Below are 57,671 nucleotides of genomic sequence, written 5' to 3'. Positions count from 1 at the left end.
TCGGAGAGGGTGATGGCCTCATTGCCAAGATTGCTGATGCCGCCTGATGTGTAAGCGGTGCTGAGATCTGCTGCTGCACCCGTAAGTGTGTTGATAGAGGAGGCATTGATGGCACCGGAGGTGCGTCCATCCAGGGTGTTGAGAACAGAGGCGGAGAGGCTGGTGTCGGAGAGAGTGACGGCCTCATTGCCGAGATTGCTGATGCCGCCGGATGTATATGCGGTATTGAGATCAGCGGCTGCACCGCTGAGTGTGTTGATGGAGGAGGCATTGATGGTTCCTGAGGTGTGGCCATCAAGGATGTTGAGGACGGAGACAGCGAGGCTGGTGTCGGAGAGGGTGATGGCCTGGTCGCCGAGATTGTTGATGCCGGAGGAGCCGTAGGCGGTATTGAGATCAGCGGCAGTACCTGAGAGTGTGTTGATGGAATTGGCATCGATGGTGCCTGAGGTGTTGCCGTCGAGGTCGTTGAGAACGGAGACGGCGAGGCTGGTGTCGGAAAGAGTGACGGCCTCATTGCCGAGATTGTTGATGCCGCCTGAGGTGTAGGCGGTGTTCAGATCTGCGGCCGCACCCGTGAGCGTGTTGATGGAGGAGGCATTGATGGTTCCTGAGGTGTGGCCATCAAGGATGTTGAGAACGGAGACGGCGAGGCTGGTATCGGAGAGGGTGACGGCCTCATTGCCGAGATTGCTGATGCCGCCAGAGGTGTAGGCGGTGTTCAGATCAGCGGCTGCACCGCTGAGTGTGTTGATGGAGGAGGCATTGATGGTTCCTGAGGTATGGCCATCGAGGAGGTTGAGGGCGGAGACGGCGAGGGTGGTATCGGCGAGGGTGGCCGCTTCATTGCCGAGGCCGATGATGCTGGAGCCGTTGGCGGCGTAGGCGGTGTTCAGATCAGCGGCTGCGCCGGTGAGCGTGTTGATGGAGTTGGCATCGATGGCACCGGAGGTGTGACCGTCGAGGGTGTTGAGTACTGACGCTGCGAGGCTGGTGTCGCTGAGAGTCACGGCCTCATTGCCGAGATTGTTGATGCCGCCAGATGTGTATGCGGTATTGAGATCAGCCGCTGCGCCGGTGAGAGTGTTAATGGTGGAGGCATTGATGGCACCGGAGGTGTGTCCATCAAGAGCATTCAGAACGGAGACGGCGAGGGACGTGTCGGAGAGGGTGATGGCCTCGTCGCCGAGATTGTTGATGCCGCCTGATGTGTAAGCGGTGTTCAGATCAGCGGCTGCACCGGTGAGCGTGGTGATGTTGCTGGCATTGATGGCAACAGTAGTTTTGCCGTCGAGCGTGTTCAGAGCAGCAGCAGCAACGCTGTTATCGGTGATGGTGATGGTGTAGGCATTACCGGTTTCACCGAGACCGGCGAGGGTGGCCATGTCGCCATCGGAGAGGGTGGCGGTGACAACACTGGACGTGGCAGCCGAGAGCGTGTTGGCCTGGGAGGTGGACGCGTTGCCGCTGTTGACGTTGACCGCTTCATTGCCAAGGCCGTTGATGCCGCCTGATGCGTAGGCCGTGATCAGATCAGCAGCAGTGCCGGTGATCGTATTGATGGAGTTGGCATTGATGCTGCCGGAGGTATTGCCATCGAGGGTATTGAGGACTGAGGCAGTGAGGGATGAGTCAGTGAGCGTGATCGCTTCGTTGTTCAGACCTGAGAGCCCCGATGAGGTGTAGGCGGTGTTGAGGTCAGCGGCTGCGCCTGAAAGTGTGGTGATTTTGCTGGCATTGATGGCAACGGAGGTTTTGCCGTCCAGCGTGTTGAGAGCAGCTGCAGCAACGCTGTTATCAGTGATGGTGATGGTGTAGGCATTACCGGTTTCACTGAGACCGGCGAGTGTGGCCATGTCGCCATCGGAGACGGTTGCGGTGACGACACCGGAGGTGGCAGCAGCGAGGGTGTTGGCTTGAGAGGTGGTGACAGCTCCGGAGACGGAGATGGCTTCATTGCCAAGACCAGAGATGGAACCGTTGCTGTTAGCTGTGAAGGCAGTGTTGAGATCGGCGTAGCTGCCTGAGAGCGTGGTGACATTGCTGGCATTGATGGCAACGGAGGTTTTGCCATCGAGTGTGTTGAGAGCTGATGCAGCAACGGATGTATCAGTGATGGTGATGGTGTAGGCGTTACCGGTTTCGGTGATGCCGGCGAGGGTGGCCATGTCGCCATCGGAGAGGGTGGCGGTAACCACACCGGAGGTGGAAGCAGCGAGGTTGTTGGCCTGGGCGGTGGAAGTGGTGCCGCTGTTGACGTTGATGGCTTCATTGCCAAGACCAGAGATGGAACCGTTGCTGTTAGCCGTGAAGGCGGTGGTCAGATCGGCATAGCTGCCTGAGAGCGTGTTGATGGAGGAGGCATTGATGGCAACGGAGGTTTTGCCATCGAGTGTGTTGAGATCCGCTGCGGCAACGCTTGTGTCGGTGATATTGATCGTGTAGGCGTTACCTGTTCCCGTGAGACCGGCAAGAGTGGCCATGTCGCCATCGGAGAGGGTGGCGGTGACCACGCCGGATGTGTCGGCGGCGAGGGCATTGGCCTGTGAGGTGGAGGCAGTGCCGCTGTTGATGTTGACCGTTTCATTGCCCAGGCCGGTGATGCCACCTGAGTCGTAGGCGGTGATCAGATCAGCGGCGCTGCCTGAGAGGGAATTGATGGAGCTGGCATTGATGGCACCTGAGGTGCGTCCATCGAGGATGTTGAGAACGGAGACGGCGAGGGATGTATCGGAGAGGGTGACGGCTTCATTGCCGAGATTGCTGATGCCGCCTGAGGTGTAGGCGGTGTTGAGGTCAGCCGCGCTACCGGTGAGCGTGTTGATGGAGGAGGCATTGATGGCACCGGAGGTGCGTCCATCGAGGATGTTGAGAACGGAAGCAGCGAGGCTGGTGTCGGAGAGAGTGACGGCTTCATTGCCGAGATTGCTGATGCCGCCTGATGTGTAGGCGGTGTTCAGATCAGCCGCTGCACCGCTGAGTGTGTTGATGGAGGAGGCGTTGATGGCACCGGAGGTGCGTCCATCCAGGGCGTTGAGAATGGAGATGGCGAGGCTGGTGTCGGAGAGGGTGACGGCCTCATTGCCGAGATTGCTTATGCCGCCTGAGGTGTAGGCGGTGTTGAGATCAGCGGCTGCACCGGTGAGGGTGGTGATGGCATTGGCATTGATGGCAACGGAGGTTTTGCCGTCGAGTGTGTTGAGAGCAGCGGCCGCAACACTGTTGTCGGTGACGGTGATGGAGTAGGCGTTACCGGTTTCGGTGAGCCCGGCGAGTGTGGCCATGTCGCCATCGGAGATGGTGGCGGTGACCACAGCGGATGTGGCAGCAGCGAGGTTGTTGGCCTGGGAGGTGGAAGCGCTGCCGCTGTTGACATTGACCGTTTCATTACCAAGGCCGGAGATGCCACCAGAGTCGTAGGCGGTGATCAGATCAGCGGCGCTGCCGGTGAGTGTGTTGATGGAGCCGGCATTGATGGTGCCGGAGGTATGGCCGTCGAGATCGTTGAGGACGGAGACGGCGAGGGATGAGTCCGAGAGGGTGGCAGCTTCATTGCCGAGTCCGGCGATGCTGGAGCCATTGGCGGCGTAAGCGGTGTTGATGTCAACTGCGGTGCCCGTGAGCGTGGTGATGTTGCTGGCATTGATGGCAACGGAGGTTTTGCCGTCGAGGGCGTTGAGAGCAGCTGCGGCAACACTGTTATCGGTGATGGTGATGGTGTAGGCGTTGCCGGTTTCGCTGAGACCGGCAAGGGTGGCCATGTCGCCATCGGAGACGGTGGCGGTGACCACACCGGAAGTGGCAGCAGCGAGGTTGTTGGCCTGGGCGGTGGACGCACTGCCGCTGTTGACGTTGACCGCTTCATTGCCAAGACCTGTGATTCCTCCTGATGCGTAGGCAGTGATCAGGTTTGCGGCGTTGCCTGAAAGCGTGTTGATGGAGCTGGCATTGATGCTGCCGGAGGTGTGGCCATCGAGGGTGTTGAGGACGGATGCGGCGAGGGTGGTGTCGGAAAGGGTGATGGCCTCGTCGTTCAGGCCAGAGATGCCGCTTGATGCGTAAGCGGTGTTGAGATCTGCTGTAGCACCAGTGAGAGTGTTGATGGAACTGGCATTGATGGTGCCGGAGGTGTTGCCATCGAGGGTGTTGAGGACGGAGACGGCGAGGCTGGTGTCGGAAAGAGTGACGGCCTCGTTGTTGAGACCAGAGATGGAGCCGTTGCCATTGGCGGTGTAGGCGGTGTTGAGGTCAGCGGCTGCACCGGTGAGGGTGGTGATGTTGCTGGCGTTGATGGCAATGGAGGTTTTGCCATCGAGAGTGTTGAGAGCAGCAGCAGCAACGCTGTTGTCGGTGATGGTGATGGAGTAGGCGTTGCCTGTTTCGGTGATGCTGGCGAGGGTGGCCATGTCGCCATCGGAGATGGTGGCGGTGACCACGCCGGATGTGCCGGCGGCGAGGGCATTGGCCTGTGAGGTGGAGGCAGTGCCGCTGTTGACATTGACGGCTTCATTGCCCAGGCCGTTGATGCCACCGGAGTCGTAAGCGGTGATCAGATCAGCGGCGCCGCCTGAGAGTGTGGTGATGTTGCTGGCGTTGATGGCAACGGAGGTTTTGCCATCGAGAGTGTTGAGAGCAGCGGCCGCAACGCTGTTGTCGGTGATGGTGATGGTGTAGGCGTTACCGGTTTCGCTGAGCCCGGCGAGGGTGGCCATGTCGCCATTGGAGATGGTGGCGGTGACGACCCCGGATGTGTCGACGGCAAGGGCATTGGCTTGGGACGTTGAAGCAGTGCCGCTGTTGACGTTGACCGCTTCATTGCCCAGGCCAGTGATACCACCAGAGTCGTAGGCGGTGATCAGATCAGCGGCGCTGCCGGTGAGTGTGTTGATGGAGGAGGCATTAATGGCACCGGAGGTGTGTCCGTCGAGGGCATTGAGAACGGAAGCAGCAAGAGAGGTGTCCGTGAGGGTGACGGCTTCATTGCCGAGATTGCTGATGCCGCCTGATGTGTAAGCAGTATTGAGGTCAGCGGCAGTGCCAGAGAGCGTGTTGATGGAGCTGGCATTGATGGCGCCAGAGGTGCGTCCATCGAGTGTGTTGAGAACAGAGACAGCAAGGCTGGTGTCAGAGATGGTGACGGCCTCGTTGCCGAGATTGCTGATGCCTCCTGATGCATAGGCAGTATTCAGGTCAGCGGTGCTACCGGTGAGCGTGTTGATGGAGCTGGCATTGATGGTGCCGGAGGTTTTGCCGTCCAGTGTGTTGAGAGACACAACGGCCAGGGATGTGTCCTCAAGGATGTGTGCTTCATCTCCAAGCCCTGTCAGATTGGGCAAGTTGTAGAGGTAATTGATGTCTGCAAAACTGCCTTGAATTGTGCTGACAAAAGCTGCATCAAGGCTTCCGCCATTCAGGTTCCAGGTATTGATCAGATTGTTTGCCGTAACTAAAGACATGGCATCTATTCTCTCGCTTTATTTCTTCAACAGGCAAAGTGGCGGATTGCCTGGATTTGTTGAAAAGAATGTTGCCCAGTCAGCGGGATATGGTTTGCGTGTAGTATCAACAAACGTTTTGGCTATAGAAATATTGGCGTGAATTAATTTTGACTCAAAACAGAAATTGGATTGATCTTTGGGAAGCGTCGAAATGTCTGCTCTAATAAATTTGGTTGTTGTAGTTGCGTCCGCAAAAAATTTTGATTCTTGTTCCAATGTCGATGTCTTCTGCTTGTTCGACATTGATTGGTTCGTCAATGTGATTGAGCTTTCGACGGCATCAGGTGCTTCAGAAGGCGTGGTGTCGGTCACGTCTGGAGCAACTCAGGAAAGTCTCAGCAAATTCTGGGAGAAAACCCATCAATCCCAAGGGCAACGTGATCCCAAAAGTGCGGGATTTTTTTCAATCCCTGATCGTTCAGGTGTCCGTCGCATCGCGGCTGCGGTTCAGGGTGGCTTGTGGGGGTTCGCCGTACTGCTGCTGGTATCGCCGTGCAAAGTGGCTGCGGCTGGTAAATCCCACGGCCGATGCGATCGCTCCGACGCCATTCAGCCCCAGCTCACGGCGTCGGCTTGGATTGAGCAGTAGTTGGCCAATCCTGTCCATGCGGATCGATCGTTGCAGCTCAAGAGGGGTGCAGGCGAAGTGTTTCCTGGCTCCTTTAAACAGTGATGTCCGAGATTGATTCAGCTCGGCTGAGAGCGCATTCATGGACAGCGACTTGCTTGTGTTGTTGGCACACCAGTGCAGCAACTCGATCGCGGCTTGATGGCGATCCTCCCGTGTGGCGATGTGCATGGTTTGGCTGTTTTGCGCTTCAAAGCAGCCAATCACAGTGTCGATCAGCTGATCGGGTTCTTCGGGTTTCCAGGTGTCCTGATCTCGTTCCACCAGATCGTTGAGTTGCTGCTGCAGGCGGCGTCGCAGTTCCACCTGCACTTCCAGCTGATTGGTGCCCTCCCAGCGCTTCAGCATCAGCGGTCCACCTCCATGCTGTGCATGGCGTTCCAGCAAGGCTTCCTTGCCGATCACCAAAGTTGCCAGTGTTGCCTGGGCAGGCACGCTGAGATCGAAATCGCTCAGCGTTCGTTTGTAGCCCATCAAGCCTGGCCAAGGCATGGGAATTCCCTGGGCGCGGTACGGCTGATCCGCTATGGCGTCCGTCAATGGAATGGCCAGCGTGCAGGGCTTGGGCCGCCGCGTCCCGCTGAGAAACAGGTTCTAGTTGGTTTCGAGCACGTTGAAGCGGTAGCTCCCCAGCACAAAAACGCGTACTCGCCCATGCAGAGGACCCTGGCTGAGCTGAACGGCGACCAGATCGGGGGAGAGTGGGTGAAACAGATCTTGCAGTTCTGCACACGTCTGAAACCGTGCATCCAGCTGCTTCAACGAGCTTTTGTCGGAGTGCTTGATCGCGGTTGCACCCTCAACGCGCACTCAGGCTCTGTGCTGATTGCATTGATCTCCTGCTGGAGGCTTTGAGCGTGGCGCGGAAGGTTCGTCGACCGAGGCGTCGAACTGTGTGCCGACCGCGCGGCAGCCAACGGCTTGTCTTGTGCAATGCCTTGAGACAAGCGGCCACATAGCTGCGATGCCGTTGAGGACTCAGGATCCAGCGTGCGATGTACGACGAGCCAACACCAAGCAGAAGGATGCGCCCAATCCACATGCTGAGGTTTAGGCGGCGAGGTTGCGGAAGCGGGTGAACTGTGGCTCGAACAGCAGCTTCACCGTGCCCACCGGGCCGTTGCGGTGCTTGGTCACGATCACTTCTGTGATTCCCCGATCGGGAGTTTCCGGGTTGTAGTACTCGTCGCGGTAGATCATCAGCACCAGATCGGCGTCCTGTTCAATCGAGCCCGATTCGCGCAGGTCACTGAGCATCGGTCGTTTGTTGGTTCGCGATTCCACGCCACGGCTGAGCTGGGACAAGGCGATCACCGGCACGTTCAGTTCACGGGCCATCCCTTTGAGAGCTCTTGTGATTCTTGAAATTTCCTGCACTCGGTTGTCAGGACTGGATCCTTCCATCAGCTGCAGGTAGTCGATCACGATCAGACCGAGTTCCTTGCCCTGTTCGGCCATCAGTCGCCTGCAGAGCGAACGCATCTCCAGCACGCCCGAGTTGGGCTTGTCGTCGATGTAGATCGGCAGCTGGCCCAGGGTGTTGATGCCCTGGCCAAGCAGCGGCCACTCCTCCTGTTGGAGACGGCCTGTGCGCAGCCGGCCCGCTTCGATGCCCACTTCCATCGAGAGCAGCCGATAGGTGAGTTGCTCCTTGCTCATCTCCAGTGAGAACACACACACCGGCAGGTCATGCAACTGAGCCACGTTCTTGGCCAGATTGAGCACGATCGATGTTTTGCCCATGGCCGGGCGTCCGGCCACGATGATCAGATCACTGCGCTGCAGGCCCTGGGTCATGGCGTCCAGGTCGTAGAAATTCACCGGAATGCCTGCCACCGAGGTGCCTAGCGAGCGGCTTTCGATTTCGTTGAAGGTGCTGGTGAGAATCTCGGCGGTGGGCGTCAAACCCTGCGATGGTTTTTCCTGACTGATGGCGAAGATGGTCTGCTCGGCCTTGTCGAGCACCTGCTCCATAGGCAGACCCTGATCGAAGCCCAGCTGGATCACTTCGTTGCCTGAGCGGATCAGTTGCCGGCGCAGATACTTATCCATCACCAGGCGTGCCACCTGCTCGATCGAGGCGGTGGAGGCCACGCGATCCACAAGCTCCACCAGCCTGCTGCTGCCTCCAACCTTCTCGAGTGCACCGGTGTCCGCCAGCCAGGCGGTCATTGCGGTGAGATCGGTGGGTTTGCCCTGGCTATGGAGCATCACCGCAGTGCGGAAGATCTCGCGATGGGCATTGAGATAAAACGCTTCCGGTTGCAGCACGTCGGCCACGCGACCGATGGCATCCGGGTCGAGCAGGATGCCGCCCAGAACCGCTTCTTCCGCCTCCAGGTTTTGCGGCGGGATCGAATCGGGCAGAGCCTCGAAGCTGGGCTCTTCACGCCTGCGACCTTTGCCGAAACCGCGGCGCTCCCCCTCGGTGGACTCGCCACCGGACTCTGACAAGGGAACGCTCACCATGGCGGCAGCCGCTCAGAAGGAATAATCACTCTGACGCACCTTGTCGGTGACATCAGAGTCATTTTTGATCCGTGTTCAGTAGCTGACCACTTCCAGGTTGATTTCAGCGGTCACTTCGCTGTGCAGCTTGACCTGAACCTTGTAGTTTCCTGTCCGATGGATGTCGGGCACGGTGATGTCACGGCGATCTACTTCTTTCTTGGTGGCCTCTTCAATCACCTCGGCCACATCACCATTGGTGACGGTGCCGAACAGCACGTCGTCCTCTCCCGTTTGCTTCTTCACCGTGAAGCGACCGATGGTGTCGAGTGCGGTGCGGAAGGCGACGGCTTCCTCCTTGAGAGCGGCCTGGCGCTCGGCTTCCTTGGCGCGACGATGCTCCACCTGCTTCATCACGGCAGGGGTCACAGGCACAGCTTTGCCGCAGGGCAACAGGAAGTTGCGGGCATAGCCAGGGGCAACTTCCACCAGATCTCCGTCCCGGCCGAGGCTGAGGACGTCCTCATTCAGAACGACTTGTACGCGCTTGGCCATGGGAGAAGGATCCTGACGACGACGGATTAGCGATGGATAACTTTACGACTTCACGGGCAGTCGCACTTTGGTGGCCAGGCCCAGAGCACGCATCAGACGGATGTGCTCCCAGGTGAGATCGATTTGTCCGGGCTGCAGGCCATGACGCGCCGAATGCGGGAAGGCGTGGTGATTGTTATGCCAGCCCTCGCCGAAGGTGACGGCGGCCACCCATTTGTTATTGCGCGAATCGTCGCCGCTCTCAAAGGCCACGGTGCCCCAGCAGTGGGTGGCGGAATTCACCAGCCAGGTGACGTGGTAGACGAGCACCAGGCGCAGAGGAATCCCCCAGAGCACCAGGGCCCAGCCGCCTGCACCGGTCGCAGTGCCGATCCAGAACAGCAGGCCGGCCAGCGGAAGCTGCAGAACCAGGAACCAGTTGTTCAGCCAGCGGTAGTAGGGGTCCTTGGCCAGATCACCGGTCATGCGGGGCACCTCCTGCATCGCTGGAATCGCATTGAACATCCAGCCCATGTGGCTCCACCAGAAGCCCTTGTTGCTGTTGTGGTGATCCGCATCCGTATCGGAATACTTGTGGTGATGCCTGTGCAGTCCGGCCCAGTCGATTGGTCCGTGCTGGCAGCTCAGGGCGCCGCAGGTGGCAAAGAAATGCTCCAGCCAGAGCGGCACTCGGAACGAGCGGTGTGAGAGCAGCCTGTGATAGCCGATGGTGACGCCAAGGCAGGCGGTGACCCAATACAGCACCAGCAGGCTGGTGACGGCTTCCCAGCTCCAGAAGGCAGGAGCGAGTGCCAGCAGTCCCAGGACATGGATCACGATCATGAATCCGATCGTTACCCAGCTTTTTTCGCTCTTGGGAGCGATGCGCGTCTTGCTCTTGGGGCGCCGGTAGGGCTTGATTGCCAGCCTGGGGCCACGATGCGAAACTGGTTTCCGACTGGGTGGCGAAGGCGTTCTAATCGCGCTTGGTGCCATGACTTGATCCCGGTTGATCTCTGCACACTATACGCGATACGGATACGTATCAACCAATGGATAAGGCAAGTGGTTCTGATCATGTGACCAAGGGTTACCGCCAGCGCCTTGAAGAAGGGCGCCAGGCGATGGCTCACCTCATTCATGTGTGGCATGAGCGCAACGGCTGGTCCCACAAGGTATTGCCCGCCCTGGCCGATGCTCTGGACCTCGGTCGTGTGCATAACTCCCAGATCTCCAATCTCCGCAACGGCAAGCTCTCGTCTCCGGGGCCGGAGGTTTTTCTCGCACTCGGCCAGGCGAATGCAGTGCTGCATCAGGGCCTGGATCCGATCCGAGATCAGCTGGCGGAAGTTCACCCCGATCTGTTGCGGGTGTTGAGCGACAGTTCCGTGCCCCTGCTCGCAGCCCATGGTGAGCCCCTCGGTGCCGGTGAGCTGCTGGAAATCTTTGTGGGCTTAGGCCCCTTGCCGCCAGGTTTCGATTGGCGGATTGATCAAACGGAAGCAGCTGCCCTGAGTGCGGCGATCGCCGACAGTCTTTGCCGTGGGCGGGCCTGGCGACAGTGTCGCGATCAGGTGATGGAGGCCTATCCGGTCACCAAAAACCAACGCCGCGAGCGTTTTGCCGAAGTGATGGCAGGCCTCAGGGAATACAGCGCCGAGGAGCTCGATGGTGAGTTCCTCGATCTTCATGCCACGCATCTGGCTCTCGAAGGCAGCAAGGGGCAGAGCGCTGAGGCATTTCTGGCCGAATTGCGAACGGTTGCTCAGCCGGGGTAGCGGGCCTGACGCACGCGTCGGGTGAGTCCAAGCTTCTGCAGCATCCGGATGTGCATCCAAGTGATGTCGAACTCGAACCAGCGCAGTCCGTGGCGAGCACTACCTGGATGGGCGTGATGATTGTTGTGCCAACCCTCTCCGAAGGACAGAACGGCCACCCACCAGCAATTGCGTGAGAGATCCGGGCAGTCGAAATTGCGATAGCCGAAGGCGTGGGTGGCCGAGTTCACCAGCCATGTGACGTGATAGACGACAACCAGGCGCAAGGGAATGGCCCACAGCACCAGACCAACGCCTCCTCCATGCACCTGAGCAGCGTTGCCATACCAGTACAGCGCCAGGCCGATCGGGATCTGCAGGACCAGGAACCAGCGATCAAGCCAGACGTAGAAGGGATCCTTCAGCAGGTCGCCACCGAATCGCTCTTTGTGTTCAAGAGCGGGGATTTCGTGCAGCATCCACTCGCTGTGGCTCCACCACAGCCCCCGACCTGCATCGTGGTGATCGTTGGGTTGATCAGAAAATTTGTGATGGTGACGGTGCAAGGCCACCCAGTCGATCGGTCCGCTCTGTGCGGCCAGGGTGCCCATGATCACAAGCACCCGTTCAAGCCAGCGGGGAACTTCAAAACTGCGGTGCGCCACAAGACGATGCAAGCCCAGTGTCACTCCGAGCACCGTGGCCCAGTAGAGAACGGCGAGGGCCACAACTCCCTGAATGCTCCAGAACCTTGGCAGCAGTGCAATGGTGGCCAGCACGTGCATCGCCACCATGAAGGAGGTGGTGCCACCTTTGAATTTGCGCTGTTTACGCGGCAGCCGTTCACGGGGCGCCATCACCGCTGCGCGCATACGCAATTCGCGGTTTGAAGTGGTGGCTGCCGGAGTGGTTGTAACCAAGAAGCTTCTCCTTGAACCAGTTCTGTCGCGGTCGGAACGGCTACAGCCGAGACCAAAACAGTTAGTTGGGAGTGTGAATGTAAAAGAAAACTGCAGGCTTTTTGCGGTTCTCCCGTGGCACAGGCTTCAAATCGCTATGTAGAGAGCACCGGTGCATAGGGGATGAATCTCAGTGATGCCAAGGACTTTGCCTGCAGGCAAGTGGCTGCTGTACGAGAGCGTCAGCAGCCTCTTGCCCGTCAGCGCACCGCTGCTGTGGCTGATCGACTGCAAAAGGTTCTGGCGGCCTTTAAGGCTGAACGGGTTGGGACTCAGCATTTCGCCTCCGTCAGCGGTTATGGGCACGGTGACCAGGGCCGGGAGGTGATCGACCGGGTCTTCGCTCGGGTGCTCGGCGCGGAAGCAGCGGCTGTGCGACTTCAGTTCGTGAGCGGTACTCACGCCATCGCTGCAGCCTTGTTCGGAGTGCTGCGGCCAGGCGATCGCTTGCTGTCCATCACCGGGCGTCCTTACGACACGCTCGAAGAGGTCATCGGTCTTCGTGGAGAGGGGCAAGGATCCCTCAAGGATTTCGGTATCGACTACGAAGAGCTGAAGCTCAACGAAGCCGGGGCTGTGGATGGGAAGGCCCTGGATCAGGCCCTGGCGCGACCCCTTCGCCTGATCCTGATCCAGCGCAGTTGTGGTTACAGCTGGCGCCCATCGCTCAGCGTGCAGACCATTGGTCGGCTCTGTGCCCGCATCCACGAACGGCAGCCCGACTGCGTGTGCTTCGTGGACAACTGCTACGGAGAACTGGTTGAGGCCCAGGAGCCACCAGAGGTGGGTGCGGATCTGGTCGCAGGTTCATTGATCAAAAACCTGGGCGGAACGATCGCGCCCGCCGGTGGTTACGTCGCCGGACGCGCCGATCTGGTGGAACAAGCCTGCTGCCGTCTCACCGCACCAGGGATCGGCAGTGAAGGGGGGACTGGTTTTGACCTGCATCGATTGTTACTGCAGGGTCTGTTTCTGGCTCCCCAGATGGTGGCCGAAGCCTTGATCGGCGCTGATCTGGTGGCCGGTGTGTTCGCTGATCTGGGGTTTCCCGTGCAGCCCGTTGCCGGCGCGTCGCGCAGTGACCTGATCCAGGCTGTACAGCTGGGGAATCCTGAGGCCCTCAAGCTGATCTGCCGCGCCTTTCAGGCCTGTTCCCCGGTGGGCTCCTACCTCGATCCAGTGCCGGCATCGATGCCCGGCTATGCCAGTGATCTGGTGATGGCTGGTGGCACCTTTATCGATGGCAGCACCAGTGAGTTCTCCGCTGACGCGCCATTGCGGGAGCCGTTCAATCTCTACGTTCAGGGAGGCACCCATCACGCCCATGTCGAGCTGGCTCTGATCCAGGCGCTGCAAGCCCTGGCTGCGGCGGGACATCTGAATCTGGCGCACACTGACTGAGAGACGCTGGTGCGGCCCGATGGCCTTTGACTTCCCTGCCTCCTACCGCTACGCCGACAGCCATGAATACGCCTGGCAGGAAGCTGATTTGATCCGTATCGGCCTGAGTGCCTATGCCGTGGATCAACTCGGCGACATCGTGTTTGTGGATCTCCCCGAGGTGGGTTCTGATCTCAGCCGTGGCAGCAGTTTCGGCACCGTAGAGTCGGTCAAGGCTGTTGAAGAGATGTATGCCCCCCTCAGTGGTGAGGTTCTGCAGCGCAATGAAGCTCTGCTGGCCAATCCCGAAGAACTCCAGAAGGATCCCCATGGTGAGGGTTGGTTGCTCGTGATCCGACCCAGCGATGTGACGCAGCTTGAGCAGTTGATGGATGCCACGACCTACTCCGCCAAGGTTGCCGCGACCTGATATCACATCGTCGACCGGCTCAAATTGCTTAAAGTCGGCGACCTCCGTTGCTGCACCATGACCCTGCTGGACCAGCGCATGGTGGAAACGGCTTCAGCGAGGAAGCTTCCGCCTTTCGCGCAGCGCCATATCGGCCCGGGATCCGCAGCCAATCAGCTGATGCTCGATCGGCTTGGTTTTGCCGATCTAGAGCGCTTTCTGCAGGCCGTGGTGCCACAAGACATTCTTGATTCAAGTCCGCCGCAGGGGCAGCTTCCCGAAGGTATCGGAGAGCAGCAAGCTCTCTCTGAACTGCGCCAGCTTGCCGGGCTGAACCGTGTGAATCGGTCGTTGATCGGTCTTGGTTACTACGGCACCGTCACGCCTGCTTTGATCCAGCGGCAGGTGCTGGAGAACCCTTCCTGGTACACGGCCTACACCCCTTATCAAGCGGAAATCGCCCAGGGACGTCTGGAGGCACTGCTCAATTTTCAGACGTTGATCAGCGAGCTGACCGGTCTGCCGATTGCCAATGCCTCACTTCTGGATGAAGCCACCGCGGCGGCGGAGGCCATGTCGATGAGCTTTGGCGTCTGCAAGCGAGTTGAAGCAACACGCTTTCTGGTTGATGCCGCCGTGCTGCCACAGACTCTGTCGGTTCTGCGCACCAGGGCCCAGCCGATCGGTGTGAAGCTCGACTTGGCGGAGCCTGATCAGTTCGTGTGGGGTGACGATGTGTTCGGAGTGCTGTTGCAGCTCCCTGGACGCTGCGGCCGGCTCTGGGACCCTCGATCCTGCATAGCCAGGGCCCACGAGCATGGCGCCTTGGTCACCGTGGCCACTGACCCTTTGGCGCAGGTGCTGCTGGAGCCGGTGGGTGCCCTCGGTGCCGATATCGCTGTGGGCAGTGCCCAGCGTTTCGGAGTGCCGATGGGTGGAGGCGGTCCCCACGCGGCGTTCTTTGCCACCCGCGATGCTTACCGCCGGCAGGTCCCCGGACGCATTGTTGGGCAGTCGAGAGATGGCGAAGGCAATGTCGCACTGCGCCTGGCGTTGCAGACCCGTGAGCAACACATCCGCCGAGACAAAGCCACCAGCAATATCTGCACTGCCCAGGTGCTGCTGGCGGTGATGGCCTCGTTCTACGCCGTGCACCACGGGCCCGAAGGTCTTGAGGCGATTGCCCGACGTCTGCTCCAGCTGCGCTGTCAGCTCGACGAGGGACTGCGTTCGCTTGGACTTGCTCTTCCGCAGGGATCACGCTTCGACAGTGTTGATGTGATCTGCGCTCAGGCCCCGCGAGTGCATCAACTGGCAGCTCGAGCCGGCTTCAACCTGCGACTCCTGCCCGATGGTGCGGCGATCGAACAGGCGGAAGGATTCGGTATCAGCCTGGATGAGCTCAGCGACAGCAAAGAGGTGTATCGGCTGCTGGCACTGGTGGCGGAGGCCACCGGAGGCCAGCTGCCAGAACTGTCTGACACAGCCATCCACGATCAGGCCCTGGTGGGCTTGCCGCTGCGGTCCAGCCCCTGGCTGCAGCAACCGGTGTTTCACCGTTACCGCAGTGAAACCGAGCTGCTTCGCTACATCCAGCGTTTGGTCAGCAAAGACCTCTCATTGGTGCACGGGATGATTCCTCTGGGCAGCTGCACCATGAAACTGAATGCTGCAGCGGAGCTGGCACCGGTGAGCTGGAGGGAGTTCGGGAGCATCCATCCCTTTGCTCCCGCTGACCAGCTGAAGGGCAATCAGCGCATGGCCCAGGACCTCGAGAGCTGGTTGGCTGAGCTCACCGGTTTCGCGGGCGTTTCCTTGCAGCCCAATGCTGGTTCTCAGGGCGAGTTCGCCGGTTTATTGGTGATTCGCGCCTGGCATCAGTCACGCGGTGAGGGCCATCGTGATGTCTGTCTGATTCCCACCAGTGCCCATGGCACCAACCCCGCCAGTGCCGTGATGGCTGGGATGCGTGTGGTGCCTGTGGTTTGTGATGAGCAGGGGAATGTCGATGTGGAAGATCTGCGCAGCAAGCTCTCGGAGAACGCTGATTCCCTGGCGGCTCTGATGGTCACGTATCCCTCAACCCATGGGGTGTTCGAGACCCGAATCCGTGAAATCTGCAGCCTCGTTCATGACCATGGCGGTCAGGTGTATCTGGATGGCGCCAACCTCAATGCCCAGGTCGGTGTCTGCAGGCCAGGGGCGTTCGGGGCGGATGTCTGCCATCTCAATCTGCATAAGACGTTCTGCATTCCCCATGGCGGCGGTGGCCCGGGGGTGGGTCCCATCGCGGTGGGAGAGCATCTGCGGCCGTTTCTTCCCGGTCATCCACTGATGACCGGCGGCGGTGATCAGGCCATTTCAGCGGTGTCTGCAGCCCCCCTGGGCAGTGCCGGCATCCTGCCGATCAGCTGGATGTATCTGCGTTTGATGGGCCCAGCTGGCCTGCGGCAGGCCACAGCTGTGGCTTTGCTGTCAGCCAATTATCTGGCGCATCGGCTCGATGCGCACTACCCGGTGCTGTTCCGGGGAGAGGGAGGACTGGTGGCCCATGAATGCATTCTGGATCTGCGCGATCTCAGGCGTAGCGCTGGTCTTGAGGTGGATGACCTGGCGAAGCGTCTGATGGATTACGGCTTCCATGCTCCGACAGTCAGCTGGCCGGTGGCGGGCACTGTGATGGTTGAACCCACGGAAAGCGAAAGTCTTGAAGAGCTGGATCGCTTCTGCGACGCCATGATCGCGATCCGTGCAGAAGTGGCTTCGATTGAAAATGGTCTCAGCGATCGTGAGAACAATCCACTGCGCCGTGCTCCCCACACTCTGAGTGCTGTGACGGCCGATCACTGGGATCGCCCCTATTCCCGTGAACAGGCGGCATTTCCGTTGCAGGATCAGCGGCAAAACAAGTTCTGGCCTGCTGTGGCCCGGATCGACAACGCCTACGGCGATCGCAATCTGATCTGCACCTGCCCCAGTGTTGAGGAGATGGCTGCGGCTCAGCCCACTGCGTCCCAGCCAATGGGTTAAATTTTACCGAAATCGGAAATTAATCTTCGATTTTTAATTGTGCAAAGGAAACTTTGATCACACTGCACAGCATTCACCGTCGCAAAAAGGGAATCAATGAGTCGCGACACCAAAAATCAAAAACAATCCACTGAGCAAACCCCAGACTCGCTCCAGCTTCCCGACATCCCCGAATGCCTTCAGGCAGCCCTCGGTCGAGGACACACCTTGCCGATCGAAGGCACCAATGTGCTGAGGGTTCCCTTTGGAATTCGTCAGGCGAGACGTCAGCGCCCAGAGCGTCCTGAGCGCTGGGCAACTCTGGTGATCCCCATTCAGTCTCAGGGATCGCCCACGCCACCACCTCAGGCCGCCTGAGGGGTCAGGCGACTGAGATCAGGCTTGTGTCCTGCTCCAGTCGCCAGTCCAACAATGCTTTCACATCCGCCAGCGAGCAAGTCGGTGTGCGAAAGGGTAAAAGTCGCATCGGGCTTCGTTCCGGTCTGACCAGCCAACTGTTGTTCCCTTGTTTCAACAGAACAAAGCCGCGATAGCGAATCGCGTACTGAGGATCCCGGGTCATGCCCATTCGTGGAATGGAGATTGTGTACTGACCTCGCTATTTCAGTGCTCTAGATGTGGTGTGTGTACGAAAACCCGATTCTCTTTCGAATTGGATTCCTTGGCTGTTGTTCATATATGGGCTGTTCTTAATTCAAGGCTGTTCCTGATTCATAGGCTGTTCTTGATTGATGCGCTGATGAACTGTGTCAGAGCTCCAGTTGTGTCATCTGCATCAGGCGTTGCATCAGGTCGGCAATGCTTTCATCCTTCGCCGGCTTTGCGTAATTGCTGAGCAGCTGGCGCCCTACAACCTGAGCGCCGAGATGGGTGAGCTGGATGCGCAGTGCCACCAGCAGCTCCATCCCATTGCCACCGGAGAAGCTGGCCATGGCGATCGGCCGCCCATTGAAGAGGACCCGGAAGTCATCTCCCTGAACAGATAGCCAGGCGATGGCGTTGGTCAGTACGGGGGGAATTGAACCGTTGTATTCCGGCGCGCAGATCACCCACCGCGGTGCTGCCATCAGTTGTTGCTGCAATGCCTGTATGCCATTCGGCATGCCTTGCTCCTTCACGCGCGGTGTGAATAGGGGAAGTTCGAGTGTGGTGAGGTCGAGCAAGTCGGCGGTGCTGCCCAGCGCTCGTGTCTGGTCCACAAAGCGTTGAGCCAGTTTGAGGTTTTCGCCGTTACTGGCGGTAATCACCAGCACATCAGCACTGTGGGCCTTGCTCATGATCTGCGTTCGCGTCAGAGGTTGAATTGTGACGACTCTTTCAAGCTTGTGCGTGCCGTGTGGTCGTTGTCGTATTGGCTGCTCTATTTAGTAGTTAGCGCCGCTGCGTCGGTGGTGGACGGCTGTGGAAGCTTCCTGATCCAACACGCCGCCGTGATCAAGCTCGGCATAGATCAGCCAGTGGTCTCCGCATTCCATCCGCTGGCTCACTCGCCCTTCCAGCCAAGCGAGCGCATCGGGAAGCAGCGGTTGTTCATTCGGACTGGTCTCCAGTTCCAGACCGCTGAACCGGTCGGCACCTGGTTTAAACGGTTGCAGGAACTGTTTCATTGGTCCGCTTTCGCGTCCCTCGGCAAGCACGTTCAGCGCAAAGCGATCGCCTTTGTGCAGAAGAGCTTCCACGGCGCGGTCCTTGGCCACCGCCACCGTCAGTCCAGGAGGAGTGAAGCTGGCCTGGCTGACCCAGCTCGCCACCATGGCTCCGCTGAGTTCGCCTTTGCGGGTGGTGAGGATGCAGAGGGATCCCACCACGCGTCCAAGCGCCAGTACAGCCGGATCGCTGCGGCTTTCGCTCATGCTTCCGGCATTGCGGCGCTGGGCACGTTTTTCGGCCTGAAGCAGTTTGCGGGCAAAACGTGTGCCGGTTTCCTCCAGCTCCTTCACCATGGCGCGATCAGGGCTGAATTTGACCCGGATCGGGTCGAAGCCGAAACTGAAGCCGCCATCGCGCAGCTTTGTTTCCAGCAGATCGACAGCTTCGCCGCTCCAGCCAAAGCTGCCGAAGACTCCCACCGGCTTGCTGCGGTCACCCTCCGCCAGCAATGTTCCCAGGGCGGAGACCACGGGCGTGGGGGCGTGGCCACCAAGAGTGGGTGAGCCGATCAGGATTCCATCCGCAGACTGGATCGCGGCAACCAGCTCCTCCGACGGTGTGAATTCGCAGTTGAGGCTGGTGACCCGGATGTCAGTGCGACTGACGCCCCTACCCAGGGCATCGGCAATCGCCGAGGTGTTGCCGTAGGCACTGGCGAACAGCAGAACCACATTCAGGCTGGATTGCTGGTGACTTTCCCCCCAGCGGTGGTAATCGTTCAGCAGGCTGCGCCAGCTGGCATCGATGGCCGGACCGTGGGCCGGCGCAATCGTGCGAATGCTCAGTTCCTCCAGGCGCTCCACAAGCAGGTCCACTTTGCGGGCCATCGGCGCCATCAGGCAGTCGTAGAAATGGCGACGCTCCTCTTCTGTGCTGCTCCGATTGGCCTCCGCCCAGGCGGTGGTGCAGAGATGGGCGCTGAAAAACTTGTCGCTCATCAACAGCCCGTATCGCTGTTCGAAGGCCATCAGTCCACCCGGCCAACGCGGAGTTGGTGCAGGCAGGAGCAGCAGGTTGCGCCCATGGCTCAGCGCCTGTGTCTCCTCCCGTCGAATCACTCTTAATGGCGGGAAATCAGGCAGTGGTGGTGGTTGGTCCTCTTCCACTCCCGGGGGCGAGGGCTTGCGCTGGTTCCAGAGTTCTTCCAGCAGTTTGGCGCCAGGACTGGACGCAATCAGTTCAAGGCCTGGATAGTTCCGGGCCAGTTCCTGAAGCAACGCCACACGGTTGGGGTTCACATGTCCCACCACAATCAGCAGGGGCTGATCCGTAGCTGGCAGAACGTTCAGCAGTGCTGGCAGGAAGACGTTGCTGTAGGCCATCCCCGGTGGATGCACCAGAACGGCGGGTTGCTCAATTCCTGCTGCATCAGCGCCTGCCTCGAACAGAAAACTGTTGGCCGTGCTGCCGCGCTCCAGCGCATATTCCAGCTCGAAGCGCAGCCGCTGGGGGCTGAGCCCCCGCAGGCAGACAAGGCCTCGATCAACCGGCAAGGTGATGACCTGCCGGTCAGCGGACGCCGAGCTGGCAGCGACAGTTGTAACCATCAGTAGTGGTTGCCTGTCTTGCGATGATGAACCGCTGTTTTCCCATCGATGTCAGCGACGTTTCCCTGCTCCACCAGCGCGTAGATAATCCAGTGATCCGGCCCTTCCATCCGCTGTTCCACCCGGCAGCTCAGATAGGCCAGCGCATCCGTGAGCACAGGACCACCCTCAGCGGCTCCATGCAGCACATTGACCCCTTCGAAGCGATCGGCTCCGGGGGGGAAACGCTTCAAAAAGTGCTGCATCAGAGGCTTGTAGCGCTCTTGCCGCAGCACGTTGATCACAAAGCTGTCGCCCACCTGCATCAGCGCTTCGATCGCCCGATCCTTGGCCACTGCAACACTCAGGCCGGGGGGGCGGAAACTGGCCTGGGCCACCCAGCTGGCCACCATCGCGCCACTGCGGCGCGCATCACCTTCGCCTTGGCTCGCCGTCACGATGTACAAACCACCGGTGAGGCGACCGAGCGCCTTGTCGAGGTTGGCGTCGATGCTGCGCAGCGCTTCGATCGACTTCTTGCGGGTCAGGATCTGACCGAGGTCGGTTCCTGATTCCTCGCAGCGTTGGTAATCACCGCCCTGGGGCAGCTGGCGGATGCGCAGCGGTTCAAAGGCCGGCTTCAGCCCCTGATTCCGCAGCTGCTCGGCCACAGCATCGATCGGTTCGTCATTGCCACCGAAAGCGTCGTAGACCCCAACAAGTTGTTTGGGCTGAAGAGCGGCCAGCAGGGTGCCGATCGATGCCTGCAGTTCACCATCCGGTTCCGCTGGCCAGGTGGGAACCACCACCGCCTTGGCTTCCCCGACCAGAGCGGTGAGTTCCTGCGGATCGGTGGCCCTCAGATCCACCAGCTGAACCTGTGCATCGGCTTTGCCGATGCCGTGGGCGATGGCCTGGCTGAGGCGGTCCGAGAAGCCGTATTGGCTCAGATAGCAGACGGCTGCGTAGCTGTCGCCCTTGCTGCGTTGGCTGCTCCACTCTCTGTAGTCGTTCAACCAGTGGCTGAGGTGTTGGCGCAGCAGGGGGCCGTGCCCCACGGCGACGGTGTTGATCTCGGGCAGTGCATCCATGCGCTTCAGCGCCTGCAGCACGCTGCGGGCATTGGGGCCCATCAGGCAGTCGTAGTAGAAGCGGAAGTCCGGGGCGATGGCACCGGGGTCCGTATCGAACAACTCCTCGGAGCAGTAATGCAGTCCGAAGGCATCGCAGGTGTAGAGGATGCCGCTGCCGTGATCGAAGGAGAAGATCGTGTCGGGCCAGTGAAGGTTCGGGGCACTCAGGAACTCAAAACGATGCTGCACGCCTGTGTCGGGACTGGTGCCCAGATCCAGTTCATCGCCGGTTTTCACAGCTCGCGATTTGAAAGGGCGGTGCACCTGATCCTTCAGAAACTGGATCGCCACCTTGGAACCCACGATCTCGATGTCTGGATTGAGGTCGATCAGATCGCCGATCAGTCCGGAATGATCCGGTTCGGTGTGACTCACGATCAGATGATCGATCGCCATCGGATCGATCTGCTCTTTGAGCAATGGCACCCAGGTGTCGCGGAACTTGGCGTGGCTGGTGTCGATCAGGGCGTTGCGTTCGCCGCGCACCAGGAATGCGTTGTAGGTGGTGCCGTTGCGTAGCCCGAATTCAATATCGAATCGGCTGCGTTCCCAGTCGAGGGAACGGATGGTGGTGCTGTCAGCCGCGATCAGCTCGCACTGCAATGTGAGTCGGGGGGTCACAGCAGTGGAGTTCGTGCTGTTCAGGCTCGCCGTGACCATGACTGAATCGCGCGTTGTAGCCAACTTTACGAAGATCTTCAGGTCATCGGACCCGGGCTGAGGGCTCCGGCGACACGAGGCAACCAGTCCACCAGGCCTGGTACCGCGATGATCAAGGCCAGGACTGCAACCTGCAGGCCGACAAACGGCAGAGCGCCCCGATAGATGTCTCGCGTGCTGACTTCATCGGGTGCCACGCCGCGCAGATAGAACAGTGCAAAGCCGAACGGCGGTGTGAGGAAGGAGGTTTGCAGATTCGCGCCGATCATCACGCCAAACCACACCAGAGCTTCGGGACCCAGCAGCTGCCGGGCGGCGGGAAGCAGCAGCGGAACTGCGATGAACGCGATTTCGAAGAAATCGATGAAGAAGCCCAGCAGGAAGATGATCAGCATGCTGAACACCAGGAAACCCACTCGCCCTCCCGGCAGGTTGAGCAGCAAATCTGAAATCAGCTGATCGCCGCCCACACCGCGGAACACCAGGCTGAACGCGGTGGATCCCATCAGGATGGCCATCACCATGGCCGTGGTGCGCATGGTGCTCTCACAGACATTCGAGAGTTGCTGACGGCTGAAACCGCCATTGAGGCCTGCCAGCACCATGGCGCCGACCGCGCCAATCACGCCCGCTTCCGTTGGTGTCGCAATGCCGAAGAAGATGCTGCCGAGCACCGCAACGATCAGAGCGATCGGTGGCAGCACCGATTGCACCAACTGCAGAGGATGACCGGAGCCGGTGAGCTCGGGCTTCAGTTCGGGGGCCAGTTCCGGCTTGAGCGAACTGATCACCAGCACGTAGATGGCGAACACCGTCGACATCAGCAGGCCTGGAACCAGCGCCCCGATAAAGAGATCGCCGACTGAAATGCCGAGCTGATCGCCCAGCACCACCAGAACAATGCTGGGGGGGATGATCTGACCGAGGGTGCCAGAAGCCACAATCACCCCTGTGGCCAGGCTCTTGTCGTATCCCGCCCGCAGCATGGCGGGCAGGGAGATCAACCCCATGGTGGTAACGGTCGCTGCCACCACACCGGTTGTTGCTGCCAGAAGCGAACCCACCAGGACAACGGCCAGCGCCAGGCCGCCACGCAGACGCCCCAGCAGCCTGCCCATGGTTTCCAGCAGGCGTTCAGCGATGCCGGAACTCTCCAGCATCGAACCCATGAACACAAAAGCGGGGATGGCCAGCAGGGTGAAGTTGGCCATGATCCCCAGGATTCGCTGGGGGAGAGCGGTGACGAACTGTGGTTCGATCTCACCGCTGAGCATGCCCAGCAGGGCGAAGATCACCCCGATACCACCAAGACAGAACGCGACGGGAAACCCGCTCAGTAACGCCACGATCAGCGCCAGAAACATCCCTGGAGCCAGCACCGTGGAGGGGTCGAAGCTGATCACCCAGCCGAGGGCTTCGATTTCGATCACAGCATGGTGCCTCCCCCCTGGCGCTGCTCTTCGGCAGCCTGGGCGGCCTCGGGGTGAGCGAGTGCCAGCCGCAGGCGCAGCGCTTCGGCGATTCCCTGCAGCCCTAGCAACAGAAAGCCCAGGGGAATCAACGATTTCACCCAGGTGCGTGGCAGCCCGCCCGGGTCGGGGGACATCTCGGCGATGCTCCAGGAGCGCAGCGCGGGTGCAATCGAGATCGCCATCACCCCGAAGGCGAAGGGCAGCAGCAGAAGAAGGATGCTGTTCAGCTCTTGACGGTTGCGACGGCGCGGTGACCAGCGGCTCTGCAGCACATCCACACGCACATGGCCCTGTTTCTGCAGGGTCCAGCCGAGGCCGAGCAGGAAGATCAGATCGAACAGATACCACTGAGCCTCGATCAGACCGTTGGAGCTGAGATTGATGCCGATGGCTGAACCGAGATAGCGGCCGACAACGTTCCAGATTCCGATGGCCAGCATCAGCAGCACGGACCAGCGCGCCAGCCAGGCCGCTGCGGCATTGATGCGATCCAACAGGCGCACCACACCGGAGAGAGGTTCGCTCATCCTTCACCTCCCTCGGCGCTGGTGTTGAACTTCACCAGCGGCAGTTCATTAATGCGATTCCAGTTCAGGGTTTCCTTCTGGAACAGACGCCAGCGCTCCAGTAAATCTCGGAAGCCGGCATCGCCAGCTGCAAGATCCGCGAACAGGACGCTGGTGGCTTCCTTGGCTGCTTCGAGGATGTCGTTGCTGTAGGCCTCAAGTTTGATTCCCTGTCGCCTGAGTCTCAGCAGCGCCTCACTGTTGCGCTGTTCGTATTTGCTGAGCATGCCCAGATTGGCCTGATAACAAGCCGTGCTGAACATGGCCTGATACTCCTCAGGAAGTTTGTCCCAGGCACTGCGGTTCACCAGCGCGGTCAGGCTCGGCCCAGGTTCCCACCAGCCTGGGTAGTAGTAGTACTTCGCTGCTTTGGGGAGGCCGAGCTTCTCGTCGTCGTAGGGGCCGGTGAACTCTGCGGCGTCAATGGCTCCCCGTTCCAGTGCCAGATAGATCTCGCCACCTGGCAAGACCTGAACGTTCACCCCAAGGCTGGCCATCACTTTGCCTCCAAGTCCTGGGATGCGCATCTTCAGGCCTTTCAGGGACGCCAGATTGTCGACAGGTCGTTTGAACCAGCCGCCAAGTTGACCGCCCGTATTTCCGGCAGGGAAGCTCTTGGCGCCGAAATCGGCGAACAAGGCGTCCATCGCCTCATTGCCGCCTCCCTGATAGAGCCAGGCATTCTGTTGCTGGGCGGTGAGCCCGAAAGGCACGGCGGTGCCAAAGGCGAACGCGGGATTCTTGCCCACGTAGTAGTAGCTGGCTGTATGGCCGCATTCCACGGAGCCAGCTTGAACCGCATCCAGCACTTCGAGCCCGGGAACGATTTCACCGGCGGCAAACGGTTCGATCGTGAACCCTCCGCCACTCATCGCCTTCACCTGTTCGCAGATGGTTTCGGCACCTCCGTAGATGGTGTCGAGTGAGACCGGCCAGCTTGTCGCCATCCGCCAGCGCACCTGGGGAAGGCCACTGCCGCGACCGGTTTCAGCACGACGAATCGTGCAGGCGCTCAGTGCTCCGGCTCCGGCTGCAGCGGCGAGCGCTTGCCCGCTGGTCCGGAGCAGCTGCCGACGTTGCATGACGTGCTCCTGCTTTGGTCGCCGATGAGACGACGCTGATCCAGGGAAGGCTATCGATCAGTCTCTGCCTGACCCTGTTTTCGCAATCAAAAAAGCCCCCTGCCTTGGCAGAGGGCTGAATCGTTCTCTTGATCCTGGTGCTGACTTGGGTCTCAGTTTTCCACCTTCACCGACACGGTGGTGCGGTTGTCCGTTTTGGGAGCCTCGATCGTGAGGATGCCATCGCGGTAGCTGGCCCGCAGTGCATCGCGGTCAAGGGAATGGGCGAAGCGAAAGCTGCGGCTCCAGTTGCCGTAGCGAAACTCGCTGAGCAGGGTGTTGTCTGTCGACGCTTCGGCCACATCGGCTGCATTGGCCTGAGGATTCAGACGCTCAGCGCTGACGCTGAGACTGCGATCGCTGGCTTTCACGTCGATGCTGTCGTGAGTCACGCCAGGCAGTTCCAGGCGAATGGAGTAGTGATCTTCGGTTTCGTGAATTTCGGCGGCTGGTACACGCTCGACTTGTGAAAGCTGTTGGTCGAGACGCTCGAACAGATCAAATGGTGATTGACGCAGGGTGATCATGGGTAACTCCTGAAGAGTGATGTTGATGGGGTGTTGGCATCACCCACATCGCCAATATGTGCGGTTTGATTGACTCTTAGTAGGGGGGCAACCGCCCGATTCTGTTCGGTCTAGACCACCGGGTTCGGTTGTTGCGAAGGGGCAGTCGCAACAACCGAACATCAACACATGTCACTCACAGCCAGCGCCAACTTGAGAATGCTGCCGCTTGGCCACAGTTGCGGCCTTGGTCATCCCGGAAGGTCCAGATTCTTGCGTTGTTGATCATGAATCGTTGCCCTGTTCGTGACACTCTAACGCCGCTATAACCTTCGAAAGCGTCCTGTTGCTGCGCCCGTTGCAGGGCGGAAGCTCGTTGCTCGCGAGCTCCTTCCTCCGCCGTGCAACGGGAGGGCATGCCGATCATCTCCTGCCAAGACCGCTCCCAAAGGCGCAGAGCGGTGGCATTGGCATAAATCAGCAGAGGATCAGGGCTGTTGTCGTGAGCGAGAACGGCCATCTCGCTGCTGAACAGGTCCTTGGCTGGGTCGCCACAGGTCAGCAGTGGCCGCTTGAAGCCCCGTTGGTGAGACAGCATCAGCCTGCTGATCAGGCGCTGGGATGCCGGCGTCTGCCAGGGCGCTGATTCAGCCACCGGCTGCCATCGCTTCCAGCATGGCCCGCTGTGCCAGGGCCTGACCCTGATCGCGCAGGTGCTGAAGGAAGCGAGGTCTTGATTCTGGGAAGCGTGGCTCTTCTGCCAGGGGAAGATCACCTGCCGCATCAAGGCCTGTGTCTCCTTCCATTGCGGGGGTGATCACCACCAGATCACCGTCGAGGTTGGCCTCGTAACGCCACCAGAGCGTGGGGTCCAGGACCGCTGGATGCGGCGGCTTGATGGTGTCGTCCGGGTTTGACCCGCCGCCATCCGCGGATGGCGTTGATTTGCTCGCAGCCTTTGCCTGTTCAGCCCTGGCCTGCAGGGCCTTGAGCCGATGTTCTGCGAGGTTTTCCAGCAGTTTCGTGCGCGTGCGCCCCCTCAGCTGAAACAGCACGAACGGGTCTTCACTGAAGCGTTCTCCCATGAGGAAGTACACCGCACTGATGTGCTTGCAGGGATTGGCCTTGTCCGGACAGCTGCATTCACTGCGCACCTCCTGCAGCTTGAAGGGGAAGAGCCGTCGGCCACTGGCCGCAAAGGCACGTTCGATGTCTGCCGGCATGATTCCGGCCAGAAGCTGTGCCGACCAGCGGGCTTTTTGTGTGAGTGCTTCCAGCACGAAGCCCCAGTCCTCATCGCTCAGCACATCCAGCCAGAGCTTCACTTTGTAAGGGTCTTCATCGGTTCCCTGAACACGGGCATGAACCCGTCGCCCCTCGAAGCGAATTGAAGTCACATGTCCTTCACGGGCGTAGGTCCAGGCCCGTTCCAGGCGTTTTTTGAAGCGGTAGGAGTTGATCAGCTCCATCCACTGTTCAACCCACCAAGGTTGTTGCCCGAGCCCCTCGTCACTCAGTGAGGTATTGATGCCGCTGCTGTTAGGGGTGATGGTCATTGCGTCAGGAGGGATTGTCTTCCAGGCTCACCAACTCCTTGAGCTGGCCCATTTCGAGTCCTCCGAGCCATTCCTCGCCGGAGCCCACGATGTCTTCCGCCAGTCTGGACTTCTCGCGGATCATCCGGTCAATTTTCTCTTCCACTGAACCGCTGGTGATGAACTTGTGCACCATCACGCGGTTGTTTTGTCCAATGCGATAAGCCCTGTCTGTGGCTTGGTTCTCCACCGCCGGGTTCCACCAGCGATCGATGTGGAACACATGGCTGGCACGGGTGAGATTGAGGCCCACGCCACCGGCCTTGAGTGAGAGCAGGAACAGCTGTGGTCCGCGGGGATCTTCCTGAAAGCGATCGACCATGGCCTGCCGCTCAGTCTTGCTGGTGCTACCGCTGAGGAAGGGCACCTCGCTGCGCCAGCGGCGTTGCAGATATTCCCTCAGCAACGTTCCCCATTCCGCGAACTGGGTGAACAGCAGAGCGCGGTCGCCGGCCTCGATCACTTCTTCGAGAATCTGTTCGAGCCTTTGCAGCTTCGCGGAACGCTGTAAGAAATCCTCGCTTGCCTCCTTCTCCTTGAGAGCAAGGGCGGGATGGTTGCAGATCTGTTTCAGGCGGGTCAGCAGTCCCAACACCTGTCCATGGCGTTTACCCCTCGGAGCGCGGGCGATGGCGTCGAGGGTGTCCTCGACGGTCTTGGCATAGAGCGACTTCTGTTCCTTGCTCAGACCAACCCATTCGCTCAGTTCCACCTTCTCGGGCAGATCAGAGATGATTGCCTTGTCGGTCTTCAAACGCCTCAGGATGAACGGTCCCACACGCGATTTGAGGTCACGCAAAGACGACATGTCGCCATAGCGTTCGATCGGCATTCGATAGCGCTGGCGGAAGAATTCCTCCTCGCCCAGAACCCTTGGGTTGAGGAAATCCATCAGTGCCCACAATTCACTCACCCTGTTCTCCACGGGCGTGCCGGTGAGGGCGATGCGAAAGCGGGTGCCCTTGCGAGTGCGGGCCAGATCGCGTGTGGCCTGGCTCTGCTTGGCCGAGGGGTTCTTGATGGCCTGAGCTTCATCGATTACTGTTCCCTGCCAGTCGAAGCTCTCCAGCAGATCGATGTCCCGCTGCACCAGTCCGTAACTGGTGAGCACGAGGTCGACATCCTTTAAAGCCTTTCTGAGAGCGGCCAGAGTCGTGGGCCGTCTGGGGCCGTAGTGCTCATGCACGTTGAGCTCAGGCGTGAAAGCTGCGGCCTCCCGTTTCCAGTTGGTCAGCACCGATGTGGGTGCCACCAGCAGCACGGGCTTCTTCAGTTCCTGTTCCACCTTGAGGTGTTGCAGGAAGGCCAGCAGCTGGATCGTTTTGCCCAGTCCCATGTCATCGGCCAGACAGGCACCCTGGTCAAAACGGTGCAGGAAGGCGAGCCAGCCCAGCCCACGTTCCTGATACGGCCGCAATTGTCCACAGAATCCTTCAGGTGCCGGCAGTGGATCGGGTGATTTCTGCTGGTGGTACTGCTCAAGGACCGCCTGAAGCCGGGGGCCGGCATCGAAGGCGTGCACGGGAAGACGCATCAGCGTGTCGCCCTCGGTTGCAGTCAGCCGCAGGGCGTCATCCAGACTGAGCTCAGGATTGGCGCTGCAGAAGCGTTCAGCGTTCTTGAGGTCATTGGGGCGCAGTTCAATCCAGGCTCCCTTGTGACGCACCAGCGGGCTGCGTTTGCCACTCAGGCGTTCCAATTCGCGCAGGGTGAGCGTGACGCCACCGATCATCAGCTCCCAGCTCCAGTCGAGGCTCTCACCCAGGGTGAAGCCTCGGGAACGCTCGGGCAGTTCCGCCTTGATCGCCAGTCCCAGTCGGCTGGCCAGTCCGCCTGAAAGGCTGGGTGGTAGATCGACGCCAACACCCACATCGCGAAGCTGGCGTGCTGCAGTGCGCACGAGCACGAAGGCTTCGGCAGGGGTGAGCTGCATCGCTTCCGGTGTTGCGCTCTCGAGGCCTCGCTCGATCGGTGCGAACACCGTCAAGGCCCGGCCCATGCCTTCCAGGAGCACTTCGCTCGGATGCTCCACGGGAATCTCTCCCAGCTGAAGACCCCGGGGGCCTGCAGCCCAGGCCGCACTCGCCGGCAGCTTCAGTGTGGGATCCGACTCGGCCTGCAGGAAGAAGCGCAAGGGCCAGAGATCTTCACCCTCCGCCGGCGTGGCCAGTTCGAGGCAAGCTCGTGCTGGAGCAACATTGCCTGCCACACCCTCTCGCCAGTGGTGGCTGGCGGTGGCCAGACGCTCGGCCTCTTCATCATTGAGATTGATGACGCCGGTTTCAGAACTGAGAGCGTCTTCCCAGGCGCAGAGCAGTGGGTCAAGGCCTTCCTGAGCAGGGTCGAAGCCTTTGCGCAGTTGCGCATCCAGCAGATCCTCCAGCAGGGTGGCCACGCGCAGCCGGCCGCTGCGGGGTCGACAGCAGGCCACGGGATTGGCGGCTCGCATCGCTTCAGGTCGCAGCCTGGTCATGCGGTTGCTGCGTCGGCCTGTCGGTTCGCGCCAGGGCAGGGCGCAGGTGGCAACCAGGGGTAGTCCCGCCGCCAGGTCCTCGAGCCGGCGCCGGTCTTCCTCGCGATTGAGCAGCGGCACCCAGCGAGCTCGGTGGGGGTAGCCCTCGCCCTTGCTCAGCTCCACCTGGGGTAGCCAGCGGCCTCGCGCCACCAGGCTCAGGGCCCAGCGCTGCATGTGGCTCCACCAGCGCAGCTCATCCGCCAGATCCGGATGACGACCTGAAAGAGGCAGCTTGGCCAGCCATTCAGTGGCGGCCATGGGTTCGATGGCCAACCCCTGCACCTGCCAGGGCCACCATTCGGTGGTTTTGGGAATGGGTTCCCCGGCCTGCAGTGGCAGACCGCACCACGGTGGGTCGTCCTCGGAGGATGCCTCTGCCGTCGCTGAGCGCTTGCGTTTCGGTTTAACGCTGCGACTTGGCAGGGTGAGGCAGGCCGTTGCATCGATGATTCCGCCGGGCAGCATGTCGCGTTCCGTGAGCCAGGCGCGCAGATCCTCGGTGCTGAGGGTGAAGGGGTGAATCGCGGGGGTCGCGCCCGGTCCCATCGGCTCTGCCACACGCCAGGTGTCAGCCCACACGAGCAGAGCAGCTCGACCGGAGCTGCTGGGGGTACGAATGGCCGGAAGCCAGGTGGCGTGCAGCAGGCTCATGGCCGCGACGCAGACAACATGCGTTGGGTTCCGTGAAGCAGGAGCGAGCAGCCGATCAACGGCAACCACCCCATAACGAGATCCTGCATTAATGATGCCAGGGAATCAGCATCTGCCCAAGGGGGTGGCAGGCACATTCCCAAACTGCGTATTCCGCAGACGGCTCCCACCAGTCCAGCCTGCAGGTGGGAGTCCTCCGGATCCACACGCTCAAGGTGGAAGGCCAGTAGTCCGTAAAACAGGCCGCAGCCTGTGGATCGAACCGCCTGATCAACCCCGAAGGACAGGCTGAGCAGCCCCGCCGCCAATCCGGCGACCAGGGCCCAGCTCAGGGAGCGCAGCCTCAACACTGCGCGACTCTGCTCGGAGGTGCTGTCGGCCAACGTCGGTGGCAGCTCAAAGGCGATCATGGCTGCAGGACCTGCTGTTCAAGCCCGAACCCGCCATGGCTGTTGCACGATCGTCGCGAAACGAGGCAGCTGCTCCCCGCACCGGTGCGGAGATCCGCGAAGCGTTCCTGGCTTTCTATGAGCAGCGTGGTCACAGGCGTATGGCCAGTGCCTCACTCGTGCCTGAGGATCCCACGGTTCTGCTCACGATCGCGGGAATGTTGCCGTTCAAGCCGATCTTTCTCGGTCAGCAGCAACGGCCTGCCCCCTGTGCGACCAGCAGTCAGAAGTGCATTCGCACCAACGACATCGAGAACGTGGGTCGCACTGCCCGGCACCACACCTTCTTCGAGATGCTGGGCAACTTCTCTTTTGGGGATTACTTCAAGCAGCAGGCGATTGAGTGGGCCTGGGAGTTGAGCACCGTCATCTACGGCTTGGATCCCAAGAATCTGGTGGTCAGCGTCTTCCGGGAAGACGATGAAGCCGAGCAGATCTGGCGTGATGTTGTCGGCGTCAATCCGAAGCGCATCATCCGCATGGATGAAGCCGATAACTTCTGGGCCTCAGGCCCAACAGGACCCTGTGGTCCTTGCTCGGAGATTTATTACGACTTCAAGCCCGAACTCGGCGATGAAGGAATCGACCTTGAAGACGACGACCGTTTCATCGAGTTTTACAACCTGGTGTTCATGCAGTCGAATCGTGATGCGGAGGGCACACTCACACCGCTGGCGAATCGCAACATCGATACGGGGATGGGTCTGGAGCGTATGGCTCAGATCCTGCAGAAGGTTCCTAATAATTACGAAACCGATCTGATTTTTCCGCTGATTGAATCGGCAGCCGATCTGGCTGGTGTCGACTACCACCAGCTCGACGACAAGGGCAAGACCTCGCTCAAGGTGATCGGCGACCACAGCCGCGCTGTGACGCAGTTAATCAGCGATGGCGTCACGGCCAGCAATCTGGGCCGCGGCTACATCCTGCGCCGGTTGCTGCGTCGCGTGGTCCGCCATGGCCGTCTGCTGGGGATCGACAAGCCGTTTCTCAAGACCATGGGTGAGGCGGCCATTGCGCTGATGCAGGCGGTGCATCCTCAGTTGGTGGAGCGCAAGGAAGTGATCCTGGCGGAGCTGCAACGTGAGGAAGCCCGATTCCTGGAGACCTTGGAACGGGGAGAGAAACTGCTGGCGGATGTGCTGGCCGCTCAGCCGAGGCAGATCAGCGGTGCCCAGGCCTTCGAGCTCTATGACACCTATGGATTTCCGCTGGAGCTCACGCAGGAAATTGCCGAAGAGCATGGTCTCACCGTTGATCTGGCCGGTTTTGAAGTGGCGATGGAGCAACAGCGTCAGCGTGCCAAAGCTGCTGCCGTGAGCATCGACCTCACACTCCAGGACGCCATTGATCAGGTGGCCTCAGGGATCGATGGAACCGATTTTCGTGGTTACGAGCAGCTGGAGCAAAGCAGCAGTGTGCAGGCTCTTGTGGTGAATGGGGACCCCGCCCAACAAGCCGTTGCCGGTGATTCCGTGCAGGTGGTGCTTGATACCACTCCCTTCTATGGCGAGGGTGGTGGCCAGGTGGGGGATCGCGGCACGCTGGCAGGTGAAGGTCATGACGGCGACGGCCTGATTGTCAGCGTGGAATCCGTGAGTCGAAACCGCAGCGTTTTCGTGCACAGCGGCAGGGTTGAGCGGGGAATACTCGCGGTCGGCGATGTGGTGCAGGGTCGTGTGGATCGCAGCTGCCGACGCCGTGCCCAGGCCAATCACACCGCCACCCATCTGTTGCAATCGGCGTTGAAACAGGTGGTGGATTCAGGCATCGGTCAGGCCGGATCACTGGTGAACTTCGATCGCTTGCGTTTCGACTTCCATTGCCCGAGGGCTGTGAGCTCGGATGAACTGGAGCGTATTGAGGTTCTGATCAACAGCTGGATCGCTGATGCCCATGAGCTTCAGGTTCAGGAAATGGCGATTGATCAGGCCAAGGCAGCCGGAGCGGTGGCCATGTTCGGTGAGAAATATGCCGATGTGGTGCGTGTCGTCGACGTGCCTGGTGTGTCGATGGAACTCTGCGGTGGCACCCATGTGGCCAACACCGCTGAGATCGGTCTGTTCAAGATTGTCAGCGAAAGCGGAGTGGCGGCTGGCATCCGACGCATTGAAGCCGTGGCGGGCCCTGCGGTGCTCGCTTACCTCAACGAACGCGACGCTGTGGTGAAGCAGCTGGGAGAGCGCTTCAAGGCACAGCCCGGCGAGATTGTGGAGCGCGTGAGTGCACTCCAGGACGAGCTGAAGACCACGAGTAAAGCTCTTCAATCTGTTCAGGCGGAGTTGGCGGTGGCCAAATCAGCGGCTCTGGCCTCCAAGGCGGTTGCGGTCGGTGAGTTTCAGCTGCTGGTTGAGCGTCTTGATGGTGTGGATGGAAGCGGTCTGCAAGGTGCTGCCCAGAACCTGAGCGATCAACTGGGTGAGGGTGCAGCAGTGGTGATCGGTGGCCTGCCGGACCCTGCCGATCAGGGCAAGGTGATTCTGGTGGCAGCCTTCGGCAAAGCTGTGGTGGCCAACGGACAGCAAGCGGGCAAGTTCATCGGCGCGATTGCCAAGCGCTGCGGCGGCGGCGGCGGTGGCCGCCCGAATCTGGCTCAGGCCGGAGGTCGGGATGGTGCGGCTCTCGATGGCGCTTTGGACGCGGCCAGGCAGGAGCTCGCAGAGGCATTGGCTTGAGCTCTTTTCGCTCCAGTTGTCAGACTTGATTGTTAAGGCTGAAATTCAGGCTCACGATTAGATCATTGAAGTCTCGGTTGTTGTTATCCAGTCCTTCGAAGCCGATCAGATTGCTTCCCAGCATCCGGATGTGATTGGTGCCGTTGGGATTGGCATCCGCGAATGCGAAATAGTCAACCACTTCCGCAAGCTGATGATTTGTTAGTCGTAAGACCGGTGCAAGCAGTGATTGTTCCTGAAGAATCGCTTCGCTTGTGCTGGTGATGCCATTCTCAGTCGTGAGATCTTCGAGTGCTGTCACGGTATTCGCCTCATGAAGAGCGGCAGCTTGGTAGCCGTCGTCTCCTGGTTGCAGGATCTGGCCGCTGAGCGGATCAAGAACGGCACCGTTTGTGTCGAGTACGCGATAGAAGCTGACCTGTGAGGAAAAAGCGGCCTCCCTGCTCACTTCAATTGATGCGTCAACGATCATGTCTCGGTTCAAGCCTGTGAAATCAAGCAGGGGAGCGATGGTTTGCTGCTGGCCGATCAATGCATCCAGGTCACCAGTGCTGTGGCTGAGCTCCAGGTCGACGATGAGTCCACTGCTGGATTGAATTCTTGCTGTGCTGTCATCCAAGAGCTTCGGCTCTAGAAACTTCAGGCGTGGGTCATCCAGATCGTTCAATTCGCTGAGATCGGCTCCCTCGACTTCAAAGAACCGCACTTGCTGGTAGTCGACCAGTGAGAGCTGTTGCCTGAAATCATCATTTTTTAGCAGGGTTTGATCACCCAGCTTGAGGTTGGAGAACAGGATCTGGGAGCGTTGTTGCAGCTCCTCGAGGTCACTGAGAGATGCAAGATCGGTTGGCTCACCATCGTTGAAGATCACCATCCCGAAGCTGTTGACGTTGTTCGCCTGGCTTTGGAGTGAAGCGCTCAATTGCAGGGGGATGTCCGTGTTTTGCAGAACCCCATCGCGGCGAGCTCTGGTCGTGACCTGTACGGCCTCCTTCTTGTCGCCGGCACTGAATATTGGGGTTAGATCGATGTCTCCAAGGCCCTGTCCTGCAAAGATCTTGGACATGTCTGCAGCGATGGCCTGCTCAAGACGGATGCTGCTGGATGCGGGGTCGGCATCGGTGGCCTGGTTGTCGCGCATGGCGAGATAGACCCAGTCGGCATGGCCATCGTGATCGAGGTCGTAGAGCCGTGCTCCTTCGCGACTCAGGGGGTCGTAATTGAGGTCGTACCACTGCCAGGAATCGAGCTGGTCTTCGTCGAGAATCGTCAGGATTTCTTGTGGGTCTCCCGGAGCGGGTTGATCGCGTAATACATCGAGTTCGAAGCCGATGCCGATGCTTGGCAAGGCAGTGTTCTGCAACCTGAGATCCATCTGCAGGCCACGGCTGGGCATGCCGGCCAGTTGGTCATTGGCAGAGCGGTACCGATTCAGGATTCCGGCTGTTGTTGTTTCTAGGAACTTCGCTCCGTGAATCGTCAGCGGCTTGTAAATCAACTGGTTGACAGTATCAAGTGCAACCAATTTGTAATCGCTATTTTCAGACAGCCCACGTGCAATGGTTCTGCTTTCTTTGAGGATTTGATTGAGATCGATCTCATTCAAATATACCGAGTCTGAGCCGCCGTTGAGATTGATGGTGTTGGTGCTGACTGCTGAGCCGTCAGCTGTTTCAAGGCTATATTCTAAAGTTGCATCTGGTTGTAGATTTAGATAGTCGTTGGCAGTAATTGTAAGAATTTGCTGTGAGATGTCTTGAGGGAATGTGAGGGGAATCGAGATGCTGTCAGGATTGCTATCATCTGACTTTGATTGATAGCTTTCAGATAATAAGTTGGTGAATTGTTCTAATTGCCAGGATGCTGGAGAAAGGTTGTTGAAGCGCGCTAGCGACTCCTCTGAGAGGTCATCCTTGAACTTCCGTATTTCTGCTTCGTAGTCGCTGAGTCGCTTCAGATAGCGTCGCCATTGATCGACATCATGCAGAATGAGATTAAGATTTACTGATGCATCGGAACTCTTGATTTGGTTTCGGTCTGCCTGCAAAACGAGAGAGTGGCTTTTTAGATTTCCTCGCTTGTCAGTCCTGGCTGAGCCAAAAAGTTGCAGACCGACCTCACTTGTGGTGAGAGCTTGGTTTGCTGTTGGTGGTTTGCCTAACTCTCCTGAGAAGCTGTAAATCCAGCTTCCTTTGCCAATGGTGCCTGCGATGAGTAGGTCGTCTTCTGGTATGTATTTCGTCATGCTGACGTGTGCTCCTGGGCTGATGACGCTGCTCGTGCTGGTTGTGCGCTCGCTCAGCTGCCATGGCATGGCTTGAAATGTGCCTGGTTTTCCGCTCGTAGGGTCGAGTTCTGTGATCCAATGGCCTTGGAGGCCGCCAATTACCAATTGGTCCGCTCGTAACTCATTGCCTGGAATGAATACAACAGACTGAAGTCCGACTTGGTCATATTCAGATAGTTTAATCCCTAGATCACTCAAACTCATGTTATTAACTGTTCCGCTTGCACCAGATTTCCAACGTAAAGACTGGCCTTGACTGGGTCCTATACGTGAAAACCGAAGAGACCTACCGCCTTCTAACCAATAAACAGTATCGTCAGATTCAGGGTTGGAAGCTGGTTTGTGGGCTATGTCAGTGATTGACACCCCTATGTCAGTTTTATAAATCTCTTGCAGCTCTTTTTCGTTTGAATCCTGTTGCTTCGAACGTCCGAAGATTTTTGTTGGCGCAATGGGGGCAAGCTGCGGTATATTTTCGGTATTAACGATTGATGCAGCTATATAGAGTGAACCTTGATTGTCCACCGCAGTAGAATAGTAAGCCTGTTCTCTTGTGGTTTCGAGATCTGGAAGTAATTTTTTGAACGTCCAAGTATTTGCGTTGATGTTGGTTGTTTCGTAAATATTTTTTCCACCTGCCATAACAATGCTATCAGGATCGTATGGATTTGCTTCAAAAGGTAAAATAAATCCCATGTCTGCCGTTTCGCCGACTTGTATCCAAGGAATTGTTGGTTGCGAGCCGTCTTTGGATTCAAGCTCAAAATGTGTCTCATTGTACTGAGCAATATCGCCGGCCTCGTTGAGGCTAAACCTCACGATTGAGCCTCCTCCCTCGTTGCTAATATAGTATTGTTGGGCCGATAAAAAGACATCCTGTAGGTTGGTCTGAGTGTTGTTGCGAGCGATGGCAATCTCTCCATCCCCGTACCAGTAGTTTGTGAAGTGTTTGTCATCAAATTGTCCGAAGGAAGCGGCGTTGTCCTGAAAGGAAGAAATCACGGTGTTACTTACCGGATCCCAGTCGCTCATCATGACTTCAAAAGTATTGAGCCCCGGGGCTGCCAAGCTGCGCCACCAAAAGTCCGGATCGGTTTGTGATTGATTCGATGTGGGCATCTGTAGTGCCCAGACTCCGCCATCATCCGTTTGAATGGCAAATTGTTTGCCATCTTGGTCAATGAAGACCACGCTGCGGCTGTCGGCGTGGGGCTGCCCTTTATCGGGAACGAACTGGGCGTTGGCAGCATCGTCCTCCAGGTCCTCAAGGCGAGGTCCGTAAAGTGGTATCCAGTTTTGTTGGTTGGATTCGGTCTCAAAGTCGACCTGTAAGAGGCCGCCTGCGTAGTTCAGTGATGGAGCAAAGCTTGAATTTGCAAAATGATTGCCGCCGGAGACGACTCTTGTTCCATTGGGATTATAGGGATTTGATTGTAGTGAAAAGTTTTTTGTTGCTTGGCTGGTTCCAATTTCATTGCCGTTAAATTCCTCGTAACGATAGTCTAATAGTTGAAAGGTCTTTGGGTCGATCTCTAAGCGATCAATCCGGCTGATTTGTCCTGATTTTGAAGAGCCCAAAAATGCAATAACATTTCCGTTTACTGGATTCGGGTGGATGGCTAGACGTTGAAGTTGGTGAAATCCTTTTTGATCTCTGTTTTCTAGAAGATCGGCTACGAGCGCTTCGTCACCTTGAAGATTGATCCACTCAATGCCGTTGTGACTGAGTTGCAGATCCGCTCCCTGGTCGGGAGAGAAGTTAGTCCCTTCCATGCTGAAACCCCAGGATCGACTGCGCATGAAAAGTTCATCACCATCCAGCTCAACAGCGCCCAAGCGAAAATCACTGGGTGTTCTTTGATCATTTTGTAGGTGGAATGAGTTGTGTATTTCTTGCTGGAGATCATCGCCCTTCAACAATGTTGAGTTAATGCTCAGACTGGCGTTAAAGGGTCCCTTTCGACTAGTGGGGTCGCTTTTGAAGTTTGTAATCAGGTTGTGGCCGCTCCACTGCAAACCACTCACCAGCTTCTGATCAAGTCTGTTCAGCAAGTCTGCATCCATCGGGATCCAGCGAATGTCCCCGCCGGGCAGGATTTCACCCACCTGTAGACCCGCTCCAGGGGTGGATAATCCTTTGTAGTTGGAGGTGTCGCCGCGTCCAACGGCGAGATAACGTCCATCAGGGGAGATCGCAAGGTGGCCAATGGATTGCGAGCCTTCATAGCCACTGCCTGGCATCGACACCCATCGCCAGGTGGTGTCCGATTCCAGTGGATTACCGGCGAGGTCGACCTCACGGACATACACACCGCCGTTCACACTTCCGGCGTAAATCAGCGTGTTTCCGCTTTGCGGGTCTGGCAGTACGGCCAGGCCATTGGTTGCTCCGGCTGCCAGCGTTTGCCCTGTTTTGTATGAAACCCCAAGACGCCCCTGGTAGCCGTCACGCGTGACATCCAGTCCTACAGGAAGCCAAACGTTCGGGGTGATCGACGTCATTGGGTTGTTTTGACTGAGCCTCGTCTAGGACTGATCAGTCGCTTTGTCAGTTCTTCAGTTGTTGATGGATGTACTGCAGTTGTCGACTGGCCTTGGCAATGCAGAAGTTGACACCACCCAACTCTGTTGTGGTTTGTTTGAGGTGGTCCTTTGCATCGTCGTGTACGGCTTCGATCCCGTTCAGCAGCATGGCGATGACCTGATTGCCGCGGCGGCAGCGTTCACTGACCAGTGACAGCATCTCCACGACGAGGTCAGTATCAAACAACATGGCTTGTAGCAGTGCCTGGCCTGGAATGGCCAGCAGTTCTGCAGGTCCCCCCACCACACGGAAATCGGCGTAGTGCCTGCCATTGGCGAAGAATCCAACTTCGCCAAGTAATTCCACGGCCTCCACTTCGGCCAGAGTGTGGATCTGATCGCCGTGATGGACATCAACCGCGACACGGCCCTGGGTCAGCAACATCAATGTCTCCACGGAGTCGCCTTGATGGAACAGCACGTCTCCTTCGTTTGCGATCAGCTTCTCAGGGTTGAGCTCCTGTTGGTGCGCGACCAGCAGGAGCCTCAGTCGTTCTCTGAAGGCCTGTAGTTGAGGTTCATCTCCCCACATGGCTTCACGGCTGTTCTTTCCGTGATACATCCAATCGCGGGAGAATGCTTGCGTGGATGGATGGATCAGCCGGTGATGGCTTCGGGAAGCCTCAATTCGTTGCGCCACTCATTGAGGGGACGATCCCAGCCCTCCTCCAGTTTGCGGGCGATCACAAGCTCGGCATCCAGTCCCATCTGGAAGCCCTTCGCCAGTGCGCGCAGCATCGGAGCCAGAGGTTCATCCTTCTGCAGTGCCTTGAGCATGCCTCCGAAGATCAGCATCACCGCCAGAGGGGATCGGTTCTGGGCGAGATTGAATCCCTGCAGGCCCAGTTCACTGACGCCATCGATTCCAAATCCGCTCAGCACATGCGCGATGTCGTGGGTTTCCTTGAGGCGGTGCACGATGTAGTCACGCTCATTGTTGATGGGTGAAGGGTCGAGCAGCTTGTCAGGAGTGATGCCGAGGCTGATCAGTTGATCGGCGTAACAACGCCCGAGTGTGCCTTCCGGAAGGCTCTGCAGTGCCGATAAGTCGATCGGCTGCGGACGCCAACCATCCTTGACTAATTTGCGAAGTCGGGATTCTCCAGCAGATGGCGGGCCATCTGCTTGGCCATCGGACTGTCTTTGACGTTCGCTCCGATGGCAAGGACGCTGTCTAGAGAGCCCGGATTTTTGAGGAAGGCGACCAAGCCGGCCAGCAGCTTCAGGCTTTGCAGTCGTTCTCCGAGTTTGATTTGCATTGATACTGGGCAGGTCCGCACAGTTTGCGGCCTTTGCGATGTTCAGTCATGGTCTGAAGATTGGGTGGATATCCAAGGCGTTCGTTAACCCAGACCTTTGACGTGCTATGGATTCAGAGTCTTTCCCATGGCGATCATGCTGCCCTGGATCGAGACTCACGTTCAGTTTGACTTCGCTGCCGATGATCAGTCGCGACGATCTGCGGGCTATCGCTCTTTTCAAGAGTCTTGACGATGAATTGCTTGACAGGATTCTTGACCGACAGCGTGAGCTGGTGCATGAAGCGGATCAGATCATTGTGATGGAGCAGGACTGGGGGGAGTCTCTGTTTTTGCTTTGCGATGGTTTGGCCAAAGTGCGCACCTACACCACCGATGGTGATGAGGTCGTGATGTCGCTGTTGGGAGCTGGTGATGTCTTTGGAGAGATGGCGGTTTTCGATGGAGACACCCGGTCTGCTGATGTGGTTGCTCTGACCAATCTGCGTCTGGTGAAGCTGCGGATTCCACCCTTTGCAGCACTGTTGAATCAACAGCCTGGCTTTGCGCTCGCCCTCGCACAACTGGAGGCGAACCGCTTGCGTGACCTGAATCGCCGCTTTGCACTCCAGACCGCGGATGCGACGACCAGGCTTCTTGGTGCCCTTGCTTATCTGGCCCGCAAGAGCTCGGCCGACGACGATCTCCAGGCTCAGATACCACCTCTCGCTCAGCTGGAAATTGCGTTGATTGCAGGTCTGGCCAGGGAGACTGCCTCGCGCACACTGAGCAAGTTGCGTCAACGCGGCACGGTGATTGAGGACAACGGGCGATTGTCTCTTGTTGATCTCAAGCCCTTGGAGAAGCGTGGTCTGCTGTCTTAAACAGCCTTGCTGAGTGGTCAGAACCGATATCGCAGCTTGCCGTAGACACCGCTGCCGAGCAGCCAGTCGTTCCAGAGCCCGATGTTGTCGTCATCGTCGAACTGGTCCGTCCAGCCCAGTGAGATTGACCAATGGCGTCCATGCAACCAGCGCAGCAGGACTCCGCCGGTACCAATCGTGTCGTTGAAGCTCAAGGAGTCGCGGTTGGTTTGAATCCCGCCCATGCCGAAGAAAGGCACCAGTTGGAGAGTGTTGTTTTGGTTTTGCCAGAAGGACCAGTTCAATTCAGCGCTGCTCAACCAGCCGGTGTCTCCGCTGATCAGGGTTCCTGGCAGTCCTCTCAGCCCCACATCGCTTCCCAGTGAGAAACCCATGTCGTTGGTGAGTTCGTTGAACGCCACTTGCCCGGCGGCACGCCAGTTGAGTTGAAGGTTGGGCGCCATGCGCCAACCCAGGGAGGTGATGCCACCTAGGGCTCGCGATTGGTCGGGGTTGATGCCGAAGTAAGCCAGATCCTTCAGTTGCTCTGCGCTGCTGAAGCCTGAAAGTCCTTGCAGCCAGTACATCTGTCCTGACCATCCGAAGTTGTCGTTGCTTCCCGCATGTCCGATAGCAAGTCGGAGGTAGCCGGTGTTCAGCTGCCCGTCCGGGCCGCCACCGATGATCAGCGGAACCGAGCGACCATCCAGATAGCTGTCGCTGCGGTTGGCGCTCAGGCCAGCCTGTGCGAACCAGAGCTGACGATCTGAATCTTTGAGGGTCCACTGCAGCTGCGCCAGCCCCTGGTACTGACGGAAGCTGAGGCCATGGGCCGGACCTCGGGCTTCAACCAGATTGCGGCGACTGGCGCCAAAGGATCCGGTGATGTTCACCGATTCCCCCAAGGGCAGTGTGTAGCTGATGGAGCCAAGCGATGCTCCCAGTTCTGGATCACCATCAGCATTCAGTTCGCCGTAGATCTGAAGGAAGTCGTCGTCGATCAGAGCTTTTGGTTTCTGCAGCACAGTGAGCGCTCGCCATTCACCGCTGCCTGCATTGCCGTCGTTGCGAACACTCAGATCACCTCTCCAGGGGTGGCTGGCGGCGGTGACCGTGAGAGTTAGAACGGCTTGAGTCGGATCACTTCCCAGTTTCCCAAGGCTTCCTGAGACGCTGCCGACGACAGACTGCTGCTTGAGTCGTTGCAGCTGTTGTTGAAGACTGGGCAGGTGAAGGGTCTGATTTAAGAGGCTTGCGAGGCGCTTGCGCACCTTCTGCTGCAATTGCTGATCGTCACTGTTGACGTGTAGCTCCACCAGCCGGCCCATCACGACAGTGAGATGGGCTGGTGCGGGCTCTTCATCGATGAAAACCCGCGAATTCACATAGCCGTCCTGCTGCAATTGTCCGCTGAGAGTTTCAGCGCAGCGTTTCAGACGTGTCTGTGCACTGTTGTCGGCTTGGCAACGGCGCAACAGCTTCCGGAGTTCTGATGTGCTGTAAGGCGTTGTGCCCTTGATTTCAACGGAGATATCACCGTTGTCTTCTGAAGCTGGTTCGGACGGCGAGACTCCTGGCTCTGTGAATGAATCGTTGTTGGGAGTCAGCTGTCGGTCGTCGACGTCCGGTTTGGTCTGGGGAGATTCCGGTTCAAGTTGCTGAACCGGTGCCGGGTCGGGCACGCGAGCGGGGCCTGGTTGAAGGGGAGGAGACACCAGTTGCGCCAGCAGAAGCAGCATTGATCTGGCAACTGTGAGATCTGGCGAACTTTAAAGTTGAACGAACAAAATTGGCCTAACCTCGCTTCCAGGCACCAAATTCGTTGCAAGTTTTCCCTGGAGGCAGCACGTCATGCGAGGTCTGGTGCTGTGTCCACTGGTTGCGCTGATCGTTGTTTCTCCTGTTCAGGCGGATGTCGCAAGTCGTTCAGCTGATGGACTTGGGACTCTGGTCAACGGTTCAGCGAACGGTCGCTGCAACAGTGGTCTCTGCCGGATCGATGGTGGAATCGACAGCGGCAGCAATCGCTTTCATCGGCTCAGTGAATTCGATACCCGCGGGGCGATTCAGGGTGTGTCGATCAATAGTGATGGCGTTCGCAATCTGGTGCTGGGAGTCACAGCACCAGACGGCAGCTTCATTAATAAACGCGTTTCACTGACTTCTCCATCGCATCTGTTTCTGCTCTCTCCAGGGGGGATTCAGTTGATGCCGGGTGCCTCTTTTCAGCAGATCCCTCAGCTGACGCTGAGTACGGCAGCCCAACTGCGCTTTGCCGGTGGTGTGTTCGATGTGTTCAACACTCCGCACCATGCCATTTCAGCCTTGCAAGCTGATCCTCTGCCTGGAGCTCTGGGCTTGCTGCCAGGGGAATTGGGAGACAAACGGCCCTGGATCCGCATGGATGGAATCTCCATCGATGTCGACGAGGCTCTGCTCGTGGATGCTCCCGGTGGGCGTATTGATGTTGATCAGAGTCGTCTTTCAGTCAGCAACCCCACTGGAGATGGCGGCACGCTCACGCTTGCTGCAGATCTGATTCGCGTTGGAGATGGAGCTGAATTGCTGGCGACTGGCTCCGGGAACGGAGGGGTTGTCCAGGTCGGTGGCAGTTGGCAGAACAGCGATCCCGCTGTGCGCCAGGCAACTCAAACCTGGATGCAACGTGGCTCTCTGGTGGATGCTTCATCGACGAATGCCGGTTCCGGCGGAACGGTGGTGATCTGGAGTGATCTCAATCATCCTTCCGGTGGAACGGTTGCGGAGGGAGCGCTTCTGGCCCGTGGTGGGGCCGCTGTTGGGGATGGAGGGCGGATTGAAACATCAGGTTCCTATTTGCGTGCTCAACCCGAAGTCATAGATGTCTCGGCGATGAAGGGATCAGCAGGTGAATGGTTGCTTGATCCTTACAACATCACGATTGGCAATTCAGCTGGAACGATCACTGAACAAACGGATCCTTCAGGCGGAGGAAGGTTGTTTGAATCCAGTGCGTCCGCTTCACGTGTGGATGTTGCTGACATCAAGACCGCACTCGGCACCGCAACAGATGTGCGGATTCTCACCGGATCAGCGGATCCTTCCGAGGGAGGAAACATCACCTGGGAATCAGATGCACCACTGAATTATTCAGACAGCACAGGAAATCTCGCCCTTGATGCCGCTGGATATATCCAGCTCAATTCCAACATCACGACGGGATCAGGTGGTCTTTCTCTCCAGGCTGGTGTGGGGTTCGTGGAGGCTGCATCTGGGGTCACCCTGGACCTCAAGGGACCGTTAAACATTTCGACCGGGGATACCAACGTCGGCACTTCAGACTCCAACTCCCCTGCGCTGGCCGCAACGCTCACCGGCTCAGGTCTGCTTGCCAAAACCGGTAACGGCGGGCTGATCCTTTCGGGCAACAGCAGCACGTGGTCGGGCCCCATAGATGTGCAACAGGGCACCCTGCGCGTGAACGGTGCCAATGCATTGGGTGCAGCGGGTACCGCATCACCCACCACGGTCCAGTCCGGCGCCACCCTTCAACTGGCTGGGGGCATCAGCCTCGCGGAGAACATCGAGCTCAGGGGAGGCACGCTGACGAACTGGTCCGGGGACAACACAGTCACAGGCTCCCTGAGACTGGCAAGCAGTGCCTTTGTTGATGCGCGACAGGACAGCCTCACGCTCGATCCCAGTACTGGCGACGCTGTCTCCGTTATTGACGCGACGTCGGCTTACAACTCCGATCTCACGCTGGCGGGTGCTGGTGACCTTGTTGTGGAGGGAAAGTTCAACCTCAAGGACGGTCAGCCCACCCCCTCTTACGGTGACTTCCGCCAGACCGGATCAGGTGTTGTCCGTTTCAAGGACGACTTGATGGTGGAGCGGCTGGAGTCCACTGCAGGCGGGACGCTCTGGATGGATCAGCCGGCTGGAGCACCAGCGGTGATACCTCCAGGCTCATCACTCTTCTTGGACAACGGTGCGTTCCTTCGCCGTGACAAGACCGAAACGGTGACTGGCACCAGCCTTGAATTAGGCGCTGGTGGTGGTGGCATCAGCGTTGGGACGAGCTCCACGCTGGTCTGGGATGCCCCCATCAGCGGGACAGGGACTTTCACCAAGGCGGGAGATGGGACGCTCCGCTTTCCTGCCTCGGCGGCGATCAGCTACACCGGCGCCACCTTGGTTAAGGGCGGTTCCCTTGATGTGTTGTCTGCTTCGCCGACCACCGCCACTTGTAGCGGTACGGGTTCCTCGAGTCTCTGTTCCGGCCGCAGTGCTGGCGGAGGAGGAGGTGTTGACCCCACTCCTGAACAGGAACCAGACCCCTCGCCTGAACCGGAACCCAGTCCTGAACCGGACCCGGCACCTACCCCTGAACCGGAGCCAGAACCCACACCTGAACCGGAACCCAACCCGGAATCGGAGTCGACCAATGCGCAGCCTGAGTCCGATGCGGACATTGTCTCTGATGAGTTGCAGAATGCGGTGGCTGATGTTCCTGTCTTTCTTCCTGCTGAGCAACGGTCCACTGTCGATGCTGATTCGCAGACCTCCGTCAGCGGCCAGGCAGATCTGATCGCGGCCCAGCCGCAAAGCCTTGATGCAGGTCTGCAGGTTGATCTTGGCATTGGAAGCGATTCCTCGACCACTGCAACAGCAGTCGTGCCTCAGACCACGGTGATGGCTCAGAGCACCCAGACCATGGCTCCCGAACAGGCGGTCGCGCAGTTGCAACAGTCTGACCAGGCCGCCGCAAGCCGTACGGCATCGTTGCTTGGTTTGGACCAAGCTCTTCAGAGTGCCCTCCCCTCCACACCCACTGTTGAGGATTTGCAGGGCGTGCTGGATCAGGTCGAGCGTCAAGGCTTCGGCACCAGTCCTGCGGTGCTTCAGGTCCGCTTCACCTCGACTCCGTCTGACAGCGCCCAGGACAGTTTTCTTGATCTGACCCTGATCAGTTCCAAAGCCTCAGTTCAGGCTCGACGCTTAACGGTGGATCGCGAGCGCTTCGCTGGCTTGCTCAAGGCTTTGTATCGCCAGCTGTCACGCCAGGAGCCCTTGGCGGTTGATGATCCAGCCTCGCCGAGTCGTCAGCTGCATGCCTTGCTGGTGGAGCCGATCCAGGATGCGCTCCAGGGCCAGGACATCAAGACGCTGCTGATTGCTGCTGATCAGGGCTTACAGGCTGTCCCCTTCGCAGCCCTAAACGATGGAACCTCCTTCTTCGGTTTGAACTATGCCTTCGGACTCACGCCATCTCTGGCCCTCACGCCGCTGACTCCAGCCCAGTCGACGTCTACAGGCCAGCTCGCCCTTGGCGCTTCTGAATTTGATGGGTTGGCACCCCTACCGCTCGTGCCCCAGGAGCTCGAGCAGCTGGATGCCTCAATAGGTGCCGATCGTTATCTCAACCAGGAGTTTTCACCTCAGGCCCTGTTGAACAGAGCAGCCGACCAGCGCTATTCCCGTGTGCATGTGGCCACCCATGCAGACTTTCGACCCGGGGGGCCGGCCCAATCGGTGCTGCACACCGGCACTGGGCCAATGTCGATGTCCCAATTTGCCCAGTTGCGCCGCAAGCGCGGTGAGACTCCCTTGGATCTGGTGGTGCTCAGTGCTTGCCGCACACTTCTTGGCGATCAAGAGAGTGAACTCGGTTTTGCCGGGTTGGCGTTGCAGGCTGGGGCCCGCAGTGCGGTGGGTACTCTCTGGTATGTCGATGACGTGGTGACTTCGGCATTCTTTGTGCAGTTCTATCGCTTGCTCGATCAGGGCCTGCCCAAGGCGGAAGCTCTGCAACGTACCCGTCAACTGTTTGTCTCTGGCCTGATTCGCCTCGAGGGTGATCAAGTGATCGGTCCCAATGAGTCACCGCTGCTCACGGATCTCACTCCTGCGCAGCGTCGCAGGATCTCCGCTGGAGTGCAGAACCCGTTCTTCTGGGCCGGCATTGAGCTGATTGGTTCACCCTGGTAACGGCTGAATTGCACAGATTGCTGTGATTGAGATCACAGCAATCTGTGATCGGCCACAACCCCTTTCTCCTCAGGTAGGCGTCAATCTGGAGCAGTCAGCACCTCCGTGCCGCCGCACGCCCTTCGATGGTCCGCTTTCAATTCTTCTCTGCCGTTAGCGCTTCCCTGCTGAGTGCATTGCTGGTGAGTGTGTTCTCCAGCCCTGTCCTTGAGGCGGCTCCCCGCAATTCTTTTCCTGGCCGCAGGATTGGCGGGGGTACAAGGGGCGAGTGCGCGGCGCGCCCTGTTGTACATCTGGTCCCCGCTTCCAATGTGTTCAGCCCAGGGGCACGAAAGCTGATTGCTGTACTGGAGGGCCCATCTGCGAATCCTCAACCTTTAGGCGTCACACTGCAATCGGCGTCGGCGGACGGGATCGCTGATTCTGGTGCCGGCCCGCTGATGCAGAAGCAGATTCCGGCTGCGGTGAATCGCCTGGTGCTGTTGAGCATTCCTGCAGCGCCTGTGCCCATGCTCTGGGAGTCGTCTTACCGATGTGGTACCGATGGCGGAGCCGATGAATTCGGCTTCATCACATCCTCAGCTCCACCGGCCCGTAGTCTTTTGCTTCCGGATGGTAGTCCGGAGGCTCAGAACCAGCGTGTGGAGATGGAGTTGGCTTCCCTTAAAGCTGCTTGCGGCACCTCGACGCGCCTGGCGCATCTGAAGACGGTTTTTCAGTTCGATGATGACGTCATCAATGACTCCTGGCCGGAGCAGGTCACGGTGCAGTGCTTCTGAGTTCGATCACCTCCAGCGGTTCTAAACGTCCTTTGATCAGGACCGTTCCCCATGGTTCGCTGGTCACATGAGCTGGCAAGGCTTCAAGAAGGCACTGGGTTTCACCCGATACCAGGATCCTCACCATGCCTTCATGGCGATCCTTCTCCAGGCCTTCCAGTCGAGACGCGCAGTTCACGGTGTCGCCAATCACGGCGTATTCCAATCGCTTGCTGCTGCCCAGAGATCCAGTGAGAACGGGTCCGGAATGGATCCCGATCCGCATGCGCAACGCTGGCTGCCCTTCTTTGGCGAGAGCGTCATTCAGCCTTGAGATCTGTTCCTGAATCGCCAAGGCAGCTGTCACGGCGTGGAATGCATCCATTGCCGGCCCCTTGGAGACAGGTGCACCGAAGACGGCGAGCATGCCGTCACCGGTGAATTTATTGACGATTCCGCCGCGACTGGTGACGGCATCAACGCCGATGCACATGCCACGGTTCAGCCACTGCATCAACTCAGAAGCAGTCAGCTGTTCGCTCACACTCGTGAAGCTGCAGGTGTCACTAAACAGCACCGTGACCTGCTGTTCTCTGCCCGTGAAACGCCCGTCCTTGATCAGATCTTCGCGTTGATCCCAGAGTTGCTGGGCAACAGCAGGTGAGCTGGTCTGGCCAAGCAGGCGACGCATGTCTTGTTGGTGTCTTTGGCTCTGGACCCCGCGCCTCAGGATGCCGCTACCACTGAACAGCACCAGGCCGGAGAGGGGCATGGTCAGGCCGACCCAGACTCCACTCAGCGTCAGCCCGAACACTGAGCTGATCAGGAGGATGACCGCGGCAGAGAGCAGCACCAAACTGCGGCGGATTCTTGCGGGACGTTCGGCGATCAGCACACCGAACAGCACCACCATCAACAGCAGCAGCCAGCGTTGCCAACCATGCAGGGTGATGATTTCCGGTGCACGGTTCTGCAACAGACGCTGCAGAGCTTCCAGGCGCTGAGCATGCAGTTCCACCCCAGAAACTTCAAAAAACCGAGAGCTGCTGACAAAGCGGCTATGAGGAGTTTCAAACAGATCACGCAGGGAGGGTGCCACGTTGCCGACCAACACCACTCGGCCATTGATCATCTCCTGAGAAACCTCGCCACTCAGGAGAGTGGCGAGGTCCAGAGATGGGTAGCGTCCTGCTGGATAAACAGGGAGCATGGCCTGATAGCCGGCTGCATCGAGGTCCTGATAACCGCCGGATTGTTCATTCAGCCAGTGACGCTCGTTGAGCTGTTCGAGCTGTCTGTCCAGGTCTCTGGTTTGGCTGGCCGTTTCCAGTAGTCGCAGTGGCAATGCTCGCACTGCCTCCTCCTGCCCGCCCACGTGAATGAGATCACGTCTCACGACGCGGTCAGCATCCATGACCAGGTCATTGAAGGCCTGTTGCCTGGCTGGTGCTCCAGGGATCGCTGTGATGCCAAGGTGTTCATTGCGTATCGAGATCAGGCGTGGATTGCGCTGAATCTCGTCCTGAAGGCAGGGCTTGGCCTGATCGCGGTACAGGTCAAGGCCGATGGCACTGGCTCCGAGGGTATCGAGCTGTTTCAGAGCTCTGCAGAGAAGGGTGTCGTCGAGGGGCCAGCGGTAGCGCTCGATGTCGGCTTCGTTAATCCCGACCACCGTGATCGGCCAGTTCAGGTCTTCGGCTTGACCATCAATGGCTCGGTTGCGCAGGTTGATGGCCAGGTCATAGACGAGCAGGTTGGCGGTCTCAACCAAGGGCGAATGCTGCAGGCCCACCAGCAGCCCTACAGCTATGGCGTAGGGAATCGCCTGGTGAATCGGGCGTGGCCAATTCATGGCTCCTGACTGGAAGGACTGAACAGTCTTTTCATGCGAGCGATCAATGCCCGGCGTCGGGACTCAGCACGTTGCTGTTGGTTCGCGTTGAGTTGCTGCCGTCGTGCGGCCATAATCGAGCCCATGGTTTCGAGAGTGTCCGGTTGTTCCTCCAGCAGTGGCAGAAGGTGTTTTCGCTCGATCTCGATCAAGACGCATTCGCTCTTGCAGATCACAGTCGCTGAACGTGCTTCACCTGTGCAGAGCGCCATTTCTCCGAAGGCATCACTTGTGTGAAGGTCGGCGACGTGCCGCCCGGGATGTTTTGTGGAGCTGTTGGCGTTCGCTTGAAACACTTCCAGTGTTCCGCGGACCACGACATACAGACTGTCTCCCCGCTCTCCCTGCCTGACGACCGATTCACCAGGCGCGAAAGTCTCGCAGCTTGCGAGACCCGCCAGCATTTCAAGCTGATGACCATTGAGTTGACCGAAGATTTCCGTTGAGGCCAGGAGAGTTTGCTTGTGCTCCATCGTGATCTCGCCGGATGGCAACCTGGCTGGGCTGGGTTTGGTTCGAACGTCTCGGACTGGGTAGGGAATCGACTGGTCAATGCGATGGAGTGCATACCAGATCTGCTCAAGCACAGAGCTTCTCAACTGTCGCAATTCCAGTGCGGTGTTTTGCCAGGTGAGCAGGCTGTAGGTGATGGAACTGTCGGCGAAGGACGACACCCACACCTGGGGGGTGGGATGACGCAGGACCTTGCGGTTGTGTTGAAGAATGCGTTGCAGCAGTTGAATGGCCTGGCGTGGAGGCAAGTTGTAATCCAACCCCAGCTCGATCATCTGACCCACGGGTTCTTGAGGCTTGAAGCGGCGCAGGCCTTCCACGGCGATGCGGCTGTTCGGAACCACGGTGATTGACCCGTCGAGACCACGGACTCGGGTTGTCATTAAACGGAGGGATGTGACGACACCGGTTGTTGTGCCCAGATCAACCCAGTCACCCTCTTCAAAAGGTGAGTCAACTTGCAGGGAGATTCCTGCGAACAGATTCTTCAGCGTCTCCTGAGCGGCAAGACCGATGACGGCGGTGACGACGGCTGACGTTGCTGCCAGTCCGACCAGATTGACGCGGAATTCCCTGTGAATCACCACCATCATCACGGCTGTGATCACCGCAAGGGTGAGCAGGTCCCGCAGGATCTTGGCGGTCGGTTTCCACCAGCCCAACTCTGCAGGAATCTGCAGGATTCCCCAGGTCAGGATGCGGATCAGGCTCAGAGCCCACAGCAGGGTGATGGCTGCTTCCAGTGAGTTCTGCAGCAGTGTCGACCCGGCGTCGCTGACGATTTCAGCCAGTTGGTTCAGCAGCGGGATGCCGATCGCTGCAATCAGAGGCAGTCGCAAGGGAGGTGGGCTGAGTTTCTGGCGTTTGCAAACCCGATGGATCGTCAGGAGTGCCAGGATGACCAGAAGGCTCACAGTCAGAGTCATGGCGCTCAGTTCTGCAGGTAGGTGCTCTGACGCAGACTGATCTCCAGATGGTCCATGAGTCGTCGTGCTTCGGCGATCTTGAGTTGATTTCCTTGGATGGATCGCTCACTGGCGATACGCAGTCGTTCCAGCAGAGATTCAGGGTTGTGTTCCATCGCCATCAGCACCTCAGCGTTGGTGTCGCCACGAACCACGTGATCTACCTGGTATGCACCGCCGGGTGCCAGACGAATGTGTACCGCGTCAGTGGTGCCGAACAGGTTGTGCAGGTTGCCCATCACTTCCTGATAGGCCCCACCCAGAAACATCCCGATCAGATAAGGCTCTTCCGAACGCAGGGGATGCAGCTCCAGCAGTTGCTTGCTGCGCCCATCGGCAATGAAGCGGTTGAGGCGCCCATCGGAATCGCAGGTGAGATCAGCAAAATGGCCGAGTTCAGTCGGTTTTTCCCCCAGCCGGTGGATTGGCATCAAAGGGAAGAGCTGCTGTATCGCCCAGGTGTCGGGGGCAGAGCGGAAGATTGAGAGGTTCGCGTAGTAGGTGAGCGCCAGAACAGCCGGCAAGGCCTGAAGTTCTTCAGGGAGCACAGCCTGCTCAGGGAGCCTGTCCACCAGGGCTTTTGCGCAGGCCCAGGTGAGCTGCTCCGCCTGGCTGCGTTCGGTGAGGCTTAGATAGCCGAGTCTGAATGCGGCTAATGCATCATCTTTGAATTTGAGGGCATCATTCCAGGCTTCCTGCAGTCGGGACACATCCGCACTGCCGTCATTCGGAAGCGTCTTGATCCCGTCCAACGTGTCGTGCAGGTTGCGCACGATCAGAGATTCCTTCTCGGAGCGCGACGGTGTGGAGTGCGGCAGTCCGCCGGTGCCGAGAACGTTGAAGACCAGCACCGAGAAATGGCTGGCAATGGCTCGGCCGCTCTCGCTCACCAGAGTCGGGACGGCTACATCGTGGGGTTCACAGCCTTCCTTGACTGTGGCGACAACGTCGTTGGCATAGTTCTGAAGCGAGTAATTGGTCGAGGCGGCTGTTGCTGTGCGACTGCCGTCGTAATCAATCCCCAGTCCTCCTCCCACATCCAGATACCCCATCGGGGCGCCGAGTTTGTGCAGTTCCACATAGATGCGTGATGCCTCCTGCAGAGCGTCTTTCACAACACCGATGTCGTTGATCTGGCTGCCGACATGGAAGTGGAGTAAACGCAGCTCTGCAAGCAGGCCTGCCTCGCGCAGGGCTTCCACGGTGGCGAGGATCTCGGGGACCGGCAGCCCGAACTTGGCCTTGTCACCGACCGAGCTGCCCCAGCGGCCGGTGCTTCGGCTGGACAGCCGAGCGCGGATCCCGATCAGAGGCGCAGCCCCGAGTTCCCGGCTGGCATCAATGATCCGTTGCACCTCATCGGCTTGCTCGATCACGACCACGGGCCGTCGGCCCAGGCGCCTGGCCAGGATCGCCGTCTCGATGTAGCGCTGATCCTTGTAGCCATTGCAGATCAGCAAGGCTTCGGGATCGTCAATCAGCGAGAGGGCAATAAGCAGTTCTGCCTTGCTGCCAGCTTCGAGACCGAAGTGCCAGCGCTTGCCGCAGCTCACCAGCTCCTCCACAACATGGCATTGCTGGTTGCATTTCACAGGGAACACGCCCTGGTAACGACCGCTGTAGTCGTATTGAGTGATCGCTCGTTCGAAGGCGGCATGGAGGCTTTCCAGCCGATCTTCGAGGATGTCATCAAATCTGATCAGTAGTGGCAGGTTGAGATTGCGGCCCTGCAGGCCTTGCACCAGCTCCACCAGATCGAGACTGCCGCCGCGCTCTCCACGTGGCTGCACGCTCATATGGCCGCGCAGATTGATGGAGAAGTAAGGATCCCCCCAACGTTGGAGTCCATACAGATCGGAACTGTCCTGAATAGTCCAGGAAGTGGTCGCCGATGATCGTCCGTCTGTCTCCTCACGTCCTGGTTGGTTGGCGTCGGCGAGCACCATGCGTGGGAAAGCGCAATAATTAATAGGGCAAATCTAAGGAGCCCGCTTCAAAGCAGCAGAAACCGGCAGGTAACTGTCTTGCTTGCCAAGCGGGCCGCTGAGCACAGAAGATGGCAGGCTTCTTGCTTGTGATCTTCATGGCCACCGAACGCACGTTCATCGCCATCAAGCCCGATGGTGTCCAACGCGGACTGGTGGGTGAAATTCTCGGTCGCTTCGAGCGCAAGGGTTTCAAGTTGGTTGGCCTGAAGCAGATCACCCCCAGCCGTGATCTGGCTGAACAGCACTACGGAGTGCATAGGGAACGTCCCTTCTTTTCTGGGCTGGTTGATTTCATCACTTCAGGTCCTGTGGTGGCCATGGTCTGGGAAGGCGATGGCGTCATCGCCAGCGCTCGCAAGCTCATCGGTGCCACAAAGCCCTTAGAGGCCGAGCCAGGCACCATCCGTGGGGACCTTGCAGTGAACATCGGCAGAAATGTGATTCATGGTTCCGATGCAGCTGAAACGGCTCAATTTGAAATCGGTCTCTGGTTCCAACCCTCTGAGCTCAATGACTGGTCCCCCTCCGACCAGAGTTGGCGTGTTGAGGCTTGATAGGCAAGCGATCGATTTGGATCACACAAGCCCCGGGATCTCGTCCCGGGGCTTTTTGTTTCTAAATTGCTCTGTGAATGTAATCCTGTTGATTTCATGATTCGGGGAACGAGCGAGGTAATCGAAGTCGCAAAAAAACCGCTTTGCCAACGCAAAGCGGTCCGTTGTTGAAAGTGAATTAAACGGATTGTTAGATCAACTGAGTGGAAGGTTGAAGATCCGTGTTGCTCAGCATGGGATTAGTTTCTGATCCAGGAATGGCTGGATTGGTCGTAAAGGGGTTGAGCTGGTCATTGGCTGGCTGAAGATTGCTGCTCATCAGGATTGGATCAGTCTCTAATCCTGTAATCAAAGGCTTGATCTCAGCTTGATTGAACCCTTCGCTCTTGGTGAATGTCTCAGTAGCCGGGTTGGATTGTGGGTACTGGTTTTGCTGATTTTCCTGACTAAGCAGGAAATCATTTTTGTTGATAATTCTCGAGCTCAGATTGTGTTGGCTGAAGTCGGCGGCCTGTACATCTTTGAAGATGACCAAGGCAACTTTGTCGTTGTCTTGTTGGTTGAATCCATCGGAATCAAAGTACAGGGTGCTGTCGTTCCCTTCTTGCGCGAAGCTTAAAAAGCCATCTTCAAAAATCGATTGTCGATTGAGGCCAATCCCATGGCCGATCAGGATGTCATCGCAGTCGATGCTGTCACCATTTTCACCGGTGATGAAGTCCACAAACATCAATGGGTCGCCTGGGTTCGTCTGTGGATGAGATTCTTCAGATAGGTGCTGGCTGTTCAGCTTTGGCTCTTGATCCATGCTTGTGCTGTTGTCAGCCAGGGCTGGTTTGAACTGGTTGGTTTCTGCTTTGGGGCCCGTTTCAGCAACTGGGCCGTTGAGGTCCTGAACCATCGGTTCCTCAATGGGACCCACCTGCTCTTGAGATTCTTTCGCTTGGAGCAGGCTTGTGAAGTAGTTGCGGGTAAGTCGCAGCTTGTCGGAGCCAGCACCGGAGATGTAAGTGATTTCAGTGCCGCCGTCGACGGTCAATACATCATCTTGAGCACCAGTGTCCACAAGCAATTGCTTGGTCTCAAGGCCAGTGATTCTGACGTTGTCGAAGCCTGCGCCAGTTCGCACCGTGCTGTTGAGCGCATTGCCCCTGATCTCGACGCTGTCTTCACCAGGACCAACATCCAGAATGCTGTTGCGCATGGCCCAGACATTGCTGTTCTGGCCACGGGCGTGGGCATGGATGCGCACGACATCGTCACCGGTTTCGGTTTCGAGCACTGAATGGTCGAGACCGATGGCTTCGGCGTAACCACGGCGATTGCTGGCGGAGGCTCTGATGTGCACCTTGTCGTTATCGGCGCCGGTGTTGATCTGGGAGTTCAGAGTGCCGTAGGCGGCGATGGTGTCAGTGGTGTTGCCGCGAGCGATGGCATTGATGCGCAGTTTGTCTCTGCCTTGGCCGGAGGTAAAGGAGCTGTTGTCCATGCCGTAGGCGGGATCAAAGGCGCCTGCGCGGGTCACAGCACGGAGATCAACTTTGTCGTTACCAGGACCAACATCCAGGGTGCTGTTGCGCATGGCCCAGGCATTGGTGCTCATGCCGCGGGCATGGGCATGAATGCCCACGGAATCATTGCCTGCTGCGGTTGCAACGGTGGAATTATTGAGTCCGGTCGCTTCGGCGTAGCCACCTCGATTGATGGCACCAGCGCGAATGTCAATGCGATCGTTGTTGTTTCCAGAGGCAATCGTCCGTCCGTCCACAGTGGTGACGGAAACGGAAGCTCGGGGGCCGCGGTTGCGTTGGAAAGCACGTGCGATGAAGTTCATGACTAAAGAAGTGAGTGGAGCCTTTGCTCTCGAACTGACTCACCTTCAGCGCAAAGTTCTTCCGATCCTGTGATGCCAATCAGGCCTGATTCACGGCTTGCTCAATGTTTGTTGTGACCTGGATCACGGCTTGAATGTCTGGTCCTGAAAGCGCCTCCAGCTAAAGGCTCTCAGCAGTTCTTCGTCCAACTTGGATGGTGTCTTCTTGAGGATTGCTCCGGTTAACAGGTCGGCGCTGACGGCGGCCAGCAACACTCCATTGCGATGGTGGCCGCAGGCCAGCCATAGACCCGCCATCGGGCTCTCTCCAAGCAATGGCCCCTCGTCTGGTGTGCAGGGCCTGAATCCCCACCATCGCTCCATGGGGGGCCAGTCAATCGAATCGGGGAGCAGGGAGGCCATGCCTTGTTTCAGTTTCTTCTGGCCTTGAGGCGTGAGTCCCTCGCTGAAACCGGCGTCAGGTTCTGAGGTGGCGCCGACAACCACGAGACCGTCATCTCTTGGCACCAGATAGGTTCCGGGGCCGAAAATCACCCGTTTCAGTGCGCCTCTTGGGGTTTGCAACGAAAGCATTTGTCCCTTGACGGGAAACACAGGCAGTTCCGGCATGAGTTCGGCGCTCCATGCGCCGCTGCAAAGCACTGCCGTTTCGGCTGAAACGGTTAACTCTGTGCCTTCGGAGTCGCGGATGCGGGCACCTTTGAGCTGGTTGTTGTCATGCAGGAGCTCCAACACTTCAACTCCTTCCTGGAAGTGCACCCCGCGATCAACACATGCACTCTCCAAGGCCCTCATCAACTGACGTCGGTTGTCGATCTGGCCGTCCTGGCTGAACAGAAGCCCAGAGCGCCATTGCTGATGAATGCCGGGAATTTCCTGAGCTAATGCATGGCGATTCAGCGGTTCTCCGAAGGCTGCCGTTGGATAACGGTGTCGGTCCTCCTCGCTTTGAAAAGGCACCACGATGCCCGTGAAGCGAAGGCCACACGAGAGGCCGCTGTCAGCCTCGATCTGAGCCACCCAGCTCGGAACACGCTTCAGACTGGTCTGTCCCAATCTGAGCAAATATCCACTGAGTCCTTCGGCATGCGGCGCGAGCATGCCAGCGGCAACAAAGCCTGCTGCTTCACTTCGTCGTCGGCTCAGAACGGTCACGGCAGTCCCTTGGCGGGACAGTTGATGGGCGATGGTAAGACCCATCAGGCCTCCACCAAAAATCAGGACTCTTTCTGCTCTTGTCAAGCTTGCTGACGCTTCAGGACCCATCGTCATCAGCCTGGTTGCTTCGTCTTGAAATTTTGGCAATCCTCCCTAAGTGGTGAGCTCGGATACCAGTTCCGATCCACGTGGTGTTCCGGCCGCTGTTGATGGAGAGGACGAGCAAGAGTTCAGCAATGTCGATCCAAGGTCTCAAGGACATTTTCTCGAGCGAAGCCTGCCATCGCTCGGGGGGACGGGATCTGTTTCAAGTGTCGCTTCCATAGGATCAGCGGACTCATGGAGAAGGTGCATGTCTGCTGAGGGTGCTTGGGAAGCCGTGATCGGCTTGGAGACCCATGTGCAGCTGGGGACTGAGAGCAAAATTTTTACGGCTGCTTCCACCACCTTCGGGGATGACCCCAACACGCATATCGATCCAGTGGTCTGCGGTTTGCCAGGAACCCTGCCGGTGTTGAACCAGAAGGTGCTCGAATATGCGGTGAAGGCTTCGATGGGCCTGAACCTGAACGTTGCCGAGCACTGCAAGTTCGATCGCAAGCAGTATTTCTATCCCGATCTGCCGAAGAATTACCAAATCACGCAATACGACGAGCCGATCGCGGAAGACGGTTGGATCGAGGTGGAGGTGGCTGAAAAGGGCAAGGACACCTACCTCAAAAAGATCGGCATCGAGCGTCTTCACATGGAGGAAGATGCGGGCAAACTTGTGCACGCGGGCAGTGATCGTCTGGCTGGATCCACCCATTCGCTTGTGGATTACAACCGTGCTGGAGTGGCGCTCGCAGAAATCGTCAGTAAGCCCGATCTGCGCACGGGCCGGGAAGCGGCTGAATACGCGTCGGAGATTCGCCGGATTATCCGTTACATCGGAGTTGGCGACGGCAACATGCAGGAAGGCTCGTTGCGTTGCGACGTGAACATCTCCGTCCGCCGTGGGCCGGATGCCCCCTTCGGCACCAAGGTGGAGATCAAGAACATGAACTCCTTCTCCGCAATTCAGAAGGCCTGCGAATACGAGATCCAGCGCCAGATCAAGGCTTACGAGAGCGGCGAACCGATCGTTCAGGAGACCCGCCTCTGGGATGAGGGCAAGCAGCTCACCAAGAGCATGCGCAGCAAAGAAGGGGCCAGCGATTACCGCTATTTCCCCGATCCTGATCTTGGCCCGGTCGAGGTGAGCGTTGAACAGCGAGAGGCCTGGAGAGCAGAGCTCCCCGAGTTGCCAGCCGCCAAGCGTCACCGCTACGCCGATGATCTGGGTCTGTCCCAGTACGACGCCCGCGTTCTCACCGATGAGCGTCCGATGGCGGACTACTTCGAGGCCGTTGTCGGTGCGGGAGCCGACCCCAAATTGGCCGCCAACTGGATCACGGGTGATATCGCTGCCCATGTGAACAGCAATCGTCTGAGCTACGCAGAACTTCCTTTCCGTCCTGATCAGCTGGCGGAGATGGTGAAGCTGATCGACGGCGGCAAGATCAGCGGCAAGATCGCCAAGGAGATTCTCCCTGAACTGCTGGAAAAGGGCGTTTCACCCAAGGCGATCGTGGAGGAACGCGGTCTGGGGATGATCAGCGACCCTGCGGCGATCACGGCAATTGTTGAGGAGCTTCTCTCCGCTCATCCCGATGAAGTGGAGGCGTTCCGTGGTGGCAAGACCAAGCTTCAGGGCTTCTTTGTCGGCCAGCTGATGAAAAAGACCGGTGGCAAGGCTGATCCCAAGCTCGCCAACCAGATCCTCAGTCAGAAACTCAAGGGCTGAGCCTGGGTCGATAGACCTGGCATCGATCCATTCCCTTGATCGCCTGTTCGCCGAGATTGTCCGTGGCGATCTCAGTTCCAGC

43 protein-coding genes (2 of these 43 running past the window's edge) are annotated in these 57,671 nt (G+C 58.5%); 11 read left to right on the top strand and 32 right to left on the bottom strand.

What is annotated here, in order from left to right:
- The 8 genes from SynBIOSE41_RS16945 to SynBIOSE41_RS16915 form a co-directional block, all read right to left on the bottom strand.
- Positions 1 to 5,456, bottom strand: the 5' portion of a protein-coding gene (locus tag SynBIOSE41_RS16945) for a hypothetical protein (protein WP_186539044.1). Its footprint begins 12,367 nt before the window's first position; 5,456 of the gene's 17,823 nt are visible here — the first part of the coding sequence; the start codon lies at positions 5,454 to 5,456; the stop codon falls past the left edge of the window.
- 18 nt (positions 5,457 to 5,474) lie between these two features.
- Positions 5,475 to 5,810, bottom strand: a complete 336-nt coding sequence (locus tag SynBIOSE41_RS16940; RefSeq protein WP_186539043.1) for a hypothetical protein — start codon at positions 5,808 to 5,810, stop codon at positions 5,475 to 5,477.
- A 106-nt stretch (positions 5,811 to 5,916) separates the two neighbouring features.
- Entirely contained in the window at positions 5,917 to 6,666 is a 750-nt protein-coding gene (locus SynBIOSE41_RS16935; protein ID WP_186539047.1) for a helix-turn-helix domain-containing protein, read from the bottom strand.
- A gap of 54 nt (positions 6,667 to 6,720) precedes the next feature.
- The gene (locus SynBIOSE41_RS18225; RefSeq protein ID WP_255475853.1) at positions 6,721 to 6,936 is read right to left on the bottom strand and encodes a hypothetical protein; all 216 of its coding nucleotides are present in this window, start codon (positions 6,934 to 6,936) and stop codon (positions 6,721 to 6,723) included.
- The gene (locus tag SynBIOSE41_RS16930) at positions 6,926 to 7,168 is read right to left on the bottom strand and encodes a hypothetical protein (RefSeq protein ID WP_186541440.1); all 243 of its coding nucleotides are present in this window, start codon (positions 7,166 to 7,168) and stop codon (positions 6,926 to 6,928) included. The genes SynBIOSE41_RS18225 and SynBIOSE41_RS16930 overlap by 11 nt, the downstream gene beginning before the upstream one ends.
- 8 nt (positions 7,169 to 7,176) lie before the next feature.
- Entirely contained in the window at positions 7,177 to 8,595 is a 1,419-nt protein-coding gene (gene dnaB, locus SynBIOSE41_RS16925; protein WP_186539042.1) for a replicative DNA helicase, read from the bottom strand.
- 75 nt (positions 8,596 to 8,670) lie between these two features.
- On the bottom strand, positions 8,671 to 9,129 hold the full coding sequence (gene rplI, locus SynBIOSE41_RS16920; protein ID WP_186539041.1) for a 50S ribosomal protein L9: 459 nt from the start codon (positions 9,127 to 9,129) through the stop codon (positions 8,671 to 8,673).
- 42 nt (positions 9,130 to 9,171) lie between these two features.
- Positions 9,172 to 10,104, bottom strand: a complete 933-nt coding sequence (locus SynBIOSE41_RS16915) for a fatty acid desaturase (RefSeq protein ID WP_066912107.1) — start codon at positions 10,102 to 10,104, stop codon at positions 9,172 to 9,174.
- A gap of 56 nt (positions 10,105 to 10,160) precedes the next feature.
- Between SynBIOSE41_RS16915 and SynBIOSE41_RS16910 the strand changes: the two genes are divergently transcribed.
- On the top strand, positions 10,161 to 10,886 hold the full coding sequence (locus SynBIOSE41_RS16910; protein WP_186539040.1) for a hypothetical protein: 726 nt from the start codon (positions 10,161 to 10,163) through the stop codon (positions 10,884 to 10,886).
- Here the strand turns inward: SynBIOSE41_RS16910 and SynBIOSE41_RS16905 are convergent.
- The gene (locus SynBIOSE41_RS16905) at positions 10,874 to 11,737 is read right to left on the bottom strand and encodes an acyl-CoA desaturase (RefSeq protein WP_370594247.1); all 864 of its coding nucleotides are present in this window, start codon (positions 11,735 to 11,737) and stop codon (positions 10,874 to 10,876) included. The genes SynBIOSE41_RS16910 and SynBIOSE41_RS16905 overlap by 13 nt on opposite strands.
- A gap of 210 nt (positions 11,738 to 11,947) precedes the next feature.
- Between SynBIOSE41_RS16905 and SynBIOSE41_RS16900 the strand changes: the two genes are divergently transcribed.
- The 4 genes from SynBIOSE41_RS16900 (at position 11,948) to SynBIOSE41_RS16885 (ending at position 17,000) form a co-directional block, all read left to right on the top strand.
- Complete coding sequence (locus tag SynBIOSE41_RS16900) at positions 11,948 to 13,225, top strand: methionine gamma-lyase family protein (RefSeq protein WP_186539038.1); 1,278 nt, start codon at positions 11,948 to 11,950, stop codon at positions 13,223 to 13,225.
- A gap of 19 nt (positions 13,226 to 13,244) precedes the next feature.
- Positions 13,245 to 13,634: a glycine cleavage system protein GcvH gene (gene gcvH, locus SynBIOSE41_RS16895; RefSeq protein WP_186539037.1), complete on the top strand. Its 390-nt coding sequence runs from the start codon at positions 13,245 to 13,247 to the stop codon at positions 13,632 to 13,634.
- A gap of 57 nt (positions 13,635 to 13,691) precedes the next feature.
- Positions 13,692 to 16,643 carry an aminomethyl-transferring glycine dehydrogenase gene (gene gcvP, locus SynBIOSE41_RS16890; protein ID WP_186539036.1) on the top strand — a complete coding sequence of 984 codons (2,952 nt, stop codon included), beginning with the start codon at positions 13,692 to 13,694 and terminating at the stop codon, positions 16,641 to 16,643.
- A 96-nt stretch (positions 16,644 to 16,739) separates the two neighbouring features.
- Positions 16,740 to 17,000, top strand: coding sequence for a hypothetical protein (locus tag SynBIOSE41_RS16885; protein WP_066912088.1), 261 nt, complete (start codon positions 16,740 to 16,742; stop codon positions 16,998 to 17,000).
- Between the two features lie 4 nt (positions 17,001 to 17,004).
- Here SynBIOSE41_RS16885 and SynBIOSE41_RS16880 read toward each other — a convergent pair whose 3' ends face one another.
- The 12 genes from SynBIOSE41_RS16880 to SynBIOSE41_RS16825 all read right to left on the bottom strand — a co-directional run bounded on the left by SynBIOSE41_RS16880 (position 17,005) and on the right by SynBIOSE41_RS16825 (position 30,448).
- Positions 17,005 to 17,211 carry a hypothetical protein gene (locus SynBIOSE41_RS16880; protein WP_066912085.1) on the bottom strand — a complete coding sequence of 69 codons (207 nt, stop codon included), beginning with the start codon at positions 17,209 to 17,211 and terminating at the stop codon, positions 17,005 to 17,007.
- A 181-nt stretch (positions 17,212 to 17,392) separates the two neighbouring features.
- Positions 17,393 to 17,920 carry an NAD(P)H-dependent oxidoreductase gene (locus SynBIOSE41_RS16875; protein ID WP_186539035.1) on the bottom strand — a complete coding sequence of 176 codons (528 nt, stop codon included), beginning with the start codon at positions 17,918 to 17,920 and terminating at the stop codon, positions 17,393 to 17,395.
- 87 nt (positions 17,921 to 18,007) lie between these two features.
- Positions 18,008 to 19,840 carry a diflavin flavoprotein gene (locus SynBIOSE41_RS16870; RefSeq protein ID WP_186539034.1) on the bottom strand — a complete coding sequence of 611 codons (1,833 nt, stop codon included), beginning with the start codon at positions 19,838 to 19,840 and terminating at the stop codon, positions 18,008 to 18,010.
- Positions 19,840 to 21,612 (bottom strand): diflavin flavoprotein, encoded by a 1,773-nt coding sequence (locus SynBIOSE41_RS16865; RefSeq protein ID WP_186539033.1) that lies wholly within the window; start codon positions 21,610 to 21,612, stop codon positions 19,840 to 19,842. The genes SynBIOSE41_RS16870 and SynBIOSE41_RS16865 overlap by 1 nt, the downstream gene beginning before the upstream one ends.
- 38 nt (positions 21,613 to 21,650) lie before the next feature.
- Positions 21,651 to 23,042 carry a TRAP transporter large permease subunit gene (locus tag SynBIOSE41_RS16860; RefSeq protein ID WP_186539032.1) on the bottom strand — a complete coding sequence of 464 codons (1,392 nt, stop codon included), beginning with the start codon at positions 23,040 to 23,042 and terminating at the stop codon, positions 21,651 to 21,653.
- The gene (locus SynBIOSE41_RS16855; RefSeq protein WP_186539031.1) at positions 23,039 to 23,611 is read right to left on the bottom strand and encodes a TRAP transporter small permease subunit; all 573 of its coding nucleotides are present in this window, start codon (positions 23,609 to 23,611) and stop codon (positions 23,039 to 23,041) included. Before SynBIOSE41_RS16855 ends, SynBIOSE41_RS16860 begins: the two co-directional genes overlap by 4 nt.
- A complete protein-coding gene (locus SynBIOSE41_RS16850) occupies positions 23,608 to 24,732 on the bottom strand; it encodes a TRAP transporter substrate-binding protein (protein WP_186539030.1) in 1,125 nt (374 codons plus the stop codon). The genes SynBIOSE41_RS16855 and SynBIOSE41_RS16850 overlap by 4 nt, the downstream gene beginning before the upstream one ends.
- A 152-nt stretch (positions 24,733 to 24,884) precedes the next feature.
- Complete coding sequence (locus tag SynBIOSE41_RS16845; RefSeq protein ID WP_186539029.1) at positions 24,885 to 25,298, bottom strand: Hsp20/alpha crystallin family protein; 414 nt, start codon at positions 25,296 to 25,298, stop codon at positions 24,885 to 24,887.
- Positions 25,299 to 25,473: 175 nt separating this feature from the next.
- Positions 25,474 to 25,932, bottom strand: a complete 459-nt coding sequence (locus SynBIOSE41_RS16840; RefSeq protein WP_186539028.1) for an MEKHLA domain-containing protein — start codon at positions 25,930 to 25,932, stop codon at positions 25,474 to 25,476.
- Positions 25,925 to 26,833, bottom strand: a complete 909-nt coding sequence (locus SynBIOSE41_RS16835; protein ID WP_066912060.1) for an SWIM zinc finger family protein — start codon at positions 26,831 to 26,833, stop codon at positions 25,925 to 25,927. The genes SynBIOSE41_RS16840 and SynBIOSE41_RS16835 overlap by 8 nt, the downstream gene beginning before the upstream one ends.
- A 4-nt stretch (positions 26,834 to 26,837) precedes the next feature.
- Positions 26,838 to 30,038, bottom strand: coding sequence for a DEAD/DEAH box helicase (locus SynBIOSE41_RS16830; RefSeq protein WP_186539027.1), 3,201 nt, complete (start codon positions 30,036 to 30,038; stop codon positions 26,838 to 26,840).
- Positions 30,035 to 30,448 (bottom strand): hypothetical protein, encoded by a 414-nt coding sequence (locus SynBIOSE41_RS16825; RefSeq protein ID WP_186539026.1) that lies wholly within the window; start codon positions 30,446 to 30,448, stop codon positions 30,035 to 30,037. The genes SynBIOSE41_RS16830 and SynBIOSE41_RS16825 overlap by 4 nt, the downstream gene beginning before the upstream one ends.
- Positions 30,449 to 30,483: 35 nt before the next feature.
- Here SynBIOSE41_RS16825 and alaS point away from each other — a divergent pair, with 35 nt between their 5' ends.
- Positions 30,484 to 33,162 carry an alanine--tRNA ligase gene (gene alaS, locus SynBIOSE41_RS16820; protein ID WP_186539025.1) on the top strand — a complete coding sequence of 893 codons (2,679 nt, stop codon included), beginning with the start codon at positions 30,484 to 30,486 and terminating at the stop codon, positions 33,160 to 33,162.
- Between the two features lie 19 nt (positions 33,163 to 33,181).
- On the opposite strand, the gene SynBIOSE41_RS16815 is transcribed toward alaS, so the two are convergent.
- From SynBIOSE41_RS16815 to SynBIOSE41_RS18445, 4 genes are read right to left on the bottom strand one after another with little or no spacing between them, the layout of a single operon-like run.
- Entirely contained in the window at positions 33,182 to 37,951 is a 4,770-nt protein-coding gene (locus SynBIOSE41_RS16815) for a DUF4114 domain-containing protein (protein ID WP_186539024.1), read from the bottom strand.
- Between the two features lie 46 nt (positions 37,952 to 37,997).
- A complete protein-coding gene (locus SynBIOSE41_RS16810) occupies positions 37,998 to 38,672 on the bottom strand; it encodes a cyclic nucleotide-binding domain-containing protein (protein WP_255475852.1) in 675 nt (224 codons plus the stop codon).
- Positions 38,630 to 39,070 (bottom strand): Coq4 family protein, encoded by a 441-nt coding sequence (locus SynBIOSE41_RS16805; protein ID WP_370594246.1) that lies wholly within the window; start codon positions 39,068 to 39,070, stop codon positions 38,630 to 38,632. The genes SynBIOSE41_RS16810 and SynBIOSE41_RS16805 overlap by 43 nt, the downstream gene beginning before the upstream one ends.
- Positions 39,071 to 39,111: 41 nt before the next feature.
- Positions 39,112 to 39,291 (bottom strand): hypothetical protein, encoded by a 180-nt coding sequence (locus tag SynBIOSE41_RS18445; protein ID WP_370594153.1) that lies wholly within the window; start codon positions 39,289 to 39,291, stop codon positions 39,112 to 39,114.
- A gap of 182 nt (positions 39,292 to 39,473) precedes the next feature.
- Here SynBIOSE41_RS18445 and SynBIOSE41_RS16800 point away from each other — a divergent pair, with 182 nt between their 5' ends.
- Positions 39,474 to 40,154: a Crp/Fnr family transcriptional regulator gene (locus tag SynBIOSE41_RS16800; RefSeq protein WP_186539023.1), complete on the top strand. Its 681-nt coding sequence runs from the start codon at positions 39,474 to 39,476 to the stop codon at positions 40,152 to 40,154.
- A gap of 17 nt (positions 40,155 to 40,171) precedes the next feature.
- On the opposite strand, the gene SynBIOSE41_RS16795 is transcribed toward SynBIOSE41_RS16800, so the two are convergent.
- Positions 40,172 to 41,872, bottom strand: a complete 1,701-nt coding sequence (locus tag SynBIOSE41_RS16795; protein ID WP_186539022.1) for a ShlB/FhaC/HecB family hemolysin secretion/activation protein — start codon at positions 41,870 to 41,872, stop codon at positions 40,172 to 40,174.
- A gap of 112 nt (positions 41,873 to 41,984) precedes the next feature.
- Between SynBIOSE41_RS16795 and SynBIOSE41_RS16790 the strand changes: the two genes are divergently transcribed.
- Together SynBIOSE41_RS16790 and SynBIOSE41_RS16785 are read left to right on the top strand one after the other, a co-directional pair.
- Positions 41,985 to 46,103, top strand: coding sequence for a CHAT domain-containing protein (locus tag SynBIOSE41_RS16790; protein WP_186539021.1), 4,119 nt, complete (start codon positions 41,985 to 41,987; stop codon positions 46,101 to 46,103).
- Positions 46,104 to 46,228: 125 nt separating this feature from the next.
- Positions 46,229 to 46,882, top strand: a complete 654-nt coding sequence (locus SynBIOSE41_RS16785) for a hypothetical protein (protein WP_186539020.1) — start codon at positions 46,229 to 46,231, stop codon at positions 46,880 to 46,882.
- Here SynBIOSE41_RS16785 and SynBIOSE41_RS16780 read toward each other — a convergent pair.
- The 3 genes from SynBIOSE41_RS16780 to speA are packed head-to-tail and all read right to left on the bottom strand — an operon-like array spanning position 46,863 to position 52,176.
- On the bottom strand, positions 46,863 to 48,713 hold the full coding sequence (locus tag SynBIOSE41_RS16780; protein WP_186539019.1) for a CHASE2 domain-containing protein: 1,851 nt from the start codon (positions 48,711 to 48,713) through the stop codon (positions 46,863 to 46,865). The genes SynBIOSE41_RS16785 and SynBIOSE41_RS16780 overlap by 20 nt on opposite strands.
- Entirely contained in the window at positions 48,710 to 50,191 is a 1,482-nt protein-coding gene (locus SynBIOSE41_RS16775; protein WP_186539018.1) for a mechanosensitive ion channel family protein, read from the bottom strand. The genes SynBIOSE41_RS16780 and SynBIOSE41_RS16775 overlap by 4 nt, the downstream gene beginning before the upstream one ends.
- Before the next feature lie 5 nt (positions 50,192 to 50,196).
- Positions 50,197 to 52,176 (bottom strand): biosynthetic arginine decarboxylase, encoded by a 1,980-nt coding sequence (speA, locus tag SynBIOSE41_RS16770; protein ID WP_186539017.1) that lies wholly within the window; start codon positions 52,174 to 52,176, stop codon positions 50,197 to 50,199.
- Between the two features lie 137 nt (positions 52,177 to 52,313).
- Between speA and ndk the strand changes: the two genes are divergently transcribed.
- The gene (gene ndk / locus SynBIOSE41_RS16765) at positions 52,314 to 52,772 is read left to right on the top strand and encodes a nucleoside-diphosphate kinase (RefSeq protein ID WP_186541364.1); all 459 of its coding nucleotides are present in this window, start codon (positions 52,314 to 52,316) and stop codon (positions 52,770 to 52,772) included.
- Between the two features lie 190 nt (positions 52,773 to 52,962).
- Here ndk and SynBIOSE41_RS16760 read toward each other — a convergent pair whose 3' ends face one another.
- Both SynBIOSE41_RS16760 and SynBIOSE41_RS16755 read right to left on the bottom strand, forming a co-directional pair.
- On the bottom strand, positions 52,963 to 54,606 hold the full coding sequence (locus tag SynBIOSE41_RS16760; RefSeq protein WP_186539016.1) for a type I secretion C-terminal target domain-containing protein: 1,644 nt from the start codon (positions 54,604 to 54,606) through the stop codon (positions 52,963 to 52,965).
- Positions 54,607 to 54,729: 123 nt separating this feature from the next.
- A complete protein-coding gene (locus tag SynBIOSE41_RS16755; RefSeq protein WP_370594151.1) occupies positions 54,730 to 55,806 on the bottom strand; it encodes an FAD-dependent oxidoreductase in 1,077 nt (358 codons plus the stop codon).
- 310 nt (positions 55,807 to 56,116) lie between these two features.
- On the opposite strand from SynBIOSE41_RS16755, the gene gatB reads away from it, so the two are divergent.
- Complete coding sequence (gatB, locus tag SynBIOSE41_RS16750; RefSeq protein ID WP_186539015.1) at positions 56,117 to 57,589, top strand: Asp-tRNA(Asn)/Glu-tRNA(Gln) amidotransferase subunit GatB; 1,473 nt, start codon at positions 56,117 to 56,119, stop codon at positions 57,587 to 57,589.
- Here gatB and SynBIOSE41_RS16745 read toward each other — a convergent pair.
- Positions 57,579 to 57,671: the final stretch of an adenylate/guanylate cyclase domain-containing protein gene (locus SynBIOSE41_RS16745; protein WP_186539014.1), read on the bottom strand. 1,782 nt of this gene lie beyond the right edge of the window; the window shows 93 of its 1,875 coding nt (coding positions 1,783–1,875); its start codon lies beyond the right edge, outside the window; the stop codon is at positions 57,579 to 57,581. The two genes, gatB and SynBIOSE41_RS16745, sit on opposite strands and share 11 nt — an antisense overlap.

This window comes from Synechococcus sp. BIOS-E4-1 (assembly GCF_014279995.1).
In the GTDB taxonomy this organism is placed as follows: domain Bacteria; phylum Cyanobacteriota; class Cyanobacteriia; order PCC-6307; family Cyanobiaceae; genus Synechococcus_C.
Note: the sequence above shows the minus strand (reverse complement) of the source record. Positions and strands in the feature narration are given on the sequence as shown.

Bases quoted from the DNA above. Each gene is read 5' to 3' on its own strand.
- SynBIOSE41_RS16930 (WP_186541440.1), bottom strand. From the start codon at position 7,168: ATGTGGATTGGGCGCATCCTTCTGCTTGGTGTTGGCTCGTCGTACATC.
- dnaB (WP_186539042.1), bottom strand. From the start codon at position 8,595: ATGGTGAGCGTTCCCTTGTCAGAGTCCGGTGGCGAGTCCACCGAGGGG.
- rplI (WP_186539041.1), bottom strand. From the start codon at position 9,129: ATGGCCAAGCGCGTACAAGTCGTTCTGAATGAGGACGTCCTCAGCCTC.
- SynBIOSE41_RS16915 (WP_066912107.1), bottom strand. From the start codon at position 10,104: ATGGCACCAAGCGCGATTAGAACGCCTTCGCCACCCAGTCGGAAACCA.
- SynBIOSE41_RS16910 (WP_186539040.1), top strand. From the start codon at position 10,161: ATGGATAAGGCAAGTGGTTCTGATCATGTGACCAAGGGTTACCGCCAG.
- SynBIOSE41_RS16905 (WP_370594247.1), bottom strand. From the start codon at position 11,737: ATGCGCGCAGCGGTGATGGCGCCCCGTGAACGGCTGCCGCGTAAACAG.
- SynBIOSE41_RS16900 (WP_186539038.1), top strand. From the start codon at position 11,948: ATGAATCTCAGTGATGCCAAGGACTTTGCCTGCAGGCAAGTGGCTGCT.
- gcvH (WP_186539037.1), top strand. From the start codon at position 13,245: ATGGCCTTTGACTTCCCTGCCTCCTACCGCTACGCCGACAGCCATGAA.
- gcvP (WP_186539036.1), top strand. From the start codon at position 13,692: ATGACCCTGCTGGACCAGCGCATGGTGGAAACGGCTTCAGCGAGGAAG.
- SynBIOSE41_RS16885 (WP_066912088.1), top strand. From the start codon at position 16,740: ATGAGTCGCGACACCAAAAATCAAAAACAATCCACTGAGCAAACCCCA.
- SynBIOSE41_RS16880 (WP_066912085.1), bottom strand. From the start codon at position 17,211: ATGGGCATGACCCGGGATCCTCAGTACGCGATTCGCTATCGCGGCTTT.
- SynBIOSE41_RS16875 (WP_186539035.1), bottom strand. From the start codon at position 17,920: ATGAGCAAGGCCCACAGTGCTGATGTGCTGGTGATTACCGCCAGTAAC.
- SynBIOSE41_RS16870 (WP_186539034.1), bottom strand. From the start codon at position 19,840: ATGGTTACAACTGTCGCTGCCAGCTCGGCGTCCGCTGACCGGCAGGTC.
- SynBIOSE41_RS16865 (WP_186539033.1), bottom strand. From the start codon at position 21,612: ATGGTCACGGCGAGCCTGAACAGCACGAACTCCACTGCTGTGACCCCC.
- SynBIOSE41_RS16855 (WP_186539031.1), bottom strand. From the start codon at position 23,611: ATGAGCGAACCTCTCTCCGGTGTGGTGCGCCTGTTGGATCGCATCAAT.
- SynBIOSE41_RS16850 (WP_186539030.1), bottom strand. From the start codon at position 24,732: ATGCAACGTCGGCAGCTGCTCCGGACCAGCGGGCAAGCGCTCGCCGCT.
- SynBIOSE41_RS16845 (WP_186539029.1), bottom strand. From the start codon at position 25,298: ATGATCACCCTGCGTCAATCACCATTTGATCTGTTCGAGCGTCTCGAC.
- SynBIOSE41_RS16835 (WP_066912060.1), bottom strand. From the start codon at position 26,833: ATGACCATCACCCCTAACAGCAGCGGCATCAATACCTCACTGAGTGAC.
- SynBIOSE41_RS16830 (WP_186539027.1), bottom strand. From the start codon at position 30,038: ATGAGCCTGCTGCACGCCACCTGGCTTCCGGCCATTCGTACCCCCAGC.
- SynBIOSE41_RS16825 (WP_186539026.1), bottom strand. From the start codon at position 30,448: ATGATCGCCTTTGAGCTGCCACCGACGTTGGCCGACAGCACCTCCGAG.
- alaS (WP_186539025.1), top strand. From the start codon at position 30,484: ATGGCTGTTGCACGATCGTCGCGAAACGAGGCAGCTGCTCCCCGCACC.
- SynBIOSE41_RS16815 (WP_186539024.1), bottom strand. From the start codon at position 37,951: ATGACGTCGATCACCCCGAACGTTTGGCTTCCTGTAGGACTGGATGTC.
- SynBIOSE41_RS18445 (WP_370594153.1), bottom strand. From the start codon at position 39,291: ATGCAAATCAAACTCGGAGAACGACTGCAAAGCCTGAAGCTGCTGGCC.
- SynBIOSE41_RS16800 (WP_186539023.1), top strand. From the start codon at position 39,474: ATGATCAGTCGCGACGATCTGCGGGCTATCGCTCTTTTCAAGAGTCTT.
- SynBIOSE41_RS16795 (WP_186539022.1), bottom strand. From the start codon at position 41,872: ATGCTGCTTCTGCTGGCGCAACTGGTGTCTCCTCCCCTTCAACCAGGC.
- SynBIOSE41_RS16790 (WP_186539021.1), top strand. From the start codon at position 41,985: ATGCGAGGTCTGGTGCTGTGTCCACTGGTTGCGCTGATCGTTGTTTCT.
- SynBIOSE41_RS16785 (WP_186539020.1), top strand. From the start codon at position 46,229: ATGGTCCGCTTTCAATTCTTCTCTGCCGTTAGCGCTTCCCTGCTGAGT.
- SynBIOSE41_RS16780 (WP_186539019.1), bottom strand. From the start codon at position 48,713: ATGAATTGGCCACGCCCGATTCACCAGGCGATTCCCTACGCCATAGCT.
- SynBIOSE41_RS16775 (WP_186539018.1), bottom strand. From the start codon at position 50,191: ATGACTCTGACTGTGAGCCTTCTGGTCATCCTGGCACTCCTGACGATC.
- speA (WP_186539017.1), bottom strand. From the start codon at position 52,176: ATGGTGCTCGCCGACGCCAACCAACCAGGACGTGAGGAGACAGACGGA.
- ndk (WP_186541364.1), top strand. From the start codon at position 52,314: ATGGCCACCGAACGCACGTTCATCGCCATCAAGCCCGATGGTGTCCAA.
- SynBIOSE41_RS16760 (WP_186539016.1), bottom strand. From the start codon at position 54,606: ATGAACTTCATCGCACGTGCTTTCCAACGCAACCGCGGCCCCCGAGCT.
- SynBIOSE41_RS16755 (WP_370594151.1), bottom strand. From the start codon at position 55,806: ATGGGTCTTACCATCGCCCATCAACTGTCCCGCCAAGGGACTGCCGTG.
- gatB (WP_186539015.1), top strand. From the start codon at position 56,117: ATGTCTGCTGAGGGTGCTTGGGAAGCCGTGATCGGCTTGGAGACCCAT.